47 protein-coding genes and 3 tRNA genes (1 of these 50 cut by a window edge) are annotated in these 57,671 nt (G+C 75.5%); 34 read left to right on the forward strand and 16 right to left on the reverse strand.

All coding sequences use genetic code 11. The features are described from left to right. Positions 1 to 546 precede the first annotated feature (546 nt). Together AB1207_RS04460 and AB1207_RS04465 are read right to left on the reverse strand one after the other, a co-directional pair. Positions 547 to 619 (reverse strand) — tRNA-Arg (locus tag AB1207_RS04460). A 165-nt stretch (positions 620 to 784) separates the two neighbouring features. Next, positions 785 to 876 (reverse strand) — tRNA-Ser (locus tag AB1207_RS04465). Between the two features lie 46 nt (positions 877 to 922). Between AB1207_RS04465 and AB1207_RS04470 the strand changes: the two genes are divergently transcribed. From AB1207_RS04470 to AB1207_RS04505, 8 genes are all read left to right on the forward strand, one after another. Then, positions 923 to 3,004: a penicillin-binding transpeptidase domain-containing protein gene (locus tag AB1207_RS04470; protein ID WP_367636594.1), complete on the forward strand. Its 2,082-nt coding sequence runs from the start codon at positions 923 to 925 to the stop codon at positions 3,002 to 3,004. A 486-nt stretch (positions 3,005 to 3,490) separates the two neighbouring features. Next, positions 3,491 to 4,663, forward strand: a complete 1,173-nt coding sequence (gene ssd / locus AB1207_RS04475) for a septum site-determining protein Ssd (protein WP_367636595.1) — start codon at positions 3,491 to 3,493, stop codon at positions 4,661 to 4,663. Further along, positions 4,660 to 5,835: a TadA family conjugal transfer-associated ATPase gene (locus tag AB1207_RS04480; RefSeq protein ID WP_367636596.1), complete on the forward strand. Its 1,176-nt coding sequence runs from the start codon at positions 4,660 to 4,662 to the stop codon at positions 5,833 to 5,835. Before ssd ends, AB1207_RS04480 begins: the two co-directional genes overlap by 4 nt. Further along, positions 5,832 to 6,500 carry a hypothetical protein gene (locus AB1207_RS04485; protein WP_367636597.1) on the forward strand — a complete coding sequence of 223 codons (669 nt, stop codon included), beginning with the start codon at positions 5,832 to 5,834 and terminating at the stop codon, positions 6,498 to 6,500. The genes AB1207_RS04480 and AB1207_RS04485 overlap by 4 nt, the downstream gene beginning before the upstream one ends. Before the next feature lie 7 nt (positions 6,501 to 6,507). After that, complete coding sequence (locus AB1207_RS04490; RefSeq protein WP_367636598.1) at positions 6,508 to 7,125, forward strand: type II secretion system F family protein; 618 nt, start codon at positions 6,508 to 6,510, stop codon at positions 7,123 to 7,125. A gap of 135 nt (positions 7,126 to 7,260) precedes the next feature. Continuing rightward, complete coding sequence (locus AB1207_RS04495) at positions 7,261 to 7,488, forward strand: DUF4244 domain-containing protein (protein WP_367636599.1); 228 nt, start codon at positions 7,261 to 7,263, stop codon at positions 7,486 to 7,488. Beyond that, positions 7,485 to 7,871 (forward strand): TadE family type IV pilus minor pilin, encoded by a 387-nt coding sequence (locus AB1207_RS04500; protein WP_367636600.1) that lies wholly within the window; start codon positions 7,485 to 7,487, stop codon positions 7,869 to 7,871. The genes AB1207_RS04495 and AB1207_RS04500 overlap by 4 nt, the downstream gene beginning before the upstream one ends. Then, entirely contained in the window at positions 7,868 to 8,284 is a 417-nt protein-coding gene (locus tag AB1207_RS04505; RefSeq protein ID WP_367636601.1) for an Rv3654c family TadE-like protein, read from the forward strand. Before AB1207_RS04500 ends, AB1207_RS04505 begins: the two co-directional genes overlap by 4 nt. Here AB1207_RS04505 and AB1207_RS04510 read toward each other — a convergent pair. After that, a complete protein-coding gene (locus AB1207_RS04510; protein WP_437178863.1) occupies positions 8,236 to 10,638 on the reverse strand; it encodes a DEAD/DEAH box helicase in 2,403 nt (800 codons plus the stop codon). The genes AB1207_RS04505 and AB1207_RS04510 overlap by 49 nt on opposite strands. A 196-nt stretch (positions 10,639 to 10,834) precedes the next feature. On the opposite strand from AB1207_RS04510, the gene AB1207_RS04515 reads away from it, so the two are divergent. From AB1207_RS04515 to AB1207_RS04555, 9 genes are all read left to right on the forward strand, one after another. Then, complete coding sequence (locus tag AB1207_RS04515) at positions 10,835 to 11,203, forward strand: STAS domain-containing protein (protein WP_367636602.1); 369 nt, start codon at positions 10,835 to 10,837, stop codon at positions 11,201 to 11,203. Positions 11,204 to 11,256: 53 nt separating this feature from the next. Further along, entirely contained in the window at positions 11,257 to 11,685 is a 429-nt protein-coding gene (locus AB1207_RS04520) for an ATP-binding protein (protein ID WP_367636603.1), read from the forward strand. 117 nt (positions 11,686 to 11,802) lie between these two features. Further along, positions 11,803 to 14,145: a sodium-translocating pyrophosphatase gene (locus AB1207_RS04525; protein WP_367636604.1), complete on the forward strand. Its 2,343-nt coding sequence runs from the start codon at positions 11,803 to 11,805 to the stop codon at positions 14,143 to 14,145. A 21-nt stretch (positions 14,146 to 14,166) separates the two neighbouring features. Next, positions 14,167 to 15,744, forward strand: coding sequence for a DUF7059 domain-containing protein (locus tag AB1207_RS04530; protein ID WP_437178864.1), 1,578 nt, complete (start codon positions 14,167 to 14,169; stop codon positions 15,742 to 15,744). 328 nt (positions 15,745 to 16,072) lie between these two features. Then, positions 16,073 to 18,934 carry a type I DNA topoisomerase gene (topA, locus tag AB1207_RS04535; protein ID WP_367636605.1) on the forward strand — a complete coding sequence of 954 codons (2,862 nt, stop codon included), beginning with the start codon at positions 16,073 to 16,075 and terminating at the stop codon, positions 18,932 to 18,934. Between the two features lie 64 nt (positions 18,935 to 18,998). Then, positions 18,999 to 21,089 (forward strand): dTMP kinase, encoded by a 2,091-nt coding sequence (gene tmk, locus AB1207_RS04540; RefSeq protein ID WP_367636606.1) that lies wholly within the window; start codon positions 18,999 to 19,001, stop codon positions 21,087 to 21,089. After that, positions 21,086 to 22,252: a DNA polymerase III subunit delta' gene (locus AB1207_RS04545; RefSeq protein WP_367636607.1), complete on the forward strand. Its 1,167-nt coding sequence runs from the start codon at positions 21,086 to 21,088 to the stop codon at positions 22,250 to 22,252. Before tmk ends, AB1207_RS04545 begins: the two co-directional genes overlap by 4 nt. A 43-nt stretch (positions 22,253 to 22,295) precedes the next feature. Beyond that, a complete protein-coding gene (locus AB1207_RS04550) occupies positions 22,296 to 23,849 on the forward strand; it encodes an alpha/beta hydrolase (protein WP_367636608.1) in 1,554 nt (517 codons plus the stop codon). 48 nt (positions 23,850 to 23,897) lie between these two features. After that, the gene (locus tag AB1207_RS04555; protein ID WP_367636609.1) at positions 23,898 to 25,094 is read left to right on the forward strand and encodes a sensor histidine kinase; all 1,197 of its coding nucleotides are present in this window, start codon (positions 23,898 to 23,900) and stop codon (positions 25,092 to 25,094) included. Between the two features lie 14 nt (positions 25,095 to 25,108). Here the strand turns inward: AB1207_RS04555 and AB1207_RS04560 are convergent, their stop codons facing one another. Continuing rightward, positions 25,109 to 25,684, reverse strand: coding sequence for a cupin domain-containing protein (locus tag AB1207_RS04560; protein ID WP_367636610.1), 576 nt, complete (start codon positions 25,682 to 25,684; stop codon positions 25,109 to 25,111). A gap of 49 nt (positions 25,685 to 25,733) precedes the next feature. Between AB1207_RS04560 and AB1207_RS04565 the strand changes: the two genes are divergently transcribed. The 5 genes from AB1207_RS04565 (at position 25,734) to AB1207_RS04585 (ending at position 29,378) form a co-directional block, all read left to right on the forward strand. Beyond that, positions 25,734 to 26,498, forward strand: a complete 765-nt coding sequence (locus AB1207_RS04565) for a class I SAM-dependent methyltransferase (protein ID WP_367636611.1) — start codon at positions 25,734 to 25,736, stop codon at positions 26,496 to 26,498. Further along, on the forward strand, positions 26,495 to 27,427 hold the full coding sequence (locus tag AB1207_RS04570) for an NAD(P)/FAD-dependent oxidoreductase (RefSeq protein WP_367636612.1): 933 nt from the start codon (positions 26,495 to 26,497) through the stop codon (positions 27,425 to 27,427). The genes AB1207_RS04565 and AB1207_RS04570 overlap by 4 nt, the downstream gene beginning before the upstream one ends. 39 nt (positions 27,428 to 27,466) lie before the next feature. Then, complete coding sequence (locus tag AB1207_RS04575; RefSeq protein WP_367636613.1) at positions 27,467 to 28,252, forward strand: alpha/beta fold hydrolase; 786 nt, start codon at positions 27,467 to 27,469, stop codon at positions 28,250 to 28,252. Positions 28,253 to 28,319: 67 nt separating this feature from the next. Then, a tRNA-Thr gene (locus tag AB1207_RS04580) sits at positions 28,320 to 28,396 on the forward strand. 337 nt (positions 28,397 to 28,733) lie between these two features. Beyond that, complete coding sequence (locus AB1207_RS04585) at positions 28,734 to 29,378, forward strand: DedA family protein (RefSeq protein WP_367636614.1); 645 nt, start codon at positions 28,734 to 28,736, stop codon at positions 29,376 to 29,378. On the opposite strand, the gene AB1207_RS04590 is transcribed toward AB1207_RS04585, so the two are convergent. The 4 genes from AB1207_RS04590 to AB1207_RS04605 all read right to left on the reverse strand — a co-directional run bounded on the left by AB1207_RS04590 (position 29,347) and on the right by AB1207_RS04605 (position 36,385). Further along, positions 29,347 to 32,034, reverse strand: coding sequence for a putative bifunctional diguanylate cyclase/phosphodiesterase (locus AB1207_RS04590; protein WP_367636615.1), 2,688 nt, complete (start codon positions 32,032 to 32,034; stop codon positions 29,347 to 29,349). The genes AB1207_RS04585 and AB1207_RS04590 overlap by 32 nt on opposite strands. A gap of 58 nt (positions 32,035 to 32,092) precedes the next feature. Then, on the reverse strand, positions 32,093 to 34,762 hold the full coding sequence (locus tag AB1207_RS04595) for a putative bifunctional diguanylate cyclase/phosphodiesterase (RefSeq protein ID WP_367636616.1): 2,670 nt from the start codon (positions 34,760 to 34,762) through the stop codon (positions 32,093 to 32,095). Positions 34,763 to 34,866: 104 nt separating this feature from the next. Further along, a complete protein-coding gene (locus tag AB1207_RS04600; protein ID WP_367636617.1) occupies positions 34,867 to 35,877 on the reverse strand; it encodes a zinc-dependent alcohol dehydrogenase in 1,011 nt (336 codons plus the stop codon). 148 nt (positions 35,878 to 36,025) lie between these two features. Beyond that, positions 36,026 to 36,385: a hypothetical protein gene (locus AB1207_RS04605; protein ID WP_367636618.1), complete on the reverse strand. Its 360-nt coding sequence runs from the start codon at positions 36,383 to 36,385 to the stop codon at positions 36,026 to 36,028. Between the two features lie 322 nt (positions 36,386 to 36,707). Between AB1207_RS04605 and AB1207_RS04610 the strand changes: the two genes are divergently transcribed. Both AB1207_RS04610 and metX read left to right on the forward strand, forming a co-directional pair. Further along, positions 36,708 to 38,048, forward strand: a complete 1,341-nt coding sequence (locus AB1207_RS04610) for a bifunctional o-acetylhomoserine/o-acetylserine sulfhydrylase (protein ID WP_367636619.1) — start codon at positions 36,708 to 36,710, stop codon at positions 38,046 to 38,048. A gap of 102 nt (positions 38,049 to 38,150) precedes the next feature. Then, a complete protein-coding gene (metX, locus tag AB1207_RS04615) occupies positions 38,151 to 39,332 on the forward strand; it encodes a homoserine O-acetyltransferase MetX (protein ID WP_367636926.1) in 1,182 nt (393 codons plus the stop codon). On the opposite strand, the gene AB1207_RS04620 is transcribed toward metX, so the two are convergent. Continuing rightward, positions 39,298 to 39,579, reverse strand: coding sequence for a hypothetical protein (locus AB1207_RS04620; RefSeq protein ID WP_367636620.1), 282 nt, complete (start codon positions 39,577 to 39,579; stop codon positions 39,298 to 39,300). The genes metX and AB1207_RS04620 overlap by 35 nt on opposite strands. Positions 39,580 to 39,636: 57 nt before the next feature. On the opposite strand from AB1207_RS04620, the gene AB1207_RS04625 reads away from it, so the two are divergent. Beyond that, positions 39,637 to 41,208: a methyl-accepting chemotaxis protein gene (locus AB1207_RS04625; protein ID WP_367636621.1), complete on the forward strand. Its 1,572-nt coding sequence runs from the start codon at positions 39,637 to 39,639 to the stop codon at positions 41,206 to 41,208. A 92-nt stretch (positions 41,209 to 41,300) separates the two neighbouring features. Here the strand turns inward: AB1207_RS04625 and AB1207_RS04630 are convergent, their stop codons facing one another. Continuing rightward, on the reverse strand, positions 41,301 to 42,686 hold the full coding sequence (locus tag AB1207_RS04630; RefSeq protein ID WP_367636622.1) for a cation:dicarboxylate symporter family transporter: 1,386 nt from the start codon (positions 42,684 to 42,686) through the stop codon (positions 41,301 to 41,303). Between the two features lie 49 nt (positions 42,687 to 42,735). Here AB1207_RS04630 and AB1207_RS04635 point away from each other — a divergent pair, with 49 nt between their 5' ends. The 3 genes from AB1207_RS04635 (at position 42,736) to AB1207_RS04645 (ending at position 46,124) form a co-directional block, all read left to right on the forward strand. Continuing rightward, positions 42,736 to 44,415 (forward strand): sensor histidine kinase, encoded by a 1,680-nt coding sequence (locus AB1207_RS04635; RefSeq protein ID WP_367636623.1) that lies wholly within the window; start codon positions 42,736 to 42,738, stop codon positions 44,413 to 44,415. Beyond that, positions 44,412 to 45,110, forward strand: a complete 699-nt coding sequence (locus tag AB1207_RS04640; protein ID WP_367636624.1) for a response regulator — start codon at positions 44,412 to 44,414, stop codon at positions 45,108 to 45,110. The genes AB1207_RS04635 and AB1207_RS04640 overlap by 4 nt, the downstream gene beginning before the upstream one ends. Positions 45,111 to 45,251: 141 nt before the next feature. Next, positions 45,252 to 46,124 carry an SMP-30/gluconolactonase/LRE family protein gene (locus AB1207_RS04645; RefSeq protein WP_367636625.1) on the forward strand — a complete coding sequence of 291 codons (873 nt, stop codon included), beginning with the start codon at positions 45,252 to 45,254 and terminating at the stop codon, positions 46,122 to 46,124. Between the two features lie 16 nt (positions 46,125 to 46,140). Here the strand turns inward: AB1207_RS04645 and AB1207_RS04650 are convergent, their stop codons facing one another. Then, complete coding sequence (locus AB1207_RS04650) at positions 46,141 to 46,407, reverse strand: hypothetical protein (RefSeq protein WP_367636626.1); 267 nt, start codon at positions 46,405 to 46,407, stop codon at positions 46,141 to 46,143. An 88-nt stretch (positions 46,408 to 46,495) separates the two neighbouring features. Further along, positions 46,496 to 46,942 (reverse strand): MerR family transcriptional regulator, encoded by a 447-nt coding sequence (locus tag AB1207_RS04655; RefSeq protein WP_437178874.1) that lies wholly within the window; start codon positions 46,940 to 46,942, stop codon positions 46,496 to 46,498. A 195-nt stretch (positions 46,943 to 47,137) separates the two neighbouring features. Here AB1207_RS04655 and AB1207_RS04660 point away from each other — a divergent pair, with 195 nt between their 5' ends. Beyond that, on the forward strand, positions 47,138 to 48,370 hold the full coding sequence (locus AB1207_RS04660; RefSeq protein ID WP_367636628.1) for a C40 family peptidase: 1,233 nt from the start codon (positions 47,138 to 47,140) through the stop codon (positions 48,368 to 48,370). Positions 48,371 to 48,489: 119 nt separating this feature from the next. On the opposite strand, the gene AB1207_RS04665 is transcribed toward AB1207_RS04660, so the two are convergent. After that, entirely contained in the window at positions 48,490 to 49,011 is a 522-nt protein-coding gene (locus AB1207_RS04665) for an inorganic diphosphatase (RefSeq protein WP_367636629.1), read from the reverse strand. Between the two features lie 186 nt (positions 49,012 to 49,197). Between AB1207_RS04665 and dacB the strand changes: the two genes are divergently transcribed. From dacB to AB1207_RS04690, 5 genes are all read left to right on the forward strand, one after another. Continuing rightward, on the forward strand, positions 49,198 to 50,631 hold the full coding sequence (gene dacB, locus AB1207_RS04670) for a D-alanyl-D-alanine carboxypeptidase/D-alanyl-D-alanine endopeptidase (RefSeq protein ID WP_367636630.1): 1,434 nt from the start codon (positions 49,198 to 49,200) through the stop codon (positions 50,629 to 50,631). A gap of 142 nt (positions 50,632 to 50,773) precedes the next feature. Further along, positions 50,774 to 51,973: a zinc-dependent metalloprotease gene (locus tag AB1207_RS04675; protein WP_367636631.1), complete on the forward strand. Its 1,200-nt coding sequence runs from the start codon at positions 50,774 to 50,776 to the stop codon at positions 51,971 to 51,973. Positions 51,974 to 51,976: 3 nt separating this feature from the next. Further along, positions 51,977 to 52,948, forward strand: coding sequence for a tRNA lysidine(34) synthetase TilS (gene tilS / locus AB1207_RS04680; protein ID WP_367636632.1), 972 nt, complete (start codon positions 51,977 to 51,979; stop codon positions 52,946 to 52,948). 16 nt (positions 52,949 to 52,964) lie between these two features. Then, a complete protein-coding gene (hpt, locus tag AB1207_RS04685; RefSeq protein WP_367636633.1) occupies positions 52,965 to 53,516 on the forward strand; it encodes a hypoxanthine phosphoribosyltransferase in 552 nt (183 codons plus the stop codon). 60 nt (positions 53,517 to 53,576) lie between these two features. After that, on the forward strand, positions 53,577 to 54,113 hold the full coding sequence (locus tag AB1207_RS04690; RefSeq protein WP_367636634.1) for a Uma2 family endonuclease: 537 nt from the start codon (positions 53,577 to 53,579) through the stop codon (positions 54,111 to 54,113). Positions 54,114 to 54,120: 7 nt separating this feature from the next. On the opposite strand, the gene AB1207_RS04695 is transcribed toward AB1207_RS04690, so the two are convergent. The 3 genes from AB1207_RS04695 to AB1207_RS04705 all read right to left on the reverse strand — a co-directional run. Continuing rightward, positions 54,121 to 54,360: a Smr/MutS family protein gene (locus tag AB1207_RS04695; protein WP_367636927.1), complete on the reverse strand. Its 240-nt coding sequence runs from the start codon at positions 54,358 to 54,360 to the stop codon at positions 54,121 to 54,123. A gap of 20 nt (positions 54,361 to 54,380) precedes the next feature. Beyond that, a complete protein-coding gene (locus AB1207_RS04700) occupies positions 54,381 to 56,093 on the reverse strand; it encodes an acetyl/propionyl/methylcrotonyl-CoA carboxylase subunit alpha (RefSeq protein ID WP_367636635.1) in 1,713 nt (570 codons plus the stop codon). A gap of 115 nt (positions 56,094 to 56,208) precedes the next feature. Continuing rightward, on the reverse strand, positions 56,209 to 57,671 hold the 3' portion of the coding sequence (locus tag AB1207_RS04705) for a 5-oxoprolinase subunit B/C family protein (protein ID WP_367636636.1). It continues 97 nt past the right edge of the window; only the last 1,463 of its 1,560 coding nucleotides appear in the window; its start codon lies off the right edge, out of view — the gene reads right to left on this strand; its stop codon occupies positions 56,209 to 56,211.

Here is a 57,671-nt window from a genome sequence, read left to right on the forward strand (position 1 = left end):
CGCATCGAACGACCCGTTTACCGGCGCAGTTCCCACCCCCGGGACATCCCATCTCCCGGGATCTGCGCGCGAGAGCTGCGGAGGAACTGTGCGGTTCCGGGAGCGGCCGAACTAGGCGCTGAACCCGGAGGTCCCGAGAACCGTTGTGGCCCGGTGGGCCGCGTTCGCCCGGTGTCCCCCGCACGGAGGTTCTCCGTCCCCAGTTCCCGCCGGGGTTCCCCGGGGCGTTCTCCGGGGTTCTCCGCGGCCTGGTGGAGGAACGTGCGGAAGGGTTCCTGAGGGGCGCCGGCCGGCAGCGGGGGAATGCGCGGGGATCCATTCCTGGAGCCGGCTGGCGAGGTGGGTGCGCCCTGTGAGCGGGGCCACAGGTATTTCGGGTTCGGGTGCTGCGCGGTGCCGAGGTCGCTCGTGCGCACCCGGGGCTGTCACGTGGACGGGGCGGACGGGCCGGACCGGGCGGGAGGGGTGCGGGCGGGGAGGGGCGGTGACACGCCCGGAACGGCGAGAGGCCCCCGGGGTGTCCCGAGGGCCTCTCGTCCTGCTGTGTGCGCCCGAAGGGATTCGAACCCCTAACCTTCTGATCCGTAGTCAGATGCTCTATCCGTTGAGCTACGGGCGCGTCCGGCGCGCCGTGACGCGCTGACTGGACCTACTGTAGCGGGCTTCCGCCGCGCTCACCAATCGGTTGCCGCGCAACGCGTCTGGCGCCCGGCCGGCGTGTGTGGTGCGCCGCCGGGGACGAGCGAGGGCCCCGGTCGCGTGGTGCGACCGGGGCCCTCGACCCTGGCGGAGGCGGCGGGATTTGAACCCGCGAGAGGGTGTTAGCCCTCAACCCGCTTAGCAGGCGGGCGCACTAGGCCACTATGCGACGCCTCCAACGCACAGCAGGCTAGCAGCCCGTGACGTGCGAGCATCACGGGCAATGACCGACAACGGACCTGACCCCGAGTCCTCGCCCGCGGGCGCGCAGCCGCCCTCGTCGTCCGGACCCCCCTCCGGCCCCGCCGGCGGTGCGCCGGGCGCGACGGGGTCACCGGGGCAGGGGTCGCCGCACCTCGGGCGGCGGGCCGTCGTGGTCGCCGGGTCCGCCGTCCTCGTCGCGGGGGCCGGCGTCGGCGCGTGGTGGCTGGTCTCGGGGCGCGAGGACCCGGCGGACGGCCTCCGGGCGGCGGCCGACGCCCTCGCGACGGCGTGGTCGGGCGGGACGCTCGGGTCGGTCCGGTTCCAGGCGGCTCCCGGTGCGCAGCTGCCCGCGGACGTCGGCGCCGAGTACGCCCGGCTGACCACCGAGCTCGCGCAGCCCGCGCCGGCCGTGTCCGTCACCTCGACCACGGTCGACGAGCAGGATCCCCGCACGGCGAGCGCCGCCCTGGAGGTCGTGTTCGACCTGGCCGCCTCGCACGGCGCCCCGCCGGGTGCGCGGTTCGCCTACGCCACGACCGTCCGCTTCGCCCGCTCCGAGGACACGTGGCGGCCCCTGTGGGAACCCGCCCTCGTGCACCCGGCGCTGGCCGGGGGTTCGGTGTTCCGGGTCGACCGGACGGCCCCCGCCCGCGCGGACGTCCTGGGGCGTGACGGGTCGGCCGTCGTGACGGCGACCCCCGTGGTCCGGGTGGGGGTCCAGCCCTCCCGCACCCAGGACCCCGTGGCCACGGCGAACGCCCTCGGGGCGGCCCTCGGGGTCGACCCGGCCGCCCTCGCCGCCCGGATCCAGAAGGCGTCGCCCGACGCGTTCGTGGACGTCATCACGTTGCGACGCAGTGACTACGACGCCCAGCGCGCCGTCCTGCAACCCGTCCCCGGGGCTGTCTTCGCCGAGTCAACGCAACCGCTGGCGCCCACCCGGGGTTTCGCCCGGGCCCTGCTCGGCAGCGTCGGGCAGGCCACGGCGGAGGTCGTCGAGGCGTCCGGCGGCCGGTACGAGGCGGGGGACCTCGCGGGGTTGTCGGGGTTGCAGCGGACCTACGACGAACGCCTCGCCGGCCGCGTCGGCATCGCGGTCCAGGCCACCGGCGGGGCGGACGCGAGTTCCTCGGAACTGTTCCGCGTGGACCCCGCCCCCGGCCAGGCCGTCACCACGACGCTGGACGCCGCCGTGCAGCGCGCCGCCGACGACGCGCTCGCCGCGGGGGCCGCGGAATCCGCCCTCGTGGCGGTGGACGTCGCCACCGGCGCCGTCGTCGCCGTCGCCAACCACCCCGTCGACGGGGGGGACCGCGCGCTCACGGGCCGGTTCCCCCCGGGGTCCACGTTCAAGGTGGTCACCACCCTGGCCCTGTTGCGGCACGGGCTCGACGTCGCCGAGAACGTGCCCTGCATCCCGACCTACACGGTCGACGGCCGGTCGTTCTCGAATTTCGAGGACGAGGCCTTCGGCGACGTCCCCTTCCGCACCGACTTCGCGCGCTCGTGCAACACCGCGTTCGCGAGCCTGAGCCCGCGGCTGGGCGACGACGACCTGCCCGCCGCGGCGGCCGCTCTGGGCGTCGGGGCGGAGTGGGCCACCGGTGTGGACGCGTTCGCCGGTTCGGTGCCAGCGGCGCAGTCGCCCGTGGACCTCGCCGCGGCGAGCTTCGGGCAGGGCCGCACGCTCACCTCCCCGCTGGCGATGGCGGTGGCCGCGGCGTCGGTGGCCGCAGGTGAACTGCGCCGGCCCCAGGTGGTCGTCGACCCCGCGCCCGCCGAACCCTCGGCGCCCCCCGGCGCCGCCGAACCGGAGCTGCTGGGGACCATCGCCGGTCTCATGCGCGACGTCGTGACGAGCGGGACCGCGACGGCGCTCGCGGGCGTGCCCGGCGGGGAGGTCCACGCCAAGACGGGGACGGCGGAGTACGGCACCGCGGTGCCGCCCGCCACCCACGCGTGGACGATCGGGTACCAGGGTGGTCTGGCGTTCGCCGCCTTCGTCACCGACGGGGCCTCGGGCGGGACCGTCGCGGCGCCGTTGGCCGCCGACTTCCTCACCCGGTTGTCCGCGGCGGGCGGGTACTCGGGCGGTTCCTGATCCCTTCCTGTGAAGGTCCGGTGCGGGAACTGCGACCGGGCTGCGGCGGAAGGGCTCAGCCTCACCACGAAATCTCCGTCAGTCGGCGTGGAGGAATTGCCAACGGCCCCCGCCAGGGGTGAGGATGCTTCAGTACGCCCTGTGGGCTACATGCGGGCCCGGCTCATCCCCCCCGAGCCGGACCGTGGACGGCCCCCGCTCCCCCCCAGCGGGGGCCGTCTCTCATTCCCCCTCCTCCTTCCGGTCGCCCACGCGCCGGGTCCTCGACGTGTCCTCGTCCGTCGTTCCCGTCCGTCGTTCCCGTCCGTCGTTCTCGTCCGTCGTCCCCGTCCGTCGTCCCCGTCCGTCCACGGGGCCGCCCGTGGTGGCGCGACCGTGTCGTCCCGGTCTCCACAGGTGCTGCGCGTCCACAGGCGCGGATCGACGGCGGGGAGCCGCCCCACCTCGCGACCAGGGTTGTCCTCCCACCGACGCGAGGAGCCCGGAGTGCCCGCCCATGAAGACGTCCGAGACCCCGTCCGCAGAGCCGTGCCGCACCCCGCCCGGCACCCGGACCGACCGCGCTCCCGGACGCACGGCGCCCGCGGACACCGGGGGGCGTCCGCGCCGTCCCCCGGCGCGGCCCTGCTCCTGACCGACGACGAGGACCTCGCCGCCGCCCGCGTGCGCCTGGCCGCGGCGGCGGGAGCGGACCTGCACCGGGACGGGGGGCGCGAGGCGACCCTCGTCCTGGCCGGGGTCGACGCCGACCCCGAGCGGCTCGCCGCGGTGCGTCGGCCGGGGATCCCGCTGGTCGTCGTGGGCCGTGCTCCGCTGGACCCGCCGTGGTGGCAGGTCGCCGCCGGTCTGGAGGCCGACCACGCCGTCGTGCTCCCCGAGGCCCAGGACTGGCTGCTCGAGCGGCTGTCCGACGTGGCCGACGGCCGGGGTCGCCGCGGTCCCGTGCTCGGCGTCGTCGGCGGGACCGGCGGAGCGGGCGCGAGCGTGCTGGCCGCGGGGTTGGGCCGCGCCCTCGCGGAGGCCCTCGGAGGCTGCCTGCTCCTGGACGCCGACCCGCGTTCCGGAGGGCTGGACCTGCTCGTCGGCGGCGACGCGCTGCCCGGGCTGCGCTGGGGCGACCTCGCCGGCGTCCAGGGGCGGCTCGGCCCGCACGTCCTGCGTTCGGCCGTCCACCTCGGGGCCGGGCTGCACGTCCTCCCCGCCGACCGGCGTGGTGGCGGCGGACCGGACGCCGACGCCGTCTGGACGGTGCTCGACGCGGCCCGGCGCGCCTTCGCCGCCACCGTGGTCGACCTGCCCCGCGGAGGTCTGGCGGACCTGGGGCCCGTCCTCGGCGCGTGCGACGAACTCCTCGTCGTGACCCCCGGCACGACCCGCGGAGCCGCGGCGGCGTGCGCCGTCCTCGACGAGCTGAGGCAGGCCGGGACGACCGGGGCGCGCCTCGTCGTCCGGGACGTGGGCGCCGGCCTGGACGCCGAGGACGTCGCCGACGCCGCGGGGGCGCCGCTGGCCGGGACAGTCCGCCCCGACCGGGACCTCGATGCCGCGCTGGAACGGGGCGAGGGCGTCCCGGGAGGCCGGCGCAGCAGCCTGCGGGTGCTCGCCACCGCCCTGGCGCGCGACTGGGCCGCCGCCGGGCTCGACGGGGTCCGGCGGTGAGGAGGCCCGGCGGGGAGTTCGACGGGATCGTCGAGGCCGTCCGGGAGCGGCTGGCCCGCGACGGGACAGCCCCCGAACCGTCGGCCGTCGCGGCCGCGGCCCGGGCCGAGGGCGTCGTCCTGGGGGCCGCCGACCTGCTGCGGCTGCTCGACGGCGTCGGCGCCGAACTCGTCGGGGCCGGCCGGTTGCAGCCGCTGCTGCAGGTGCCCGGCGTGACCGACGTGCTCGTCAACGGCGGCGGAGCGGTGTGGGTGGACGACGGTGCCGGGCTGCGTCGCGCCGACGTGGGCCTGGCCGGGGAGGAGGAGGTGCGGGCCCTGGCCGTGCGGCTGGCCGCCGGGGCCGGCCGACGGCTGGACGACGCGAGCCCGTTCGTGGACGCCCGGCTGCCCGACGGGACGCGCCTGCACGCCGTCCTGCCGCCGCTCGCCCCCGACGGCACCCACCTGAGCCTGCGGGTGCCCGCGCTGCGGCGCCTCGGCTTCGAGGAGCTGGAGCGGTCCGGCGCCGTGCCACCGGGCTGGGGTCCGGTGCTGCGCGCGGTCGTGGCGCAGCGGCGGTCCCTGCTCGTCAGCGGGGGGACGGGCAGCGGCAAGACGACGCTGCTGCAGGCGCTGCTGGGGCTCGTGCCGGCGGGGGAGCGGATCGTCCTGGTCGAGGACGCGGGCGAGCTGCGCCCGGACCACCCGCACGTCGTCCGCCTCGAGGCGCGCCACGGCAACGTCGAGGGCCGCGGCGCCGTGGGCCTGGACGTCCTCGTCCGGCAGGCGCTGCGGATGCGGCCCGACCGCCTCGTGGTGGGCGAGTGCCGCGGCGCCGAGGTGCGTGACCTGCTGGCCGCCCTCAACACCGGCCACGCCGGCGGCGCGGGCACGCTGCACGCCAACGCCGCGGCGGACGTGCCCGTGCGGTTGCACGCCCTCGCGGCGACCGCGGGGGTCGCGCCCGCCGTCGTGGACGCCCAGCTGCTCGCCGGGGTGGACGTGGTCGTGCACGTCGACCGGAACGGCGCCGGCGGTCGCGGGGTGGCCGAGGTCGGCGTCGTCGGGGAGGACCGGGGACGGGCCGTCGTGGTGCCGGCCCTGGTCCGCGGGCAGGGCCGGGCACGGGGCTTCGACAGGCTCCGGGCGCTCCTGGGCGAGGCGGCCTGCGCCGGGACCGAGCCGTCGTGAGCGGGCCCGTGGGCGGCGTGGCGACCGCGTCGCCGCTCCTCGTCGCGGGGCTCCTCCTCGCCGCGGGTCTGCTCGGGCCGGGCCGTCGCGGAGCCTGGCCCCGCTCACCCCGGCGCCGGCGCCGTCGTGGCAGGAGCCGGACCGCCGGTCCCCGGGCCGGTCCCTCCGTCCCGGAGCTGCAGGCGGCCGCCCGCGCCGAACAGGTGGCGGCCCTGCTGCGGGCGGGGGTCGCCCCCGCGACGGCCTGGGCGCTGCTCGACGCGGCCCCGGCCGGGTCCGTCCCGTCCCCCGTCGTCGCGCCCGGCGCCAGTTCCGGCGTCGCGCCCGGCGAGCGGGTCGTCCACGTCGTGAGGCGGCTGGTCGCGACGACCGGGGCGCCGGCGGCCGAGGCGCTCGACGCGTGCGCGGCGGGTCTGCGGGCGGACGCGGCGGCCCGGGCCGCCGTGCGGACCGCCCTGGCCGGCGCCCGGCTGAGCGCCCGCACGGTCTCCGCCCTGCCGCTGCTCGGGGTGGTGCTCGGCGCGCTGCTGGGAGCCCGCCCCTGGGAGGTGCTCGCGGCGTCGGCCGCGGGTCGCGCGAGCGCCGTGGCCGGGCTCGTCCTGCTCGTGGCCGGTCACCGCTGGAGCGCCCGGCTGGTCCGTCGCGCCGCGGCGGCCGGCCGGTGAGGCCCTCGTGAGCCCCGGTCCCGGTGTGGCGGCCGCCGTCGTGGCGACGCTGCTCGCCGCGGCGGTCCTCGTCCCCGGCCGGACGGCGCACAGCGGCCCGCACCGCGGGCACCGGGGCTTCCTCACCGACCTCCGTGGCCTGTCCCGGCGCCGGCGTCAGCGCGCCGCGGACCGGGTGCCGGCCGTCGAGGCCCCGCTCGTCGCGGACCTGCTCGCCGCGGCCGTCACCGCCGGGATGCCGCCCGGGCGGGCCCTGACCGCCGTCCTCGACGCGCTCGCCGAGGAGGGTTTCGCCGCCGAACCGGCCCTGCAGCAGGCCGCCGTGAGGTTGTCGTGGGGGTCGGGTCCGGACGGCCCGGCCGCGGCCTTCGCGCAGGACGGCGGCCGGTGGGACGAACTGGCCGATCCGCTGCTGCTGTCGGCGCGGACCGGGGCGCCCGTCGCCGACCTGCTGCGGTCGGCGGCCGCCGCGGGACGGGACCGCCGGCGCTGGGAGGCCGAGGCCGCCGCGGCCCGGTTGTCGGCCTCGCTCGTCCTGCCGCTGGGGTTGTGCACCCTGCCCGCGTTCCTGCTGCTCGGGGTCGTGCCCGTCGTCCTCAGCCTGGCCGGGGACGTGCTGTCGTGACGTCCCGGGATCCACAGGGGGCGGTTCCGGTGGGGTTCTCCACAGGCCGGCCGGACGCGGTTCCGGCGGCGGGCCCCGGCGGTGAGAGTGGTTGCGCACCGGGGTTTCCCGGTGTTCTGCGGAGGAGGAGGAACGGTGGCGGAACGGGAACTGGGGCACGACGGGGAGGATGGGCGCGCGGCGGTCGGGACGGGGAACCCCGAGGAGGCGGAACCCCGCGACGCGGGGATGGCGACGGCGGAGTACGCCATGGCGACGCTCGCCGCCTGCGGTTTCGCGGGCCTGCTCATCGCGGTGCTCCGCAGCGACGAGGTGCGGGGGATGCTCCTGGGCGTCGTCCGGCAGGCGCTGACGCTGGGGTGAACGCCGGATCGGGGCGGCGCCGGGACGCGGGGTCGGTGACGGCGGAGTTCGCGCTCCTGCTGCCCGCCGTCGTCGTGCTCCTGGCCCTCGCGCTCGGGGCCGTGCGGGTCGTGGTGACGCAGGTCCAGTGCGTCGACGCGGCCCGCGCCGCCGCCCGGGTCGCGGCGCGGGGGGAGTCCCTCGACGTCGTCCAGCGGGTCGCGCGGGCGGCGGGTCCGGCCGGGGCGGTCGTCCGTGTCGACGTCGGGTCCGGGGCCGGCTCTCCGGTGGCGGGGGCCGGCACGGTCCGCATCGAGGTGAGCGTCCAGCAGCGGCTGGCCGGACCCGTCGGCGGGGCGGTCCTGGCCCGTGGGTCGGCGACGGCGGCCGTGGAGGCGCCGTGAGCGGACGTCGCCGCGGGGCCGGAGGCGACACCGGCAGCGGATCGGTCGTCGCCGTCGGGGTGTGCGCGGCGCTGCTGTCGCTGCTCCTGGTGGTGCTCTCGCTGGCCACCGCCGTCGTCGCCCGGCACCGGGCGGAGTCGGCGGCCGACCTCGCGGCGCTCGCGGGCGCGGACGTCGTCGTGGGCCGCGCCACGGGCGACGCCTGCACCCGCGCGGCGGCGGTCGCCCGTGCGCAGGGGGCGGCGCTGGCGTGCGGTGTCGACGCCGACGGCGTGGTCACCGTGACGGCCGCGGTGACCCCGGCCGGGCTCGCGGGCCTGCTGGGACCGGCCCGGGCCACGGCCCGCGCGGGTCAGGCGGGTGCTCAGGCCACGTCGGGGGAGGCGGTGCCGGCCGGGGTGGCGGTCCAGTGAGCCTGCACGGCACCGAGGAGCACGTCGAGGACGGCGAGCGCCCCGGCCTTGTCGAGGGGTTCGTTGCCGTTGCCGCACTTGGGGGACTGCACGCACGCCGGGCAGCCGTCCTCGCACGCGCAGGCGCGGACGGCGTCCCGCGTCGCGGTCGTCCACTCCAGGAACCGCTCGTGGCCGCGGTCGGCGAACCCGGCCCCGCCGGGGACGGCGTCGTGGACGAAGACGGTCGGCAGTTCGGTGTCGGGGTGCAGGGCGGTGGACAGGCCGCCGAGGTCCCAGCGGTCGCACGTCGCGAGCAGGGGCAGCAGGCCGATCGAGGCGTGCTCGGCGGCGTGCAGGGCCCCGGGCAGGCGCAGGACGTCGCCCCGGACGCCCTCGGCGACGTCGACGTCGAGGGTCCACCAGACGGCGCGGGTGCGCAGCCGGCGTTCGGGCAGGTCCAGCGGCTGCTCGGACAGGACCGTCCCGGTGCCGGTCCGGCGGCGCAGGAACCCGGTGACGCGGCTGGTCACCTCCACGATGCCGGAGGAGACGGTGACGGGACCGGCGGTGCGGGTGCCGTCGACGCCGAGGATCCGCACGTCGGAGTCCGACCGCGCGTGGGTCGTGTAGCCGGGGTCGGGTTCGAGGTGGACGACGGCGAGGGAGTCGGCGAGGTCGAGCCGGTCGACGAGGTAGGTGCGGCCCTGGTGCACGTGGACGGCGCCCTCGTGGACGGCGGAGTCGGCCGAGGACGCCTCGACCGTGCCGAGGATGCGGCCGGTGATGTCCTCGACGATCCGGACGCTGCCGCCGGCGCCGCGGAGGTCGGTGAGGTCGACGGCGCGGTCCCGGCGCGTCCAGTACCACCCGTTCGCCCTGCGCCGCAGCATCTCCCGCTGCACCAGGAGGTCGACGACGTCGGCGGCGACCGGCCCGAACAGCTCGAGGTCGGCCTCGGTGAGCGGCAGTTCCTGGGCCGCGGCGGCCAGGTGCGGGGCGAGGACGTAGACGTTGTCGGGGTCGAGGACGGTCGCCTCGACGCCCTTGCCGAACAGGGCCTCGGGGTGGTGGGCGAGGTAGGTGTCCAGCGGGTCGTCGCGCGAGACGAAGACGCCGAGCGCCGGCGTCCCGCGGCGTCCCGCGCGCCCGATCTGCTGCCAGAAGGAGGCGCGCGTCCCCGGCCAGCCGGCGACGAGCACGGCGTCCAGGCCGGCGACGTCGACGCCGAGCTCCAGGGCGTTGGTCGTGGCCATGCCGACGACCCGACCGGAGCGCAGCCCCTCCTCCAGCACGCGCCGGTCCTCGGGCAGGTACCCGCCGCGGTAGGCCAGGACGCGGCCGGCGAGGTCCTCGTCGACGTCGGCCAGGCGCCGGCGGGCCCCGGCCGCGACGGACTCCGCGCCCGTGCGGCTGCGGACGAAGGCGAGCGTCCGCACCCCCTCGAGGACGAGGTCACCGAGCAGGTCGGAGGCCTCGGCCGTGGCGGTGCGCCGTTCCGTCCGCGCGCCCGGCGCGGCGGTCGGTTCGGCAGCGCCGGGACGCAGCGGGGGTTCCCACAGCGCGACGGAGACGGCGGGGCGGGCGGAGGCGTCCTCGGTGACGGCGTGCACGTCGAGGCCCGTGAGCCGGCGCGCGGTCGTCGCCGGGTCGGCGACCGTCGCCGAGGCCAGCACGAAGACCGGGTCGGAGCCGTAGCGCGCGGCCAGTCGCCGCAGCCGGCGCAGGACGGCCGCCGCGTGCGAGCCGAAGACGCCGCGGTAGGTGTGCAGCTCGTCGACGACGACGTACCGCAGGCGGCGCAGGAAGCTGGCCCAGTGCTCGTGGCCGGGCAGGACCGAGCGGTGGAGCATGTCGACGTTGGTGAGGACGAGGGCGGCGTGCTCGCGGATCCAGCGCCGGACCTCCGGCGGGGTGTCACCGTCGTACGTGCTGGTCAGGGGCCGGTCCAGGCCCAGGGCGCGCAGCCGGGCGTCCTGGTCGGCGGCCAGCGCCTTCGTCGGCGACAGGTACAGCGCGGTGGCGCCCTTGCCGTTGGGGGAGGTGAGCGCCGTCTCGCGCAGGGCCGTGAGGACCGGCAGCTGGTAGGCCAGCGACTTGCCCGACGCCGTGCCCGCCGACAGGACGGTGGAACGGCCCGCGCGGACCGCCTCGGCGGCCTGCACCTGGTGCCGCCACGGGCTGCCCCCGGTGCCCCGTTCGAGGGCGGCGACGACCTCGGGATCGGCCCACTCCGGCCAGGGGAGGCGGACGCCGGGCCGGGCCGGGAGCCGTTCGACGTGGCGGACGCGGTCGGAGCGCAGGCCGGCGTCGAGCAGTCGCTGCCAGCGGGGGTCGCCGCCGGCCGGACCCGCTCCCCGCACCCCGCCGCTCACGTGTCCAGTGTCCCCCCGCGGCTGCCCCGCACGGGACCCCTCGGCGCCGCGGGTCCGGACCGGGCACACGTTGGGCAGGCCCCTCACGCAGCGTGGTGGTTGAATGCCCAGGGAGGGCACAGCGGTGCTCTCGCAGTCCACTGCACACACCTGCGCGCACGAGCGGGCAGCAGACCAGCAGCGAGGAGGGGTCCCTGTGGACCTGTCGGTGACCAGCCGCGAGGAGAGCGGCCGGACCGTCGTCGAGGTGTCCGGCGAGATCGACGTGTACACCGCGCCCACCCTGCGCGAGCGTCTCAACGAACTCGTGGGTGCCGGCCACCACCACCTCGTCGTGGACATGGAGGGTGTCGAGTTCCTCGACTCCACCGGTCTCGGCGTCCTGGTCGGCGGCCTCAAGCGCGTGCGTTCCCACGACGGGTCGCTGCACCTCGTGTGCCAGCGCGAGAAGATCCTCAAGGTCTTCCGCATCACCGGTCTGACGAAGGTGTTTCCCATCCACGACACGGTGGCCGACGCGATCGCCGCCTCCGCGTCCTCGGACGAGGCCAACGCCACCTCCTGAGCCCCGCCCCGGGACCTCGCGGTCCCACCCGATCGACCAGGAAGACCGGAACCGTGCCCACCGTGACCCTGCGCTTCTCCCCGATGGCCGAGCACGTGCGCACCGCGCGCCTCGTGGCCGTCTCGGTGGCGCGCCGGGCCGGTTTCGGGGAGGACCAGCTCGACGAGATCCGCATCGCCATCGGTGAGGCGTGCGCGCGGGCGGTCGCCGGCGGGGTCCTCGCGGCCCCGGCCGGCCCGCCGGTCTCCCTCGTGGACATGCGGTTGTGCGACGACGACGACCGCCTCGACGTCACCGTGAGCCAGTGCGGCCCGGACGGTGGACCCGTCCCCGACGGGCCCGGTCCGCTCGCCACCGCCGACCCGCTCTCCCTGGCCCTGATGGCCGGGATGGCCGACTCCAGCGCCGAGACGAGTTCCGCCGGCGGGGTCACCCTGTCCTGGAACCTGCAGCCGGCGAGCGCGGACACCCGCTCCTTCTGACGTCCCCAGCCCCCGTCGGGGTTCGGTGCAGCGTCCTGCGCAGTTCCACTGCGTAGCCACTCCGGGCACCGCTGTCCTACGCTGCGTGCAGAGGTCAGCACACGTCGAGGAGGACGGATGCCCGTGCCCGAGGAACTGTCGAGTTCAGCCCAGGGGATCGCGGTCGCCGTCGCGGTCGTCTCGCTGCTGGCGCTGGTCGCCGCGTTCGTGTTCCGACGACAGGTCCTCGCCGCGGGCGAGGGCACCGAACGGATGCAGTCCATCGCCGGGGCCGTGCAGAGCGGGGCCGCCGCCTACCTGCGCCGCCAGTTCCGCACCCTCGCGTGGTTCGCCGTCGCGGTCGTCATCCTGCTGCTCGCGCTGCCGGCCGACGGCTGGGACCTGCGGGCCGCGCGCAGCGTCGCGTTCCTCGTCGGCGCCGGGTTCTCCGCCGCCATCGGGTACCTGGGCATGTCGCTGGCGGTGCGGGCGAACGTCCGCGTCGCCGCGGCCGCGCGGCAACCCGCCGGGGGGCGCGAGGAGGGCATGCGGATCGCGTTCCGCACCGGTGGTGTCGTCGGCATGACGACCGTCGGCCTGGGGTTGCTCGGCGCGTCGATCGCGGTCGTCGCGTTCGGGCGCGAGGCCCCGACCGTGCTGGAGGGTTTCGGTTTCGGAGCCGCCCTGCTGGCCATGTTCATGCGCGTCGGCGGCGGCATCTTCACCAAGGCCGCGGACGTCGGGGCCGACCTCGTCGGGAAGATCGAGCAGGGCATCCCGGAGGACGACCCGCGCAACCCCGCGACCATCGCCGACAACGTGGGGGACAACGTCGGCGACTGCGCGGGCATGGCGGCGGACCTGTTCGAGTCCTACGCGGTGACGATCGTCGCCGCGGTCATCCTCGGCAGCGCCGCCATCGGTGAGGACGGGCTCGTCCTGCCGCTGCTCATCCCGGCGATCGGCGCCATCACCGCCGCCCTCGGCGTCGTCCTCGTCCGCGCTCGCGCCGGCGTCAGCGGGCTGACGTCGATCCAGAACGGGTTCTTCCTCTCGGCCGTCATCGCCCTCGTCGGCTCGGGGGTCGCGTGCTTCGCGTTCCTGCCCTCCACGTTCGCGGGGTTCAGCGGCGCCGCGGGAACGGTCGCCTCCCTGAACGGCGACCCCCGGCTCATCGCCTTCGCGGCGGTGTTCCTCGGGATCCTGCTCGCGGTCCTCATCCTCTTCATCACGGGCCACTACACGGGGACGGAGGCGCGGCCCACGCGCGACGTCGCCGGGGCGTCGGTCACGGGGCCGGCGACGGTCGTCCTGTCCGGGATCGGCCTGGGTCTGGAGTCGGCGGTCTACACGACCATCGTCATCGCGGGCGCGGTGTTCCTCGCGTTCGTGCTCGCGGGCGGGGTGTTGGCCCTGGCCATGTTCCTCATCGCCCTCGCGGGCTGCGGGCTGCTGACGACGGTCGGCGTCATCGTCGCCATGGACACGTTCGGCCCGGTGAGCGACAACGCGCAGGGGATCGCCGAGATGAGCGGCGACGTCGACGGGGAGGGCGCCGCCGTCCTCACCGAACTCGACGCCGTCGGGAACACCACGAAGGCCGTGACGAAGGGCATCGCGATCGCGACCGCCGTCCTGGCCGCGACCGCCCTGTTCGGGTCCTACCAGAACGCGGTCACCGAGCGGATCCAGCAGGTGGCCGTCGGGATCGAACGGCCCTCGGCCTACGTGCTGGCCACGCTCGGCGACTTCCAGATCTCCACGCCCACGACCCTCGTCGGCGTCCTGCTCGGGGCAGCCGTGGTGTTCCTGTTCTCCGGTCTGGCGGTCAACGCGGTGGGCCGGTCGGCCGGCGCCGTCGTCCTGGAGGTGCGCCGGCAGTTCGCCGACCACCCGGGGATCATGGACGGGACCGAGAAGCCCGACCACGGCCGCGTCGTCGACCTCTGCACGCGCGACGCGCTGCGGGAACTCGCGACCCCGGGCCTGCTCGCCGCCTTCGCGCCCATCGCCGTCGGGTTCGGATTGGGTGTCGCGCCGCTGGCCGGGTTCCTCGGCGGGGCGATCGGGGCCGGCGTCCTCATGGCCGTGTTCCTCGCGAACGCGGGCGGGGCGTGGGACAACGCCAAGAAGCTCGTCGAGGACGGGTTGTACGGCGGGAAGGGGTCGGAGGCGCACGCCGCGACGGTCATCGGCGACACTGTCGGGGACCCGTTCAAGGACACCGCGGGCCCGGCGATCAACCCGCTCATCAAGGTGATGAACCTCGTCGCGCTGCTCGTCGCCCCGGCCGTCGTGACGCTGTCGATCGGGCCGGACTCCAACCAGTGGCTGCGGTACGGGATCGCCGCGGTCGCCACCGTCGTCATCGTCGCGGCGGTCGTCGTCAGCAAGAACCGCCGGGTCGACATGGCGGCCCCCACCTCCGGACCCTCGGGGGTCGACCTGCGCACGGAGGAGGGGGTCGAGCGGCTGCCCTGAGGTGGGGCAGACTCGGCGCACGTGACGTCCGACGTGCCTCCCACCGAGAACACCGCTGAGAACACCGCCGAGAACACCGCCGAGAACCCCGCCGGCCCGCTGGAACTCCTCGCCGGGTTGCGCGCGGACCTGCGGGCGGCGCACTACACCGTGGACGGGGTCGGTGCCCTCGTCGGCGACGTCGCCTCGGCGGCCCTGGACCGCGAACAGCCGTTGCCCGCCCTGCGGGCGACGGCTGGTTCGCGTGAACCGGCGGCCGTCCTGCTGCGGTGCGCCACCCTCGGCCGGAGCGTGACGCGCGCCGAGCTCGACGCCGCCCTGCCCCGCACCCGGACCGCGGGGGCCGTCGCCCTCGGGCTCGTGGCCGCCGCCGGGGAGGGACCCGACGACGAGGTCCGCCCGCTCGTCGACCTCCGCCCCTACTCCGTGGCCGACGCCCTCGACGGCGACGCGAGCTGGTGGCTCGTGTCCGACCTCGGCGAGCTCGCGACCGGTGAGGCGCTGTCGGCCGACCACGTCCTCGGCGTCGGCGGTGCGTCCCTGACGCTGGCCTCGGCGACCGTGCGCACCCCCGTCGGCCGGGTCCTCGACGTCGGCACCGGCTGCGGGATCCAGGCCCTGCACGCCTCCCGGCACGCGCGGCGGGTCACGGCCACCGACACCTCCGAACGGGCCCTGGACCTCGCCGCCGTCAACGCCGCGCTCAACGAGGTCACCCTCGACCTGCGCCACGGCTCGCTCTTCGAGCCCGTCCGCGACGGCGAGCTGTTCGACCTCGTCGTGTCGAACCCGCCGTTCGTCATCACCCCGCGCACCTCGGGCGTGCCCACGTACGAGTACCGCGACGGCGGGATGGCGGGCGACTCCCTCGTCGCCCGTCTCGTCGGTGAGGTCGGCGCGGTGCTGGCTCCGGGCGGCGTCGCGCAGCTGCTCGGGAACTGGGAGCTGCACGACGGGCAGAGCTGGTCCCAGCGCCTGGAGGGCTGGCTGGAGGGCACCGGCCTGGACGCGTGGGTCGTCCAGCGCGAGGTCGCCGACCCGGCGCTGTACGCCGAGACGTGGATCCGCGACGGCGGGCAGAAGGCCGGGCCCCGCTTCGACGAGCTGTACGCCGCCTGGCTGGACGACTTCGACGCGCGCGGTGTGACCGGTGTCGGCTTCGGCGTCGTCACGCTGCGCCGCCCCGAGCGGCCGGGTGCGCCGCTGCGCCGGTTCGAGGAGAACCTCGCCGCGCTCAGCGACCCCCTCGGCGAGGTGTTCGCCCGCGGCCTGGCCACGCACGACCGCCTGGCGGCGGTGGAGGACCTGGGTGACCTGACCGTCACCGTCGCCCCCGACGTCACCGACGAGCGCTTCCACACCCCCGGCGACCCGGACCCGCGGATCGTCCTGCTGCGCCAGGGCGGCGGCCTGCGCCGCTTCGCGCAGGTGGACGGCGACCTCGCCGGCCTCGTCGGCGCGTGCGACGGGGAGCTGACGGTCGGGCAGATCACCGCGGGCCTCGCCGTGCTCGGCGACGAGGCCGTCGGCGACGTGCGGACGCGGCTGTACCCCCGCGTCCGGTCGCTCGTGGAGGACGGCTTCCTCCTCCTGCCCTGACCCTGCGTCACCACCGGCCGGCCGGGGGGACGGATCGTTGGCCCCTCGCTGTCGTCCACCGGTGGCGAGGGGCCAACGACCGGACCCCCGGCGCCGCGCGGTGGTGACGGTGGGTGAGGGGGATCGGGCCCGGCGGACCCGCCGGTTGCGTGCCGCGGGGCCCGCCGTGGCACATTGGCAGCGCACGACCAGAGCAGCCCCGGGTGTGCGCAGGTGCACGCCGTGTCGCCGTGACGTGCGAGAGTGCACAGCGGGAACGGGCCGGCGGGGGGACCGCAGCGGACGTTCCGCGGGGCGGACAGCGAGTCGAAGGTGAGAGGCAGGACCAGTGGCGGGCAAGTCCCAGGCAACGAAGTCGTCCGGTGACGGACTGCGCCGGCTGGTGATCGTCGAGTCGCCCAGCAAGATCGACAAGATCTCGACGTACCTCGGCCCGGGCTACCAGGTCGAGGCGAGCTACGGCCACATCCGCGACCTGCCCCAGCCCTCCCAGCTGCCCGACGACGTCAAGAAGGGCCCCTTCGGCAAGTTCGCGGTGGACGTCGAGCACGGCTTCGAGCCGTACTACGTCGTCGACGGCGACAAGAAGAAGAAGGTCTCCGAGCTCAAGCGCGCCCTCAAGGACGTCGACGAGCTCATCCTCGCCACCGACCGCGACCGCGAGGGCGAGGCCATCGCCTGGCACCTCGTGCAGGCGCTCGAACCGCGCGTGCCGTACCGCCGGATGGTCTTCGGCGAGATCACCCGCGAGGCCATCCAGCAGGCCGCCCGCGAGCTGCGCGACATCGACAACCGGATGGTCGACGCGCAGGAGACGCGGCGCATCCTCGACCGCTTGTACGGGTACGAGCTGTCCCCGGTGCTGTGGCGCAAGGTCCGCGCGGGCCTGTCCGCCGGCCGCGTGCAGTCGGTGGCGACCCGGCTGTGCGTCGAGCGCGAACGCGAGCGGATGGCGTTCGTCGCCGCGGGCTACGCGGACATCACGGGCACCTTCCAACCCGAGGGCGACTCGGCGTTCAGCGCCAAGCTGTCGAGCGTCGAGGGCAAGCGCGTGGCCAGCGGCCGCGACTTCGCCGACGACGGCACCCTGAAGTCCACGAACGTCGCGCACCTCGACGTGGCCGCGGCCGAGGCGATCGTCGCCGGGCTCGCCCAGTCGCAGTTCGCCGTCCGCGGGGTCGAGGAGAAGCCGTACACCCGGCGCCCGGCCGCGCCGTTCATCACCTCCACGCTGCAGCAGGAGGCCTCGCGCAAGCTGCGCCTCAACGCACGGCAGACCATGCGCACGGCGCAGGGCCTCTACGAGCGCGGCTACATCACGTACATGCGTACGGACTCCATCCAGCTGTCCTCGCAGGCGCTCGCGGCGGCCCGGGCCCAGGCCCGGGAGCTGTACGGCCCGGAGTACGTGCCGGACTCCCCGCGCAACTACACGTCGAAGACGAAGAACGCGCAGGAGGGCCACGAGGCCATCCGCCCGGCGGGGGAGACGTTCCGGACGCCGGCGCAGGTGTCCGGTGAGCTGCGTGGGGACGACTACCGCCTCTACGACCTCATCTGGAAGCGGACCGTCGCCTCCCAGATGCACGACGCCCGCGGGACGACCGCCACCGTCCGCCTCGGCGCGACCACGGCCGACGGCCGCGCGGTCGAGTTCTCCGCCTCCGGCACGATCATCACGTTCCGCGGGTTCCTCGCCGCCTACGAGGAGGGCCGCGACGCCACCCGCGACGACGAGGGTTCGGGCGACGAGGACCGCCGCCTGCCGCAGGTCACCGCCGGCGACCCGCTGACGGCCCGCGACCTCGCCGCCGACGGGCACGAGACCACCCCGCCGGCCCGGTACACCGAGGCCAGCCTCATCAAGACGCTGGAGGAGAAGGGGATCGGGCGCCCCTCGACGTTCCAGTCGATCATCTCGACCATCGTCGACCGCGGGTACGTCTGGTACAAGGGCTCGGCCCTCGTCCCGAGCTGGCTCGCGTTCGCCGTGACGCGGCTGCTCGAGGAGCACTTCCCCAAGCTCGTCGACTACGACTTCACCGCCGAGATGGAGAACGACCTCGACGCGATCTCCCGCGGCGAGGCCGAGCGCGTGGACTGGCTGACGCGCTTCTACTTCGGCGCCGACGGCCCGGCCAACGGCGCGGTCGTCGCCGACGCGCCGCGCCCCGACGGGTCGGGGGAGGGCGCCACCGCCGAGCTCGACGGCATCAAGGGCCTGGCCGACGACCTCGGCGCGATCGACGCCCGCGAGATCTCGACCGTCCCGATCGGCGAGGGCGTCGTCCTGCGCGTGGGCCGCTACGGCCCGTACCTCGAGGGCCCCGACCGCGAGACGGGTGAGCTGCTCAAGGCGTCGGTCCCGGAGGACGTCGCGCCCGACGAGATGACCGTCGAGAAGGCCTACGAGCTGCTGACCTCGCAGTCCGAGGGCGACAACGTCCTGGGGCAGGACCCCGAGACGGGACGCACGATCGTCGCCCGCGTCGGGCGTTACGGTCCGTACGTCACCGAGCTCATCGAGGACGAGGACGCGCCCAAGACCGCCGTGGAGGAGCGCGCCGAGCAGGCCGCGCCGAAGAAGCGGACGGCCAAGAAGGCCGCGAAGGTCAAGCCGCGCACCGGCTCGCTGTTCAAGGACATGTCGGTCGACACCGTCACGCTCGAGCAGGCCCTGCAGCTGCTGTCCCTGCCCCGCGTCGTCGGCGCCGACCCCGAGACCGGCGACGAGATCACCGCGCAGAACGGCCGCTACGGGCCGTACCTGAAGAAGGGCACGGACTCCCGCTCGCTGGAGTCCGAGGACCAGATCTTCTCCATCACGCTGCCCGAGGTGCTGGCGATCTACGCCCAGCCCAAGACGCGGCGCGGTCAGGTTGCCAAGCCGCCGCTGAAGGAGCTCGGGCCCGACCCCGAGTCCGGTCAGCCGATCGTCGTCAAGGACGGCCGCTTCGGCCCGTACGCGACCGACGGCACGACCAACGCCACGCTGCGCAAGGACGACGACCCCGAGACGATCACGCTGGAGCGCGCGGCCGAGCTGCTCGCCGACAAGCGCGCCAAGGGGCCGGTGAAGAAGACGGCCAAGAAGGCCGCCGCCAAGAAGACGACGGCCAAGACGACGGCCAAGAAGACGACCGCGAAGAAGACCGCGGCCAAGAAGACGGCCGCTCCCGCGCAGTCGTGACCTCCGTGCACAGGCCCGTCGCGCGTGCGGCGGGCCTGTCGGAGGCGCCCCTTACCCTGACGTCGTGACCGCAGCCGCCGCTCCCGACCACGACGTGCGGGCCCTGCTGCGCGACCACCCCGACTTCCGCCGCATGTGGCTCTCGCTCATGCTGTCCAGCTTCGGGGACTGGCTGGGCATGCTCGCCAAGCTCGGGACGGCCGCGGGGCTGACGGTCGGCGACGCCACCCAGACGTCCGTCGCGGTCTCGACGGTCTTCATCCTCCAGCTCGCCCCGGCCGCCCTCCTCGGGCCGCTCGCCGGGGCCCTGGCCGACCGGCTGGACCGCCGCCTGACGATGGTCGTGGGCGACCTGCTGCGGTTCGCCCTGTTCATCTCCATCCCCATCGCCGGCAGCCTCACCTGGCTGTTCGTGGCGACCCTGCTCATCGAGCTCGTCACGCTCTTCTGGGGACCGGCCAAGGACGCGACCGTCCCCAACCTCGTCCCGGCCCGCAAGCTCGAGGTCGCCAACCAGATCAGCCTCGTCGCGACGTACGGCTCGGCCCCCGTGGCCGGGCTCGCCTTCATCCTGCTGACGCTGCTCACCGGGGTGCTCGACAACCTCCTGCCGTTCCTGCGCGGCGGGCAGTCCGACCTCGCGATGTACGTCAACGCGGTGACGTTCCTCGTCGCCGCCGCCGTCATCTGGCGCCTGGACATCCCCCCGCGCGAGGTCCGCCCGCGCGAGGGTGGGCTCGCCCCGACGCTGGGCCGCGACATCGTCGAGGGCTGGCGCTTCGTCGGCGGCTCGCCGCTGCTGCGCGGGCTCGTCTTCGGCATGCTCGTCGCGTTCGCCGCGGGCGGGGTCGTCCTGGGCCTCGGCCGCGCGTTCGTGACGAGCCTGGGCGCGGGCGACCCGGGGTACGGCGTCGTCGTCATGGCCGTCTTCGCCGGGGTCGCGCTCGGGGTCTGGCAGGGCCCGCGCTGGCTGTCCGGGCTCAGCCGCCGCCGCACCTTCGGGCTGGCGCTGTCCCTGGCGGGGGTCTCCCTCGTCCTCGTCGCGGTCGTCGGGAACATCGTCGTCGCCAGCCTGTTCGTCGTGGCCCTGGGTCTGTGCACGGGTCTGGCCTACGTCTCGGCGTACACGCTGCTGGGCCTGGAGGTCGACGACGACGTCCGCGGCCGGACCTTCGCCTTCGTCGGCTCCAGCACCCGCGTCGTCATCATCGCCGTCATGCTCGTGGCGCCGTGGGTCGCCAACGCCCTGGGCGAGCGGACGATCGCCCCGAGCGAGCACTGGTCGGTGACGTACGCGGGGTCGGCGCTGGCCATGGTCGTGGCCGGGGTCATCACGGGGGTCGCCGGGGTCGTGTCCTTCCGGCAGATGGACGACCGGCGCGGCACGAGCCTGCGCTCCGACCTCGTCCGCGCCTTCACCCGCCGGGGGGAGGCGGCGGAGGACCCTGCTCCCGTGCGTCCTCCGGCCAGCGGCTTCTTCCTGGCCTTCGAGGGCGGCGACGGGTCCGGCAAGACGACCCAGGCGACGCTCCTGGCGGACTGGCTCACGCAGCGGGGCCACGAGGTCGTCGTCACCCGCGAACCCGGCGGGACGGCCACCGGACGGGAGCTGCGCGAGGTCCTGCTGTCCCACCGCGGGGACGCCTCGCCGCTGAGCCCGCGGGCCGAGGCGCTGCTGTTCGCCGCCGACCGCGCCCAGCACGTGGCTGAGGTCGTCCAGCCCGGCCTGCGCCGCGGCGCCGTCGTCCTCACCGACCGCTACGTCGACTCCTCCCTGGCCTACCAGGGCGCCGGCCGTGACCTGCCCGCGTCGGAGGTGGAGACGCTGTCGACGTGGGCGACGCAGGGGCTGCTGCCCGACCTCACCGTCGTCCTCGACGTCGACCCGGTGACGGCGGCGCAGCGCCGCGCCGGACGCGCGGCCGAGGACCGGATGGAGGCCGAGTCGCGCGCCTTCCACGCCCGCGTGCGCGAGCAGTTCCTCCTGCTCGCCGGGCGCGATCCGCGCCGCTACCTCGTCCTGGACGCCACGACGAGCCCGGAGACGGTGCACGCCAAGCTGCGCGAGCACCTCGAACCGCTGCTGCCCGCCGCCACCGGGGTGCCCGGGACGGCTCCCGAGCCCGTGACGGTCCCCGGCCCGGTCCGCTCGTGAGCGTCTGGGACGACGTCGTCGGCCAGGAACCGGCCGTGCGGGTGCTCACCCGTGCCGCGACGGCCGCCCGCCGCGGCACGACGGGCATGACCCACGCCTGGCTGCTCACCGGGCCGCCCGGGTCGGGCCGGTCCACGGCCGCGCGCGCCTTCGCCGCCGCCCTGGCCTGCGAGGACCCGACCGCGATCGGCTGCGGCCGCTGCAGCGGCTGCCGGACGGCGCTCGCCGGGTCGCACGCGGACGTCACGCTCTTCACGACCGAGCACACCTGGATCCGCCGGGTCGACGTCGAACCGCTCATCGCCACGGCCCAGCGCCGGCCCTCGGTCGGACGCTGGCGCGTCATCGTCGTCGAGGACGCCGACCGCCTCAACGAGACGTCCGGCAACGTGCTGCTGAAGACCATCGAGGAGCCGCCGCCGCAGACGGTGTGGCTGCTCTGCGCGCCCGCGGTCGACGACGTCCTGCCGACGATCCGCTCCCGCGCGCGGCACGTGCCGCTGCGCATCCCGCCCGCCGAGGCCGTCGCCGAGCTGCTCGTGCGGCGCGACGGCGTCGACCCCGTCATGGCGGCCTTCGCCGCGCGGGCCGCGCAGTCCCACGTCGGGCTGGCCCGCCGCCTCGCGCGCGACGAGGGCGCCCGCATCCGCCGTCGCGAGGTGCTGCGGCTGCCCCAGCGCGTGCGTGGGGTGGGCGATGCGGTCATCGCCGCGGGCGAGCTCGTCGACATCGCTGCCGAGGAGGCCGGGGCCTCGACGGTCGAGCGGGACGCCCGCGAGAAGGCCGAGCTGCTGCGGGCGCTCGGGGCCGACGGCTCGGCGACGGTCCCGCCGGCCGTGCGGGCGCAGGTGCGCCAGCTCGAGGAGGACCAGAAGCGCCGCGCCCGCCGCCACCAGACCGACGTCCTGGACCGCGCCCTCGTCGACCTGCTCGCGCTGCTGCGCGACGTCCTCGTCGTCCAGCTCGGCGCGCCCGTGGAGCTCGTGAACTCCGACATGACCACCGAGGTGCGCACGATGGCCGGGGCCGGCACGCCGGAGGAGACGCTGGCGCGTGCCGAGGCCGTCCAGCTGGCGCGGGAACGGCTGGCGCAGAACGTCGCGCCCCTGCTGGCCATCGAGGCGCTGGCCCTCAGCCTGCGGCCCGCGCGCCGGGACGACTGAGGACCGCGGCCCCGTCGTGACGTCCCGTAGCGTGGGGTGCACCATGCGCTCCCTCCGCCGACCCTCCCGTTCGCGTGCCGTGGTCGGCCTGGCCGCGGCTGCGCTCCTGCTCTCCGGCTGCTCGGCCTTCGGCGGGTCCAGCCCCGACCCCGAGCCGGTCGGGACGGCCCGCGCGGTGGCGAGCGAGAACGCGACGGACCCGGCGCTGGCGTCCTTCTACTCCCAGCGGCTGCAGTGGGCCGACTGCTCCGGCGGGTTCCAGTGCACGCGCCTGGAGGTCCCGGTCGACTACGCCGACCCCTCCGGTCCGGTCACCTCCCTGGCCGTCGTCCGGCTGCGCACGAGCGCCGCGGGGAAGGACCGGCTCGGGTCCCTCGTCCTCAACCCGGGCGGGCCCGGTGCCTCGGGCGTCGAGTACGCCCGGGCCGCGCAGAACGTCGTCTCCCAGGACGTCCGCGACCACTTCGACGTCGTCGGCTTCGACCCGCGCGGGGTGGGGGAGTCCGACCCGCTGCGCTGCCTCACCGACACCCAGGTCGACACCTTCCTCGCGACGGACCCGACCCCGGACGACGCCGCCGAGGTGCGGGCCCTGCAGCAGCAGACCGACGAACTGGGGAGGGGCTGCGCGGCGGCCGGTCCGCTCGCCGCCCACGTGGACACGCTGTCGGCCGCGAAGGACATGGACGTCCTGCGCGCCGCCCTCGGCGACGGCAAGCTCAGCTACCTGGGCAAGAGCTACGGCACCTACCTCGGCGCCTGGTACGCCGAGCAGTTCCCGCAGCGCGTGGGCCGCTTCGTGCTCGACGGCGCCATCGACCCGGCCCTGACGAGCGAGCAGGTCAACGCCGGGCAGGCCGCCGGGTTCGAGGTCGCGCTGCGGTCCTACGTCTCGGCGTGCCTGCAGGGAGACGACTGCCCGCTGACGGGCAGCGTCGACGACGGCGTCGCCCAGGTGCGCGCGCTGCTGGACCGCCTGGACGCGACCCCGTTGCCGACCGGCACCGACCGACCGCTCGTGCAGGGCCTGGCCTACCTCGGGGTCGCCTACCCGCTGTACTCGGCCTCGCTGTGGCCGGAGCTGTCCAAGGCGTTGACGGCGGCGCTGCGCGGGGACGGGGCGCCGCTGCTGACGCTCTCCGACGCCTACGCCCACCGCGGCGCGGACGGCAAGTACACCGACAACTCCAGCACCGTCATCTACGCCGTGAACTGCCTCGACCGCGACGACGCGCAGACCGAACCCGAGGTCGCCGACACCGTGCGGGAGTTCACCGCGCAGTCCCCGACGTTCGGGCCCTACCTGGCGTGGGGGGCCCTGGCGTGCACCGACTGGCCGATCGCCCCCGTCGGGCAGGCGCGCGCCGTCCACGCCGAGGGCGCCGGGCCGATCGTCGTCGTCGGCACCACGCGCGACCCCGCGACGCCCTACGCGTGGGCGAAGAGCCTGGCGGGGGAGCTGTCGTCCGGGCGCCTGCTGACCCACGACGGCGACGGGCACACCGCCTACGCCACCGGGTCCTCGTGCATCGACGACGCCGTCGACACCTACCTGCTGAGCGGGACCGAACCCGCCGAGGGGACCACCTGCCGCTGACCGGTGGGGGGACGCCCGAGGGCTCGTGATCACCGTACGGTGGGGCCCGTGCGCGAGGTGACGGTCCCGGACGGCCCGCTGGGACCCCGGGGCCGGCGCGCACTGCGGATCACCGGCGACGTCGCCCTGGTCCTGCTGTGCTGGACCGCCGGTCTCGTCGTCGTGGGCATCACGCTGGAGGAGACCCCCGGTCAGCGCTCGGACGTCGTGGTGTTCCTCGACGTCCTGCTCGGGGTGCTGCTCACCCCGCTGCTGTTCGCGCGCCGCCGGTGGCCCGTCGCGGTGGCGGCCGTGGTGACGGTGACCTCGACGGTCTCGACGGCGCTCGCGCTCGCCTCGCTCGTCACGTTGTTCACCGTCGCCGTGCGGCGGCGGTTCGGGGTGGCCGTCTGGGTGGGCGTGGCGTCCGTCGTCTCCGGTGTCGTGCAGGCGGTCGTGTGGCCCGAACCCGGGCTGCCGTGGTGGGCGGCGGGTCTCGTGTTCGTCGTCGTGGCCGTCGGGGTGCTGGCGTGGGGCATGTACGTGCGGGCCCGCCGGTTGCTGACGGCGTCGTGGCGGGAGGCGGCCGAACGCGCCCGCGCCGAGCAGGAACTGCGCGCCGAGCAGGCCCGGTCGGTCGAACGGGCCCGCATCGCGCGGGAGATGCACGACGTCCTGGCCCACCGGATCTCCCTCGTCAGCATGCACGCGGGGGCGCTGGAACTGCGGCTGGAGTCCTCCGCCGACGAGGAGGTCGTCCGGTCGGCCGAGACGATCCGACGCAGCGCGCACGCGGCGCTGGAGGACCTGCGCGACATCCTCGGCATCCTGCGCGAGCAGTCCACCGGCTCGTCCACGAGCCCGCAGCCCACGCTGGCCGACCTGCCCGTCCTCGTGGCCGAAGTCGTCGCGGCGGGAACCCCCGTCGAGCTCGACCTGTCGGTCACCGACCCCGAGACCGTGCCCGAAGCCCTGGGGCGCACGGCGTTCCGGGTCGTCCAGGAGGGTCTGACGAACGTCCGCAAGCACGCGCCCGGGCACTCGGCGCACGTGCTCGTCGACGGCCGGCGGGGCCGGTCGCTGCGGGTCGTCGTGCGCGATTCCCCCGACGGGTCGGTGCTGCGGGGGCGCGGGAGTGCCCCGGCCTCCGGTTTCGGGTTGGTGGGGTTGCGCGAACGGGTGGAACTCGTGGGCGGAACCGTGCGGGCGCACCGGGTGGGCGACGGTTTCGAGGTGTCGGCGAAGCTGCCCTGGCCACGCCGCTGACCCGGGCGTTGACGTCAGTCGTTCAGGTGCGCGCGTTCCCCGTCGCGGTCGAAGATGGACAGCACCTCCAGTTCCCCCGACCCGGGGGCTGCGCTGATCCGGTGCGGCACCATCGTCGAGAACTCCGCGGCCTGACCGGGACCCACCTCGACGACCCTCCCCCCGAGTTCCAGGCGGGCGCGGCCGGACAGGACGGTGAACCACTCCCTCCCGGGGTGCACGCCGAGGTCGTCCGACAGGGCTCCGGAGAACCGCATCTTCGCCACGGTCACGCCGGCCGCGGCCCGGTCGCGGGACAGCAGCCAGGACGTCACGCCGGGACGGTGCTGCGGTTCGGGGCGGATGAGGACGTCCTCCTCCTCGGCGGTGGCGACGAGGTCGTCAAGGGTGGTGTCCAGGGCCCGGGCGATGGGGACGAGCTGGTCGAGCGCGATGCGGCGGTGGCCGGTCTCGATCCGGCTGAGCGTGGAGGGGCTGAGGAAGCAGCGGGCCGCGAGGTTGTCCAGCGACCAGCCGCGGGCCAGGCGCAGCCCGCGGATGCGCTGGCGGATGACGGCGTCGAGGTCCACCTCGGGCGGTTCTTGCTGCATGCGCAAGAGGGTATGCCACCGGCGCACGACACGTCGTAGCGTGGACGTCATGAGCCGCGGCCACTCCCACGACCACTCCCACGACCACGAGGCCCAGCACGGCGACGTCGACGAGGGTGCCGCCCACCGCCGCACCCTGGACCTCGACGCCGAGGTCTTCGGCGCCCAGCTCGGTGCCGTCGTCGACCTGCTCCCGTCGACGGTCCCGCCGCGTCGGGTCGTCGACCTCGGCGCCGGCACCGGGACGGGCAGTCGGCTGCTGCGCGAGCGGTTCCCCGTCGCGACGGTCACGGCCGTCGACAGCGACCCGCGGATGCTGCACGTGCTGGCCGACCAGGGGTTCGCCGTCGTCGCGGCCGACCTCGACGAGGGTTTCCCGGCGCAGCTGCAGGGCGCCGACCTCGTGTGGGCCGCGTCCTCCCTGCACCACGTGGGCGACGTCCCGCAGCTGCTCGCCGACGTGCGGGCGGCCCTCGCGCCCGGCGGTGTCCTGGTCGTGGTAGAACTCGAGGACCTGCCCCGGTTCACCGCCGACCCCGTCGAGGACCGGGCGCGCGCCGCGGCCCGGGCCGCAGGGTGGAACCACCACCCCGACTGGACCCCGCACCTGCGCCAGGCGGGTTTCGCCGTCGAACGGCACGACCTCGTCCTCGACGTCCCGCCGTCCGCGGCCGCCGAGGAGTTCGCCCGCGCGTGGTTGCCGCGCTACCTCGCCGTGCCGGGGTTCGACGAGGCCCCGGCGCTGCAGGCCCTGCTCGACGGCGACCTGCGACTGGAACCCCGCGCGCAGCGCGCGGTGTGGGTGGCCCGGTGAACTCCGCGATCGACCCCTCGGCGACCGTGGACGTCGCCGTCGTCGGGGGCGGCGCGGGGGGCCCGGCGGCCGCGGTCGCGCTGAGCCGGTCCCTGCGCTCGGTCGTGGTCGTCGACGCGGGAGAACCCCGGAACGCCCCCGCGGCGCACGCGTTCGACGTGTTGGGGCGCGAGGGGATCGACCCGCTCGACCTGCTGGCCGCCGGCCGGGAGGAGGCCCGCGGGTACGGCGTGCGGTTCCTCGCCGACCGGGTCGTGACGGCCGACCGCGAGGGTCCCGGGTTCCGTCTGGGACTGCTCGGTGGGTCGGCGGTGCGGTCGCGCCGGCTGCTGCTGGCGACCGGTCTCGTCGACGAACTGCCCGACGTCCCGGGGCTGCGGCGGTGGTGGGGGGCCGGCATCCTGCACTGCGCGTTCTGCCACGGGTACGAGGTGCGCGGGCAGCACGTGGGGGTTCTGGGGTCGCGCCCGAGTTCGCTGCACCAGGTCCTGCTGTTCCGTGCGCTCACCGACCGGGTGACGTTCTTCCGGCAGGACCTCGACGTGCCCGCCGAGAGCGCTGCGCAGTTCCGGGCACTCGGGGTCGAGGTCGTCGAGGGCGCCGCCCGCGGGGTGAGCGGGGAACCCGGCGCGCTCCGGGTCGACGTCGGGAGTCGGCCCGTCGAGGTGGAGGCCCTCGTCGTCGCCCCGTGGTTCCGCGCACGCGGCGAGGTGTTCGCCCAGCTCGGCGGCGAGCTCGCCACGAACGCGGTGGGGCAGTTCGTGCCCGTCCAGCCCGGTGGCGCGACCAGCCTCCCCGGGGTGTGGGCCGCCGGGAACGTCACCGACCCCGGGGCGGTGGTTGCCGCCGCGACCGGCGCGGGGGTGCTGGCCGGGGTGGCCGTGCACGGCGACCTCGTCCAGGAGGACGTCCGGGCGCTCGTCGCGTGATCCGGTGCGAGGGGCGGGCGCCCCCGCCAGGATGGGCCGGTGCCCACCGGTCTCCCCCTCGCCGTCGACCACCGCCCCGGACCCGGCCCGCTCGTCGTCGCCCTGCACGCCGGCGTCGCCGACCGCCGCTGCTGGACGGACGCCTTGCCGTCCGGTGCGGCGACCCTGACGTACGACCGGCGCGGGTTCGGGGCCTCGCCGCCCTCGCCCGACGGAGAGTTCACCCACCTCGCCGACCTCCTCGCGCTGCTGGCCGACCTCGCCACCGGGCCTGCCTGGCTCGTCGGGAACTCGATGGGCGGCGGGCTGGCCCTCGACGCGGCCGTCACCGCCCCCGACCTCGTCGCGGGCCTCGTCCTCCTCGCCCCCGCCGTGAGTGGCGCACCCGACCCCGTCGAGGACGACCCCCGGACCCTCGACCTCGACGCGCGGGCCGACGCGGCCGCCGAGGCCGGTGACCTCGAGACCGCCGTCGAGCTCGACGCCCAGCTGTGGCTCGACGGGCCGACGTCGCCGGCCGGGCGCGTCGGCGGGGCGGCCCGCGAGCTGTTCCGCGCCATGGACGCCACGGTCCACCGCAACCGCGCCTTCGCCGCCGGGAACGGGGACGGCGACGCCTGGTCTCGGCTGGGGGACCTGGACCTGCCCGTCGTGCTCGCGACCGGCGACCTGGACTGCGGCTACCTCCAGCACCGCACCGAGGAGCTGCTCGCCCGGATCCCCGGCGCCCGCCGCGCCGACCTGCCCGGCGTCGCGCACCTGCCGTCCCTCGAGCGGCCCGACCTCGTGCGGGCGGTCGTCGAGGACGCGGTGCGGACCGCCTGAGCCGTGGTGGGAGCAGGGGCCGACGTCCTGTAAGCTCACTGTCCGTGCCCGAGAGGGCGCTGGTACTGCCGCCTTAGCTCAGTCGGCCAGAGCGACGCACTCGTAATGCGTAGGTCCGGGGTTCGATTCCCCGAGGCGGCTCCACCGCGAAGGGCCCGTCCGATCCGGACGGGCCCTTCGGCGTTCCGGCTGACCCGGACGGCGGCGCCCGGCCAAGGCGCGCCGGTTGGAGGCGGGGTCGTGGTGGGACCGGCCGTGGGAACGGGCCCCCAGTCGTGGGGACGACGTCCGCGTCGGTCCCACCCCCGGTCCGACGTGGGACCGGGCATGGGACCACCCGTGGGTGTCCGCCGGACGTCGTCGGGGCGACCGGACCGGGACACCCACGCCTCACTCCACGTGGTGACACCGATGGGTGTCCCGACGGGTGCCGGTCCGCGCGGTGGGGCGCCCGCCGCGCGGCTGCCATCCTGGTCCGACCGTGCTCACCACCGCCCTCACCACCTCCTTCAGCGGGTCGCCCACCGGGTCGCTCAGCGGCCTCCTCGACCCCACGTCCCACGCCGACAACTGGCTGTGGGCGCTCGTCGTCCTGCTCGCGGCCGTCGTGACGGGAGCGCTGCTGCCCGTCCTGCCCACGGGGGCCGTCGTCTCGGCGATGGCGGCGCTGGGGCACCACCGCTCGTGGCTCTCGTTCGGGGAGGTCGTCGTCGTGGGCGCCGCGGCGGCGTACGCGGCCGACCTCGTCCTCTACACGCTGCTGCTGCGCGGCGCGCACACGCGGGCCGGGCGACGGCTGCAGCGGCAGGCCGAGGCGCACGGGCACCTCGACGAGCTGGGGGAGCGGCTGGCCCGCCACGACGTCGGGACGCTCGTGACGTCCCGCCTGCTGCCCGGCGCCCGCATCCCGGTGATGGCCGCGGCGGCGGCGACGTCCTACCCGGTGGTGCGCTTCGCGGTCGCCAACGTCGTCCCGGCGGTGTGCTGGGCGCTGGCCTACGGGGCGCTCGGGCTGGCCGGCCGCGGGGTGAGCGACTCCCCGTGGATCTCGGTCGTCGTGGCCGTCGGGTTCGGCGTCCTGGCCTCCGGCGCGGTCAGCCTCGTCCGGCGGTGGCGAGCGCTCTGAGCTCCACCGCCGACCGGGGCCTGCCCAGCAGGTAGCCCTGCGCGGCGTCGCAGTGGGCGTCGCGCAGCGCGAGGAGCTGGTCGTCCTCCTCCACCCCCTCGGCGACGACACCGAGCGAGAAGCTGTGCGCCGCGCCGATGACGAGGCGGACGAGGTCGGCGTGGGCCTGGTCGCGGGAGGCGACGAAGCTGCGGTCGATCTTCAGGGTGTCCACGGGAAGGCGGGACAGCTGCCCGATCGAGGTGTAGCCCGTGCCGAAGTCGTCGAGCGCCACCCGGACGCCGAGGGCCCGCAGCGCCCGCAGGTGCTCGCGCGCGGTCGGCTCGTCGACGAGGACGGTCTCGGTGATCTCGATGGTGAGGCGGTCGGGGGCGATCCCCGCCCCGGCGCACGCCACGGCGACGTCGCCGAGCAGCCGCGGCTGGGCGAGGTGGCGGCCGGAGACGTTGACGGCCGCGGTGATCCCGGCGAGGTCGCCGCCCTCGGCGTCCCACGCGGCGAGCTGCGCGGCCGCCGTCATCAGGGCCCAGCGCCCCAGGTCGCAGACGAGGTCGGAGGCCTCGGCGACGGGGATGAACGCGTCCGGCCCGAGCAGCCCGGCACCGGGGCGGTCCCAGCGCACGAGGGCCTCGACGCTGCGCACGGAGTCCGTCCGCAGGTCCAGGACCGGCTGGTAGTGCAGGACGAGCTCGCCGTCCTCGAGCCCGGCGCGCAGGGCGTGCTCGAGGTCGGTGCGGTGGGCGATGTCGCGGCGCAGGGCGTCGTCGAAGACCTCGACCGTCCCGCGGCCGGCGGCCTTGGCCCGGTAGGCGGCGGCGTCGGCCTCCCGCAGCAGGCGCTCGGCCGAGCAGCCGCCGACGGGGCTGATCGCGACCCCGACGCTCGCGCCGACGCGCACCCGGACACCGGTGTGCCGGCCGGACAGCTCGACGGGCGTGCAGACCGCGTCGATGAGCCGGGTCCCGAGGTCGACGAGCCCGCCCTCGTCCTCGACCTGCTCGACCACGACGACGAACTCGTCGCCGCCGAGCCGGGCGACGACGTCCCCGCCGCGCAGGCAGCCGGCCATCCGGGCGCTGACGACGCGCAGCAGCTCGTCGCCGGCGGCGTGCCCGTGGGTGTCGTTGACGGCCTTGAAGTGGTCGAGGTCGACGAACAGCAGCCCGACCCGGCCGTCGTGCCGGGCCATCCGGTGCAGGGAGGCGTCGATGAGCTCGGAGGCCTGCGCGCGGTTGGGCAGCTCGGTGAGGGCGTCGTGGGAGGCCTGGTGGGCCAGGACGGCCTGCAGCCGTTCGCGTTCCTGCAGCGCGACGACCATCTGCCGGACCGAGGCGTGGACGACCTCGCCCAGCGGACCGTGGACGGGGCGGGTGACGACGTCGGCGTCGAGCGCCCCGTCGGCCACGGCCTGCGCCTGGTCCCGGACGCGGCGCAGGTTCGCGACCGCCACGGCGAGCCCGCGGGCGACCGTCCTGACCTCGACCGGGCCGCCCTCCTCGACGTCGACGAGCTCGCCGTCGCTGACCGCGCGCGCCTGCTCGGCCAGCCGGCTCAACGGCAGGGCGATCCAACGGCGCAGCAGCAGGGCCGCCGCGAGCGTGCCGAGGACGATGACCGAGCAGGCCCCGACGAGCAGCCGCAATGTCGCCTGCGCCCGGTCCACGGGGCCGACGGCGAGCTCCCGGGCGGTCTCCCCCGTCTCCTCGACGACGGCGCGGACCGCGGTGTCGCGGGCCGTGTTCGCGGCGGCGAGCCCGACGAAGCTCTCCAGGGACGCGTCGGTGACCTGGCGGGCCCCCTCGTCGAGGGGGTCGTCGACGGCCCGGGCCGCGGCGCCGGTCGTGGCCGCGCGCCACGCGGCGGCCAGGCCCGGGGACCCCTGGGACAGCACGTCGGCCGACGCCGCCCGGTAGCCGCCCCAGGCCTGCAGGAAGGCCTCGCGGTTGGCGGTCCGTTCGGCTCCGTCGCCCGCGGTGGCCGCGAAGTACAGCGGGACCTCGACGCCGGCCAGCGCCGAGGCGCGGGAGACGAGCTGCAGGTCGGCGAGCGCCCGGGTGCCCTCCTCGTCCAGGCCCTGGGCGCGGGCGGACTGCAGCAGGGTGCTCACGCGGGTGGCGAGCTCGTCGGTGACGCGCTGGTAGCCGGCGAAGACGGCGTCGAGGTCCCCACCCCGGGCGCCGGTCCGCAGCTGGGCCACGGTCGCCGCCGTGCTCTCGGCGAGGGCCCGGGAGCCCTCGTTCCGACGAGCCTCGTCCAGGGCGCCGTCGGTGTCGCGGCTGACGGTGAGGGCCTGACCGGCGAGCGTGGGGCGGGCGAGGGAGGACAGGGAGGTCACGGCGTCCTGGTCGACGCCGACGGAGGCCGCCGTGCGGGGGTCGTCGAGCACGGCCTGGCCGAGCACGGGCACGACCTCGCGGGCGACGGCCGCGCGCACGGCGTCCAGCGCGACGGCCGCGGCGACGTCGTCGGCGGCGGTCTCCGCCGTCTGCGCGCGGCGGGCCTGCTCGTCGACGGCGTAGGCCATCAGGCCGACGAGCCCCAGGACGGGGACGAGGACGAGCGCGATGAGGCTGCGCCGCAACGTGCCTGCTCGTCCCCGCAGCAGCGCTGCGACCCTGCGTGACGGCCGGCGCGTGCGGGCGCTGGGCAGCGTCACGAGGGCTCCTCGAAGGCGGGGGGTCACCTGTTGGTCACAGGGGGTCACCCAGAGGGTGTCACGTCCGGGGCTCGGTGACGAGGACGGGCGTCGCCGGCAGCTCCGCGGCCGGGAGCTCGGACGGGGGCACCGGACGGGCGAAGAGGTAGCCCTGCGCCGCGTCGCAGGAGGCCGCCAGCAGGGCGGACAGCTGCCCGTCCTCCTCCACGCCCTCGGCGACGACGCCGAGCGAGAAGCTGTGCGCCGCACTGATGAGCAGCCGCACGAGGTCGGCGTTGCCCGCCTCGGGGGAGGAGACGAAGCTGCGGTCGATCTTCAGCACGTCCACGGGCAGCCGGGACAGCTGCCCGATCGAGGTGTAGCCCGTCCCGAAGTCGTCGATGGCGACCCGCACGCCGAGCTCGCGCAGCGACCGCAGGTGCTCCAGCGCGAGGGGCTCGTCGACGAGGACGGTCTCGGTGATCTCGACCGTCAGCCGGTTCGGGTGGATCCCGCTGGCCGTCAGGGCGTCGGTGACGGCGTCGAGCAGGTGCGCCTGGGCCAGGTGCCGACCGGAGATGTTGACGGCGACGTCGAGCCCGCCGCGGTGACCGCCCTCGGCGTCCCAGCGCACGAGCTGCGCCGTCGCCTCCGCCAGGGCCCAGCGGCCGAGGTCGCACACGAGCGAGGACGCCTCGGCGACGGGGATGAAGGCGTCCGGCGGGACGAGCCCGTGCCCGGGGCGGATCCAGCGGACGAGGGCCTCCACGCTCTTGGTCCGGCCGGTCTCGAGGTCGAGGACCGGCTGGTAGTAGAGGACGAGCTCGCCGCTGTCCAGGCCGCTGCGCAGCGCCGTCTCGAGCTCGGTGCGGGCGCTGAGCTCGGCGCGCAGCTCGTCGTCGAAGACCTCCACGACACCGCGACCGGCGCCCTTGGCGCGGTAGGCGGCCGCGTCGGCGTCCCGGACGAGGCGTTCGGCGTCCAACGTGCCGGGCACGCTCACCGCGACGCCGACGCTCGCCCCGACCCGCACGTGCTGGGCCTGCGGCAGCCCCGCGAGGGCGACGGGGGCGCTGAGCGCGGTGATGAGGCGCTCGCCGAGGTCGACGAGGCCCTTCTCGTCCTCCACGCCCTCGACCAGGACGACGAACTCGTCGCCCCCCAGTCGGCAGACGACGTCGCCCCCGCGCACGGTGGCGTGCATCCGGGCCGCGGCCGTCCGCAGCAGCTCGTCGCCGGCGGCGTGCCCGAAGCTGTCGTTGACGGCCTTGAAGTGGTCGAGGTCGAGGAACAGCAGGCCGACGCGGCTGCCCTGGCGGGCGGCGCGGTGCAGGGCGCGTTCGGTGAGCACGAGGGTCTGCGCGCGGTTGGGCAGCTCGGTCAGGGCGTCGTGCGCGGCCTGGTGGGCGAGGTCGGCCTGCAGCTGCTCGCGCTCGTGGAAGGCGGCGAGGACCTGCGTCACCGAGGCGTGGACGATCTGGCCCAGCGGACCGGGCACGGGCGTGCGGACGACCTCGCAGTCGAGCTCGCCGGCGGCGATCGCCTCGGCCTGGACCTGCACGCGGCGCAGGGTGTCGACAGCCGCCGCGAGGCCCTGGGCGACGACGCGGACCTCCGTCGGCCCCTGCTCCTGGACGTCGACGAGCTCGCCGGCGGCGACCGAGCGGGACTGCTCGGCGAGGCGGCCCAGCGGCCCGGCGATCACCCGCCGGACGACGAGGGTCCCGACGAGGGTCGCGGCGACGACCAGCCCGCACAGGACGAGCAGCTGCTGCAGCTCGCGGCGGGCCACGTCGGCCTGCGCCTGGGCCTCGTCGACGACGACGGCGGCCGCCCGGGCGAGCACCGCGCGCAGGGCCGCGTCGCGGTCGGCCGAGCCCATGCCGACGACGGTCAGCCCGGCGAGGGTGGTCGTGGCGTCGCGGTCGGTGGTCGCCGCGAGCACCTCGTCGAGCCGCTGCGAGCTCACGGACTCCTCCGCCGCGGACCAGTCGGCGGCGATGGCGGGGTCGGTCAGCGCGACGACGTCGGCCGAGGCCTGCTGGTAGGCGCCCCAGACCCGCAGGAAGTCCCGCCGGTGGACGGTCTGGGCGTCCGCGACCGTGCCCAGGTAGGCGGTGATCTCGTGGCTGGCCAGGGCCGAGGCGCGCGACACGCGCTGGAGGTCGGCCAGGGCCGAGGCGAGGTCGCCCTCGAGGCCGAGGCTGCGGGCCTCCTTGAGGTGCGCGTTGACCTGCGTGGTGAGGTCGGACAGGAGATGGTCGTAGAGCGCCAGCCCCGTGTCGACGTCACCGGCCGTCATGGTCCGGGCCTGCAGGAGCCGCTCCGGCAGCGCGGCGACGACGGCGGCCCGGGCCGCGTCCCCCGTCCGGGCGGCCGCGACGGCGGCGTCGGTGGCGGCCGTGCTGCCGGCCGAGCCGGAGGTCGTCCGCTCGCTGAGGATGCGCTCCGCGGCCTCGGGGGTCAGCCCGAAGGCGGCCAGGACGCGCGGCTGCCGCAGCGCGGCCGCCCCCAGGACCGGGACGACCTCCTGGCCGACGGCGCTGCGGACGTCGTCGAGGGCCACGGCGGTGCGGACCTCGTGCAGCGCCGTCTCGGCGTCCCGGGCGTGGCCCAGCCGGTCGTCGACCCCGACGACCGCGACCGCGCTCAGCCCGACGACCGGCACGAGGACCAGGGCGAGCAGGGTGCTCTGCAGGGGTCGGCTGCGGCGCGGTCGGCGGGGGAGGCGGGTGCGCGCAGGGGTCACGAGGGGCGTCTCGTCCCGCGCGGGAACGGACCTGAGCCGTTCCGCGCGCAACCACCCGTCTGCCGCGGAACCCCTGGAAGACAAGGGGTTCCGCTTCTAGAAGGTCAGGGCTTGAGGAGGACCTTCAGCGCCCCGCGGCGGGCGGCGAGCTCGTCGAGGGCGTCCTTCGCCTCGGCCAGGTCGAACTCGTGGGTGATGAGCGGCGTCGGGTCCAGGATCCCCGCGGAGAACGCCCGGACGGCGTAGGCCCAGGCCCGCGTCGGCGCGCCGAAGACGGTCAGGACGTGGACGTTGCGCGAGACCAGCTCGAGGGAGGACAGGTCGTCGGCGTCCTGGGCCGGGATGCCCGTCAGGACGACGCGGCCCCCGCGGCGGGCCAGGCGGACGGACGTGCGGGCGATGCCCGGGACGCCCGCGGCCTCGATGACGGCGTCGAACGTCGCGCCCAGCGTCGAGGCGTCGCCGGTGTAGTGCGCGGCGCCGCAGCGCTCGGCGAGCTCGCGGCGCTCGTCGTTGTGGTGGACGACCGTGACCTCGCAGCCGGCGCCCTCGAGCAGCTGCACGCACAGCAGCCCCAGCGTCCCGGCGCCGACGACCGCGACCTTCGAGCCCGCGGTGACGTCGGCCAGCAGGACGGCCTCGGCGACGCACGCGGCGGGTTCGATGCCGGCCGCCGCGCGCAGGTCGGCGCCCTCGGGCAGCAGGTGCAGGTACCGCGCCGGCAGCGTCAGCCACGTCGACCAGCCGCCGGGGAGGGTGAACCCCGTCTCCTCGTAGTCCTGCGGCCAGCCCTCGGTGTCGCCCTCGACCGAGGCCGGGGTGCCCTCGGCGGTGCGGATCCCCTGGCCGACGACGCCGCGGCCGACGAGCTGCTCGGGGACGCCCGCGCCCACCGCGCGGACCGTGCCGGACCACTCGTGGCCCGGGACGACGGGGTAGCGGACGAACTCCGCCGGGCGGGTGCCCGCGAAGACCTCGCGGTCGGAGCCGCAGATGCCGCAGTACGCGACCTCGACGAGCGCCTCGCCCGGGCCGGGTTCGGCGTGGGTGGTGTCGACGAGTTCGAGGGAGCCGGGTTCGGTGATCCGGACGGCGCGGCCGGTGCGCTGGGTCATGGGCGCAACGTATCCGGTCCTCGGGGTCGGTCCCGTCCGCCGGGTGTCGGGGCGTTCTCGCGGCTGGGTTGGTGCTCGTTGGCCCCACGAGGCCGATGACCGTCACCGTTGGGCCAACGAGCCCCAACCCGCGGCGCGGGGTGCGGCGTCAGGCGCTCTGGCCCTCGGCGCGCTCGATGACCTCGGTGAGGGCGGCGACGAGGCGCTGGGCCTCGGGCAGCGACAGCTGCGCGATGTCGCCGATGAAGACGCGCGGGCCGAAGCGGCGCAGAACGGTCTGGCCGTTCTCGGCGTAGGCGAGGTCGGTGGACTCCAGGCGCACGGGGCAGGGACGCTCGGCGCCCTCGTCGCCTTCGAGCGGGACGACGCGGGCCTCGTAGCTGTGCAGCCACCCGCCCTCGACCTCCAGGCCCCGGGAGGCCCACTTGGGCGCGTCCCAGCGGATCACCTGGACCGAGTCGTCCGCGACCTGCGAGGGGCTGGCCGCGGGGGTGCGCTGGTCGTCCATCGAGGCTCCACAACTGAGAAGTAGGCGTCAAGAAGTACTGCTGAACGTGAAGGAGGCGTCGCACAGAGTTGCTGGGCCAGCCTGCCAGACGTTCGGCGGTTTCGCGGAGTGTTCGCTAGAACACTCTCCGTTGATCTTGAGCACACATCCGGCGTCCCGCAGGTTGCCGGGGGGTCACCCCCACCGGCACCATCGGAGCGTGCTCCCGCCGCTGGTCGTGCTCGACCCGTTCTGGCCGAGCCGGCGCGCGTACCTCTTCGACGGGCTGTGTCGGCGCTCCTGACGCGCCCCGACCCCACCCCGCCCAGCCGAAGGACGAACCGTGAGCACCGAGAACACCCCTGCCGTCGACCCCGCGACCTGGAGCTTCGAGACCCTCCAGGTCCACGCCGGGCAGACCCCCGACCCCACGACGGGCGCCCGCGCGCTGCCGATCTACCAGACGACGAGCTACGCCTTCCGCGACACCGAGCACGCGGCGGCCCTCTTCGGCCTGACCGAGATGGGCAACATCTACACGCGGATCATGAACCCGACGCAGGACGTCGTCGAGCAGCGCATCGCCGCGCTCGAGGGCGGCGTCGGCGCCCTGCTCGTCGCCTCCGGCCAGGCCGCCGAGACGCTGGCGATCCTCAACATCGCCTCCGCCGGCGACCACGTCGTCTCCAGCCCGCGGCTGTACGGCGGCACGTACAACCTCTTCCACCACACGCTGCCCAAGATGGGCATCACCGTGAGCTTCGTGCAGGACCCGGACGACCCGGCGTCGTGGGCCGCGGCCGTCCGCCCCGAGACCAAGCTGTTCTACGGCGAGACGATCTCCAACCCCGCCGGTGACGTCCTCGACATCGAGGTCGTCGCGGGGGTCGCGCACGAGCACGGCGTCCCGCTCGTCGTCGACAACACCATCGCGACGCCGTACCTCGTCCGCCCGCTCGAGCACGGCGCCGACATCGTCGTGCACTCCGCGACGAAGTACCTCGGCGGCCACGGCACGACCATCGCCGGGGCGATCGTGGACTCCGGCCGCTTCGACTGGGCCGCCTCGGGCCGCTTCCCGGGCCTGACGACGGCCGACCCGAGCTACCACGGCGTCGTCTTCACCGACGCGGTCGGTCCGCTGGCCTACCTCATCAAGCTGCGCGTGCAGCTGCTGCGCGACCTCGGTCCCGCCGTCGCGCCGTTCAACGCGTTCCTCATCGCTCAGGGCCTGGAGACGCTGTCGCTGCGCATGGAGCGGCACGTCGAGAACGCCGGGAAGGTCGCCACCTTCCTCGCCGAGCGCGACGACGTCCTGTCGGTGAACTGGGCCTCGCTGCCGAGCTCGCCGTGGCACGCGCAGGCGCGCAAGTACGCACCCAAGGGGTCCGGCGCCGTCCTGGCTTTCGAGATCGCCGGCGGCCTCGCCGCGGGCCGGGCCTTCGTCGACGCGCTCGTCCTGCACAGCCACGTCGCCAACATCGGCGACGTCCGCTCGCTCGTCGTGCACCCGGCGTCCACGACGCACAGCCAGCTGACGGAGGAGCAGCAGCGCTCCTCCGGCGTCACCCCGGGCCTGGTCCGCCTCGCCGTCGGGGTCGAGAACATCGACGACGTCCTGGCCGACCTGCGGGTCGGGTTCGCGGCGGCGCAGGCCGCCCGGGGCGCCGCGGTGTCCGCCTGACCCTCCGGGGTCGGGGACACTGGGGACGTCGAGGGGGTGCGAACGCGCGTGGTCGTCGCTGAAGTGGGTCGCAACGTGGGTGCACGGGAACTGGCTGCGGACGTGCCGGGGCAGGTGTCGCGCGCCCTGGCGCCCGCCGCACCGCCCGCCACCGGCGCGTGGCGCGAGGGGGACCCGGTCGGGCACCGGCGCTTCGCCGACGTCGGTGACCTCCCGCTGCAGCTCGGCGGGGTGCTGCCCCAGGTCCGGCTCGCGTACGAGACGTGGGGCACGCTCGCGCCGGACGGGTCCAACGCCGTCCTCGTCGAGCACGCCCTGACCGGGGACTCCCACGTCACGGGCGAGGCCGGACCGGGCCACCCGACCGCCGGCTGGTGGTCGGCGCTCGTCGGCCCCGGCAGGGCGCTCGACACCGACCGCTGGTTCGTCGTCGCGGCCAACGTCGTCGGCGGCTGCCAGGGCAGCACGGGTCCGTCCTCGCCGCGGCCGGGCACGTCCCGGCCGTGGGGGTCGGCCTTCCCGCGCCTGACGGTCGCCGACCAGGTCGCGGCCGAGGTCCGCCTCGCCGACCACCTCGGCATCGCCCGGTTCGCCGCGGTCCTGGGCGGGTCGATGGGCGGCATGCGGTCGCTGGAGTGGGCTGCGGCGCAACCGGACCGCGTCGGCGCCGCGCTCGTGCTGGCCTCGGCCGCGGCCTCCAGCGCCGACCAGATCGGCGGGCAGTCCGCCCAGATCACGGCCGTCGTCTCCGACCCCGGCTGGCGCGGGGGCGACTACCACGACGCCCCCGACGGGCAGGGCCCGCACACCGGCCTCGGCCTGGCCCGGCGGCTCGCGCACCTGTCGTACCGGACGGCCGCGGAGCTCGACGTCCGCTTCGGCCGGGACGCCCAGTTCGGCGAGGACCCGCTGGACCCGAGCGCGCCGGGACGCTACGCGGTCCAGAGCTACCTCGACCACCACGCCGACAAGCTGGTCCGCCGCTTCGACGCCGGTTCCTACGTCGCGCTCACCGACGCCATGAACACGTGGGACGTGGGCCTGGGCCGCGGCGGGACGGAGGCGGCGCTCGCGGCCCTGCGGACGCCCCTGGTCGTGGTGGCGGTCGACTCGGACCGGCTCTACCCCGTCGCCGACTCCCGTCGCATCGTCGACGCGGCCCCGTCGGTCGTGGGGGGTCTGCGCGTCGTCACCTCGACGTCGGGCCACGACGGGTTCCTGCTCGAGGCCGACCAGATCGCCCCGGTCGTCACCGAGACCCTGGAGCTGGGCCGCCGCGGCTGAGGCGGACCCCGACGACGCAGCCCGCCGCGGCGGCGAGGAGCACGAGCCCGGCGACGGCCGCGAGCAGCCCCCACCCCTGACCGGAGGTCAGCAGCACCGTGCCGCCCTGGAACGGGGTGGGGCAGCCCGGCGCCGCGATCCAGCCGAAGTCGAACGTCCGGGGCCGCAGCAGGACGGCGGCGCCGGCCGCCAGCAGCACCGCCCCGGCGACCGTCAGCAGGACGAGCGGGATCCTCGGGGTGTGCACCGGGTCACGTTCCCACGGCCGGGTCAGGCCGATCGCGATCACGCCGATGGAACGTTCGTGCGCACAGTGCTGGACCTCCCCGTCAAGACCAAGATCTTCGCCCTCATCGCCCTGATGGCGGTGGTCTCCGTCGTCATCGGCGCCGTGGGGGTGTCCCGCGTCCTGGAGCTCCGCTCGGACATGGCGAACACCCAGCGCCTGCACGTCGCACCCCGCACCCACCTCACCGACGCGCAGCGCTGGTTCCAGGCGACGAAGACCCGCGTCATCGAGTACGGGCCCGTCGCCGAGGCCGACCGCGCGAAGATCCTGCAGGAGCAGGACGAGTACCGCGCCAAGCTCGAGGCGTCCCTCGCGGCCTACCAGCCGTTCGTCGTCGACGGCGCCTCGATGGCCGACGCGCAGCAGCAGCTCACGGCCTACTGGGCCGCGTTCGACGCCATCAAGCCTGTCGCCGACCAGGGCCCGCTGGCCTACGAGGCCGCGTACATCGAGCAGGTCCGCGGCATCACCACGACGTTCCTCAACGACGTCGCCGCGGAGCTCGACAAGCAGACCGAGCTGGGCAACGCGGCCGTCGCCCGCGCCGACCGCGCGGCGGGGACGGCCGTCACGGTCATCGTCGTCGTGGGGGTCCTCGGCCTGCTGCTGAGCGGGGTCCTCGCCACGGTCGTCGGGTCGACGATCGTGCGCCGCATCCACCGCCTGCGCGAGTCCGCCCTGTCGCTGGCCGAGGGCGACCTCACCCACGACGTGACCGTGGACTCCCGCGACGAACTGGGCGTCACCGCCGGCGCGCTGAACACCGCGCTGGGGAACCTGCGCTCGCTGCTGAGCGCCGTGGGCCACTCCTCGACCGCGGTGTCCGCGGCCGCCGAGGAGATGACCGCGACCGCGGCCGGCATCGCCGACTCCGCCCACCGGACGTCCACGCAGGCCCAGGTCGTCGCCTCCGCCGCCCACGAGGTGTCGACGAACCTGCAGACCGTCGCGGCCAGCGCCGAGGAGATGGGTGCCTCGATCGCCGAGATCTCCGGCGGCACCACCGAGGTCGCCCGCGTCGCCGGGACGGCCGTGGCGATCGCGGACTCCACGAACAGCACGGTGTCGGCGCTGGGGGAGAGTTCCCGCGAGATCGGCAACGTCATCAAGGTCATCACCGCGATCGCGGAGCAGACGAACCTGCTGGCGCTCAACGCGACCATCGAGGCGGCCCGCGCGGGCGACGCCGGCAAGGGTTTCGCCGTCGTCGCCGGCGAGGTCAAGGAACTGTCGGTGCAGACCGCGCAGGCCACCGAGGACATCGCCCGCCGGGTCCAGCGGATCCAGGAGGACGCGACGTCCGCGGCGTCCGCCATCGGCGAGATCGTCGACGTCATCACGCAGATCTCCGACCACCAGGGCACCATCGCCTCGGCCGTGGAGGAGCAGACCGCGACGACGGCGGAGATGAACCGCAACGTCGCCGACGCCGCCCTGGGGTCCGGTCAGATCGCCGAGAACGTCGGCTCCGTCGCCGAGGCCGCGTCGGTGACGAGCGAGGGCGTCGCCCAGACCCGCGCCGCGGTCTCGGAGTTGTCGAGCATGGCCGTGCAGCTGCGCGAGCAGGTCGCCCGCTTCCGCGTCTAGGACCCCCGGCTGCGGCGACGGCTCCCCGGGACAGCCGAACGCCCCGACCCTTCTGCAGGGTCGGGGCGTCCGGGTCCTCGGGGCCGGTCGGGTCAGGGGACGGTGACCGGCGTCTTCTGCTCCTGCTGCGCCGGGGCGTTGTGCGCCGGGTCCATCGACGTCTCGTCGAACGGACGGTTCCCGGCCAGGACCGCGGAGAGCTGCTCGCGGTCCAGCGTGCGGCTCCAGGTGGCGATGACGAGGGTTCCGACCGTGTTCCCGATGAAGTTCGTCACCGCGCGGGCCTCGGACATGAACCGGTCGATGCCGACGATGAGGCCGACGCCGTCGAGCAGGGCGGGCTTGTGGGCGGCGAGACCGCCGGCCAGCGTGGCGAGCCCGGCGCCGGAGACCCCGGCCGCGCCCTTGGAGGCCACGACCATGAACAGCAGCAGCGAGACCTGCTCGGGGATCGACAGCGGGTCGCCGAGCGAGGTGGCGATGAACAGCGAGGCCATCGTCAGGTAGATCGCGGTGCCGTCGAGGTTGAAGGAGTACCCGGTCGGGACGACGATGCCGACGGTCGACTTCGAGACGCCGGCGTGCTCCATCTTGGCGATGAGGCGGGGCAGCGCGGTCTCGGAGCTGGACGTGGAGACGATGAGCAGGATCTCGCGGGCCACGTACTTCAGGACCTTGAACAGCGAGATCTTCGCGACGACCCGCAGCAGCAGGCCGAGGACGATGAAGATGAACAGCGCGCAGGTCAGGTAGAACCCGATCATGACGATCGCGAGCGCCTTCAGCGCCTCGACGCCCGTCTCGCCGACGACGGCCGCGATGGCGCCGAACGCCCCGACCGGCGCGGCCCACATGACCATCGCGAGGACCTTGAAGACGATCTTCTTGATGGCCTCGATGGCGACGAGGGCCTTCTGGCCGGTCTCGCCGAGGCCCTGGATCGCGAACCCGACGAGGAGGGCGACGAACAGCGCCTCGAGGACCGAGCCGTCGGTGAGGGCCGAGGGCAGCGAGGTCGGGATGATGCCGAGCAGGAACTCGGTGGTGCCGCCGCTCTCGCCCGCCTTCTCGGCGAGCTCAGCGCCCTGGCCGCGCAGCGCGTCGGTCAGCTGAAGGTTGGTGGTCGGCAGCAGGTTCCCGACGACGAGGCCGATGACGAGCGCGAAACCGCTCATCACGAGGAAGTACAGCAGGGCGACCCCGCCGACCCGGCCGACCTGCGCGGCCTGCCGGACCGAGCCGATGCCGAGGACGATGGTGCAGAAGATGACCGGCGCGATCATCATCTTCACCAGGGCGACGAAGCCCGTCCCGAGCGGCTTGAGCTCCTTGCCGAGGTCGGGCGCCAGCAGCCCCACGGCGATGCCGGCGGCCACCGCGACGATCACGGCGATGTACAGGAAGTGCGTGCGGTCGCGCTTCCTGGCGACCTGCGGAGTGGAGAACGGCGAAGCGGAGTTCTGAGCGCCTGTGCTCATGGGACCCTCTCGGTGACGTCCGGGAACTGCTGGCTGAAGGACTGGGGTGATGGTGCTCACAGGTGGTCGGACCGGTCGCGCTTCCGGTCGTTTCGTTCACGTCCCCGCGGCCGCGGGGACGGGGAGCCCGCGGCGCCGCCGGCACTGGACGCTCGCCTCCCGCGTCCTCGTCCTGCAGCTGCTCGTCGTGGGCATCGTCCTGGTGGCGGCGACGGCGGCCCTGGGCTGGCAGCTGCGCACCGACACCCGCCGCGACGCCACGACCCAGGTCGCCGACGTGGCCGCGGCCGTGGCGCAGGCCCCGGACGTCCGCGACGGGCTCGCCGATCCCGCGACGGCGGACCGGGCGGGCATCCAGCAGCACGTCGAGGACGTCCGCCGGGCGACGGGCGTCTACTTCATCACCGTCATGGACCGCGACAAGGTCCGGTGGACGCACCCGGACCCCTCCCGCATCGGGCAGACGTTCGTCGGCAACGCCGACGCGGCCCTGGCCGGCGGGGAGGTCGTGGAGACCTACACGGGCACCCTCGGGCCGTCGGTGCGGGCCGTCCTGCCGGTGCGCGGGCCCGACGGCACCGTCGTCGGCGCCGTCGCGGCGGGGGTGGCGACCGGGTCGGTCACCCAGGCGCTCGTGGACCGGCTGCCCGTCCTCGTGCTGGCCCTGGCCCTGGCCCTCGCGCTGTCCCTCGTCGGCAGCTGGGCACTGTCGCGGTGGGTGCGCCGCCGCACCCACGGCCTCGAACCGGCCGACCTGACCCGCATGTGGGAGGTCAACGACGCCGTCCTGCACTCCCTGCGCGAGGGGCTCGTCGTCGTGGACCCCTCCGGGCACGTGCAGGTGGCCAACGACGAGGCGCGGCGGCTGCTGCCGACCGGTGAGGGCGGCGAGCTGGAGCTCGGTCCCGCGCTCACCCGGTTGCTGGAGGCCGGCGAGGACGTCGTCGACGACGTGCAGGTGACCGACGACCGCGTCCTCGTCGTCAGCCGGCTCGACGCGCACTGGGAGGGCCGCCGGGTCGGCACGGTGGTGACGCTGCGCGACCACACCGAGCTGCAGGCCCTGACGCGCGACCTCGACGCCGTGCGCGCCCTGGCCGAGGCGCTGCGGTCCCAGGCCCACGAGTCGGCGAACCGGCTGCACGTCGTCGTGACCCTCGTCGAGCAGGGGCAGCCCGACCGTGCCGTCGAGTTCGCGACGGCGGAACTGGCTGCGGCGCAGCAGCTCACGGACCTCGTCGTCGCGGACGTGGCCGATCCGGCCGTCGCGGCGCTCCTCATCGGCAAGTCCGCCCAGGCGGCCGAGCGGGGGGTCGAGCTGGAGGTCGAACCCGACACCGCCCTGGCCGAGGGGCTGCTCCCGGCGCGCGACCTCGTGACGGTCGTCGGCAACCTCGTCGACAACGCCGTCGAGGCCGCGCTGGAGGCCCCCGGACCGCGCTGGGTCCGCGTCCGCATCACCGCCCCGGCCGGCCGGGTCGAGGTGCGCGTCACCGATTCCGGCGAGGGGCTCGGCGCGGCGGGGCTCGAGCGCGCGATGCAGCGCGGCTGGTCGCGCAAGGAGCACCGGTTGTCCCCCGAGGGGGCGCACGGTCTCGGGCTCGCGCTGGTGGGGCAGGTCGTCCGGCGGCACGGTGGGACGGTGCGCGTGGAGGAACCCGTGACGCTCGACGACGGCGGCGGGACGGTCGTGGTCGACCTGCCGGTCCGGGTCGCGGTGACCCGGTGATCCGCGTCCTCGTCGTCGAGGACGACCCGCTGCTCGCGGCCGGGCACGCCGACAAGGTCTCCGCCGTGCCCGGGTTCACCGTCGCGGCCGTGGCGAACTCCGGGCGGCAGGCGCTCGCCGCGGTGGGGGCCGCCGGGGAGCGGACGCCCATCGACCTCGTCCTGCTCGACATGACGCTGCCCGACGTCGACGGCCTGCAGGTGCTGCGGGCGCTGCGGGCGGCGGCGGTGCCCGCCGACGTCATCGCGGTGACGGCCGCGCGCGACCCCGCGGTCGTCCGGCAGTCCCTGTCGATGGGCGTCGTGCAGTACCTGCTGAAGCCGTTCACGGCCGCCGCCCTGGAGGAGCGGCTGCGCGCCTACGCGCGGTTCCGCGCCGACGTCGCGGCCGCCTCGGGGGACCACGGCATCGACCAGCAGGCCATCGACGAGGCGCTCTCGCAGCTGCGCACCTCCGCCGTCCCGGCCCGCGGGGTGGCCGGGCCGACGCTGCAGGCCGTCGTCGCTGCGCTGCGGGAAGCGCCTGCGGGACAGGGGCTCTCCGCGGCGGAAGTGGCGGCGGGGACGGGGCTGTCGCGCGTGTCGGCCCGCCGCTACCTCGAGCACCTGACGACGGCGGGACGGGCCCGGCGCGAACCGCGCTACGGCGGGTCCGGGCGGCCCGAGCTGGCCTACCACCCGACGCCCGCGCTCTGAGACCCCGCGCCGGTGCGACGGCCCCGCCGAGGTCGACTCCCCTCCGGTCGACCCCGGCGCGAACGGCCTTTCGCCCCGGCGATGAGGGTATCGACTCCCGTGGGCCCCGAGTTCCGGGACCGGTGGCCTAGGGTGCGGGGCGTGGCAGCAGCGGAGCGCATCACCGACCGGCTCGTGGGACACGGCGAGGGGCCCTGCTGGTCCCCGACGTGGGGAGGTCTGCGCTTCGTCGACCTCTACGAGGGCGACATCGTGACCCTCGGCCCCGACGGGAGCACGTCGCGCAGGCACTACGGGGACGTCGTCGCGATCACCCGGCCGCGCGTCGGCGGGGGAGCGGTCGTCGCCGTCGAGCGCGGCATCGTCCTCGAGGACGCCGACGGCGAGCTGACCCGCCTGCCCGAGCTGTGGGGTCCGCGCGTGCGGATCCGCATGAACGAGGGCGGCTGCGACCCCGACGGCCGCTTCTACGCCGGGAACATGGCCTACGACCAGGCCGACGGGAAGGGCGAGGGTCGCGGCGCGGTTTTCCGCATGGACGCCGACCGGAACGTCGAGGTCGTGGTCGAGCACGTGACGATCTCCAACGGCCTCGGCTGGAGCCCGGACGGGACCCTGGCGTACTACAACGACACCGCCACCGGCCGCACCGACGTCTTCGACTACTCCCGCGACGGTGGGCTGACGAACCGCCGCCCGTTCGCCCAGGTCAACGACGAGAGCGGGACCAACCGCCCCGACGGGCTGTGCGTCGACGCCGAGGGCGGGGTGTGGATGGGCCTGTTCGGCGGGTCCGCCGTCCGCCGCTACGCCCCCGACGGCACGCTGGACGCCGTCGTCGAGGTCGGCGCCCGGCAGGTCACGGCCTGCACCTTCGGCGGGGACGACTACTCCGAGCTGTTCATCACGACGTCGCGCGAGGGCCTCGCGGACGACGACGACCCCGCGGCCGGGAGCATCTTCCGGTACGTGCCGGGCGTGCAGGGGATGCCGGCGCTGCCCTACGCGGGCTGACGGCGTCCCCGGGGGTTCAGCAGCGGACGACGCGGACGAGGGACTCGGCGACGACGAGGTCGCTGGTCCTCGTCACGTCGACGCAGTCGCCGGGGCGCAGCCCGGCCAGGGCGAGGTGCTCGACGTGCTCGCGGTCCAGGCAGACGTCGTGCCCGGAGGTGGTGAGGCACACCTCGTCGGTGCGGGCGCTCGTCACGGTGCCGGCGGTCGTCGTCGGTGCGGGCTGGCGCAGCAGGACCGTCCCGGCGAACGCGACGAGCGCGGCCATCACGAGGACGGGCACCACCCGACCGAGCCTGCGCTTGTGCACATGGGGTCATCGACCCCTGGGACGACCCGCTTGAGGTCGGGCCGCGGAGTCAGGCCCCGGGTCAGGCAGGGGTGTGCGCCTCGCGCACGGGCGGTTCGGGGGCGGGGGACCCGCCGTCGTGGCGTCCCTCGGCCTCGTCGCGCAGGCGCTGGGAGAACTCCTCGGCCATCATCAGCCGGTCCCGCAGCTTCTCCACGCGCGCCTCGGCGGCCTGCCGGAACTCGTCGAGCTTGGCGAACAGCTCCTCGCGGGGCGTCTGCGAGGGGACGCGGCCGTCGAGGGCGTCGAGGACGGACAGCAGCTCCCGCATCTCGTCCAGGGAGAAGTCCAGCGGCTTCATGCGCTTGAGGACGAGGAGCCGGTAGACGTCCATCTCGGTGTAGAGGCGGAACCCGCCGGGCGTGCGCTGGGTCGGGGTGACCAGGCCCATCTCGTCGTAGTAGCGGATGGTGCGGAAGCTGTACCCGACCCGCTCGACGACCTCGCCGATCTGCATGAGTCCCGACACCACTACCCCCTGCTCGTCGGCCCGTCGTCGTCACGACGACAGTCGATCGTAACGGTCGGGGCACGTCGGGACGGCACCCTCGGCGTCGTCTCACCCGTTCGTTCGCGCAACCGACCGCGCGCCAGGTGTTCCCAGCGGGGCGGGTGGTGGCTACTCTTCACGCTGTGACGGGTCTGACTACTCTGGGTGACGACTGTGACTGAGCGCACCACCCGCCGGACGCTGCTGCTGGCGTTCGCCTCCGCCGTCCCCGTCGCCGCCCTCGCGGGACTGCAGGGGTCCGCGGCCGCCGACCCCGTCTACCCCAGCCAGGGCGACGTCGACGCGGCCCAGTCCGCGGCCGACGCCAAGGCCGCCCAGGTCGCCTCCCTCCAGGCCCAGTTGGCCGCTCAGCAGGACGCGCTCGACGCCGCGCAGACGAAGCTGTCCGTCGCCGCCGAGGACTACGACGAGGCCCGCGCGCTCCTGCAGCAGCGCACCGAGGAGGCCACCGCCGCCCAGGCCGCCGCCGACCGCGCGGCCGCCGCCTACGCCCAGGCCCGCACCGCGCTGGGCCGCGTCGCCTCCGAGCAGTACCGCGGGGTCTCCGACGGGTGGTCCCCGCTGGCCACCGTCGTGACGACCGGCGACATCGAGGGCTACGTCAACGGCCAGGCCACCCTCGACCACGTCGCGGGCAACCGCGCCGACGTCCAGCAGGAGGCCGCCGATGCCAAGGCGCTCGCGCAGTCCACCGCCGCGCAGGCCGCCGCCGCCAAGACGGCGCAGGAGGACGCGACGACGAAGGCCGCCGCCGCCCGCGCCGTCGCCCAGCAGGCCGCCGACGCCGCCAACAGCGTGGTCGCGTCCACGCAGCAGCAGACGGACGCGCTCCTCGCCCAGCTCGCGACGCTGCAGCAGACGACCGTCCAGCTCGAGCAGCAGCGGCAGGCCGGTCTGGAGGCCGAACGTCAGGCCGCCGCGGCCGCCGCCGCCCAGGCCGCGGCGCAGGCGGCCGCGCGCGCCTCCTCCGCCGGCGGGGGGTCGGCCGCCTCCGTCCGCCGGGCCGCCGCCCCGACGGCGGGCGCGGGCACCGCGGTGGACTGGGCGCTCGCCCAGCTCGGCAAGCCGTACGTCTGGGCCGCCGACGGCCCCGACTCCTTCGACTGCTCCGGCCTGACGATGCAGGCCTGGGCCGCGGCGGGCGTCTCGCTGCCGCACTCCTCGCGGATGCAGTACTCCGGCCAGGCCAAGGTCGACCTGGCCGACCTCGCCCCCGGCGACCTCGTGTTCTACGCCACCGACACCTCGAACCCCTCGACCATCCACCACGTCGGGATGGTCATCGCGCCGGGCACGATGGTCGAGGCGCCGCACACCGGCGCGAACGTGCGCACCAGCTCGATCTACCGCTCGGGGCTCATGTCCCTGGGGACCCGCCCCTCCTGACCCGCGGTCCCCGCGCGCCGACCTCGTCGTCGTCGCGCGCGGCCCGGGGGTCGGGCTCGTTGACGCGAAGGGCCGAACCTACCGGCCCGTCGCGTCAACGACATCCCACCGCAGCGGCGTCAGTGGCCGGAAGCGCCCAGCTCGTACGAGGTGCCCTTGGCCCGCTCGAAGCTCGCCTGGATCTCCTTCTCGGCCTCCTCGCGACCGGCCCAGTTGGCGCCCTCGACGCTCTTGCCGGGCTCGAGGTCCTTGTAGGTCTCGAAGAAGTGCTGGATCTCCAGGCGGTCGAACTCGGAGATGTCCGCGAGGTCCTGGATGTTCGCCCAGCGGGGGTCACCCGCGGGGACGGCGAGGATCTTGTCGTCGCCGCCGGCCTCGTCGCGCATGTGGAACAGGCCGATGGCGCGGCAGCTGATGAGGCAACCGGGGAACGTCGGCTCCTCGAGGATGACGAGGACGTCCAGCGGGTCCCCGTCCTCGCCCAGCGTGCCCTCGATGAAGCCGTAGTCGTGCGGGTACCGCGTCGACGTGAAGAGCATGCGGTCCAGGCGGATCCGGCCCGACTCGTGGTCGACCTCGTACTTGTTGCGCTGACCCTTGGGGATCTCGATGGTCGCGTCGAACTCGGCTGGGGTGCTCACGTGGCTCCTCTCGACCGGGGTCGCCCGACCCCGTCCGTCACGGTGTGGTTCGCGGTCGGCCGGAGGACTCCCGGCCGACGGACCGCGCTAGTGTCGCGCAGACAGGGGCTCTGGAACGAACCGGGTGCGACGCGCTGTGCGCCGCCCGTGACGAGCGGGCGAGCCGGAGGACGACGGGGGAGCGGCGTGCGCAGGGTCCGGACCGTCCTGGTCTCCGGCGTCGCCGTCGTGGTCCTCGCCGCCGGGTACGCGGGTCTGGACGTCGCCGGTGCCGTGCCCGGCCCCCTCACCACCACCCCGGCCCCGACCGCGAGCCCCCTGCCGACGGCCCCCGGCGCGCAGCGGCCCCCCGCGTCCCCCACGCCCGTCCTGCCCACCCTGGGCGCGGACGCCCCCGTCCCCGACCCGGCGGTCCTGGCCCGCACGGTCGGTCCGCTGCTCACCGACCCCGCCCTGGGCGCGTCGGTCTCCGCCCGCGTCGTCGACGCGAGCACCGGCCGGGCCCTGCTGGCCACCGCCGAGACCGTCCCGCGCACCCCCGCCTCGACGACGAAGATCCTCACGGCCGTCGCTGCCCTGCGCGCCCTCGGCGACACGACCCGCGTCCAGACCCGGGTCGTCGCCGGCGCCACGCCCGACGAGGTCGTCCTCGTCGCCGGCGGGGACGTCCTGCTCGCGGCCGGGGCGGGCGACCCCGACGCCGTCGACGGTCACGCCGGCCTCGGCGACCTCGCCGCGCAGACGGCCGCGTCCCTGCGCGCCGCGGGCCGCACGACGGTCGCCGTCCGCCTCGACGACGGGCTGTTCACCGGTCCCACGACGTCGCCCGGCTGGGGCGCCGGCGACGTCGGCGCCGGGTTCGTCATGCCCATCGCGCCGCTCGCGGTCGACGAGGCCCGGCTCGCCGACGCCGAGAACGCCCCGCGCGCGGCCGACCCGGCGATGGCCGCGGCCCGCACGTTCGCGCAGGCCCTCGCCGCCGACGGCATCACCGTCCTGGACCCCGGCGGTGGTCCCGTCGTCCGGGCCGCGGCCCCGCCGGGCGCCACGGTGCTCGGTTCCGTCGCGTCGGCGACCACGTCCGAGCAGGTCGAGCTCATGCTCACCGCCAGCGACAACACCCTCGCCGAGGTCCTCGCCCGCCGCGTCGCGCTGGCGACCGACCGGCCGGGCACCTTCGACGACGCGTCCGCGGCCGTCGTCGAGGAGGTCGCGGCCCTCGGCGTCGACGTCACCGGCGTCCAGCTGCAGGGGGCCAGCGGGCTCGGCCGCGACACCCGCATCACGGCCCGGGCGCTCACCGACGTCCTGTCGCTCATCGCCGCCGGCGAGCACCCCGAGCTGGGACCCGTCGCGGCCGGGCTGCCGGTGGCCGGCGTGACGGGCACGCTGCACGACCGCTACGACCAGCCCGACTCCACCGCCGCCGCCGGGGTCGTCCGCGCCAAGACCGGCACGCTGACCGGCGTGAGCAGCCTCGCCGGGTTCCTGCGCGACGCCGACGGGCGGCTGCTGGCCTTCGCGGTGATGTCCGACAGCGTCGCCCCGGGCGGCTCCGTCCTCGCCCGCCGCGCCCAGGACCGGTTCGCGACGGCGCTCGCGGGGTGCGGCTGCCGCTAGGCGCCGTCCCGCCGGTCGGTGGGGGCACGGGGTGACCCTGCGCCCGTTGACCGGGCACAGGGTGGCCCCGTGCCCGAACGTGCGTGGGCGGCTGTCCCGTGCCCGGTCCCGCGCGCGGGCCGCCGCCGCGTACGGTGCGGGCATGCACGCACGCGGTGACGAGGCGGTCGGGGACGGGCCGGCGGTGACCCAGCTCCGGACCGGGGTCGACGACGGTGGTCCGGACGTCCAGCTCGAGGGCCGGTCCGTCGTGGACCTGGTCGACTTCGACCTCGCCGCCCAGGTCGCCGGCCGCCTCGTCGGCCCCGGCCCGAAGCTGAGCCGCACCGAGATCGACGACGTCGTCGCCGAGCTGCGCACCGCGGCCGCCGAGGCCGCCGGACCCGTCGCGAGCACCGCGCACCTGCCCTCGCCCGAGCCCATGCCGCCGGCCCTCGTCGTCGACCGCGCCTCGTGGGCGCAGGCCAACGTCGACGCCTTCCGCGCGCTGCTGGCGCCCGTCGTCGTCCCGCACCGTCCCGGCTCGCCCCCCGGCCGCGCGGGGCAGGCCGTCGACCGCGCCACCACGGCCGTCGGGCGGCGCACGACCGGCGCCGAGCTCGGCAGCCTCATCGCGTTCCTGTCCAGCCGCGTCCTCGGGCAGTTCGACGTCTTCGCCGGGCTCGACGCCCCCGACGGCCGGGTGGAACCGGGTCGGCTGCTGCTCGTCGCGCCCAACGTCGTGCAGGTCGAACGCGACCTCGGCGTCGACCCGCACGACTTCCGCCGCTGGGTCTGCCTGCACGAGGAGGCGCACCGGCTGCAGTTCGGGGCGCACCCGTGGTTGCGCGAGCACGTCACCGCGGAGGCGCGCGGGCTGTCCGGGGAGCTGCTGGCCCAGCCGCGCGACCTGACCGAACGCCTCGCCGGTGTCCTGCAGTCGCTGCCGGACGTCCTGCGCGGCACGGCGGAGGGGTCCGGGATCGGCCTGGCCGACCTCCTGCAGACGCCCGCCCAGCGCGAACGCGTGTCCCGGCTCGTCGCCGTCATGTCGCTGCTCGAGGGCCACGCCGACGTCGTCATGGACGACGTCGGTCCCCAGGTCGTGCCGAGCGTGGCGACCATCCGGTCCCGCTTCACCCAGCGCCGCAAGGGCGGTGGCAGCCTCGACCAGGTCCTGCGCCGGCTGCTCGGCCTCGACGCCAAGACCCGCCAGTACGCCGACGGGGCCAAGTTCGTCCGCGGGGTCGTCGGCCGGGTCGGCTGGGACGGGCTCAACGCCGTGTGGACGGGGCCCGAGCAGCTGCCGCGACCGGCCGAGATCGCCGACCCCGCCGCCTGGGTCACCCGCGTCCACGGCTGAGCCGTGAGCGGACCCCCGGCGGCCGTCGCGGCCGTGCGGGTCGCCGTCCGGCACTGCCTGCGGGACCTGCCGCCCGGGCCGGTGCTCGTCGCCTGCTCGGGCGGGGCCGACTCGCTCGCCCTGGCCGCCGCCACGGCGTTCGAGGCGCGGACCGCCGGACGCCCGGCGGGGCTCGTCACCGTCGACCACGGCCTGCACCCGGACTCGGCCGCCGTCGCCGACCGCGTCGTCGCGCTCGGGCACGCGCTCGGGCTCGACCCGGTCCGCGCGGTCCGGGTCGCGGTGGGCCGGACGGGTGGTCTCGAGGCGGCCGCCCGGACCGCCCGGTACGCCGCGCTGGAGTCCGTCGCCGCCGACGTGGGGGCCGTCGCCGTGCTGCTGGCGCACACCCTCGACGACCAGGCCGAGACCGTGCTGCTCGGACTGGCCCGGGGGTCCGGGACGCGGTCCCTGGCCGGGATGGCCGCCGCCCGCGGACTCCTCCACCGACCCCTGCTCGGTGTGGCCCGCGAGACCGTCCGGCAGGCCTGCGCGGACGAGGACCTGCCCGTGTGGGAGGACCCCGCCAACGCCGACGACCGGTTCCTGCGGGTGCGGGTGCGCCGCGACGTGCTGCCGCTGCTGGAGTCCGCGCTGGGTCCCGGGGTCGCCGCCGCCCTGGCCCGGACGGCCCGCGCCGCCCGCGACGACGCCGATGCGCTCGACGCCCTGGCCGCGCAGGCCGACCCCTTCGCCGACGGGTCGGCGGCCGTCGAGGACCTCCTCGCCGCCCCGGCCGCTCTGCGCCGGCGGTGGCTGCGGTCGGCGGCGCTCGCCGTCGGGTGTTCCGCGAGCGCACTCACGGCGGGGCACGTCGACGCGCTCGAGGCGCTGCTGCTGGACTGGCGCGGGCAGGGGCCCGTGCACCTGCCGGGCGGTGCGGAGGGCGCCCGCGCGTGTGGCAGGCTCGTGCTCACCCCCCACCCAGACAGATGACCCACGGGAGACTTGCGTGGACGCCGCCACCGCCGGGACCGACCTCGAGCACGTCCTGCTGAGCCGGGAGCAGGTGGCGACCCGCATCGCCGAGCTCGCCGCCGAGCTCGACCGCGACTACGCCGACAAGGACGTCCTGCTCGTCGGCGTCCTCAAGGGCGCGGTCATGGTCATGGCCGACCTCTCGCGCGCCATGAGCATCCCGCTGTCGATGGACTTCATGGCCGTCAGCTCCTACGGCTCGGGCACCAAGAGCTCCGGCGTCGTCCGGATCCTCAAGGACCTCGACACCGACATCTCCGGCCGCCACGTGCTCGTCGTCGAGGACATCATCGACTCCGGGCTCACGCTGTCCTGGCTGCTGGCGAACCTGTCCTCCCGCGGCCCGGCCTCGGTCAAGGTGTGCGCGCTGCTGCGCAAGCCCGAGGCCGCCAAGGTCGAGGTCGACGTGTCCTACATCGGCTACGACATCCCCAACGAGTTCGTCGTCGGCTACGGCCTGGACTTCGCGGACAAGTACCGCAACCTGGACTGCGTCGCGACCCTGGCGCCGCACGTCTACAGCTGAGGTCGGTCGGGCTCCCGTGGCATCCTGATCGAAGGCTCCACAGCGTCGGAGGAGGCAGCGATGAGCACCACCGTCGAACGGTCTGCGCCCCGAACCGTCGTGGCACACGGTGACGCGCTGGACGACTGGCTCGCCGAGCGGCGCCGGCTGGGGCAGGACAGCCGCGACGAGGTCTGGGACGGGGTCTACCACGTGGTTCCGCACGCGCACAGCAGCCACGGACGGCTGGCGTACCGGCTCGGCATCGCGCTCGCCGCCCCGGCGGCCGAGCGGGGGCTGTCCCCCATGGGGGAGTTCAACCTCGGAACCGGGGACCGCGACTATCGGGTGCCCGACATGGGATGGACGTCCACACCCCTGGAGGAGTCGACCCTCTACGTCCCGTCGGTCGAGGTCGTCGTGGAGTTCGAGTCCCCCGGCGACGAGACGTGGGCCAAGGTCCCGTACTACTTCGAGCGGAGGGTCGGCGAGGTCTGGGTCGTCACTCCACAGACGTCGTCGGTCCAGGTGCTCTCCGGTCCCGATCGACTGGAGCAGCGCAGCGCGGTGCTGGGAGTGGGCACGGACGAGGTCGCGGCCGCGCTGGGCTGGCGCTGACGCTCCCTCAGAACCGCAGGACGACCCGCCCCTCGTTGTCCGGGTCGACGGCGGCGCCCGTGACGAGCTTCGCGATCTGCGGCTGCCGCAGGTACGTCAGCACCCGCGCGCGCAGCTTGCCCTCACCCTTGCCGCAGATGATCTCCGCGCTCGGCTCGCCGCTGGCGGCCGCGCGCAGGACGAACGTCCGCAGGGTGGTGTCGATGTCCCGGGTGTTGCGGAACACGGAGTGCAGGTCGACGGACATCACGCCGCCCACTCTGCACCTCACCCGATGCGCGCGAGCACCTCACCCGCGCCGATCGCGGTGCCCTCCGAGGTGACCCGCCGCAGCGTCCCCGCCCGGTGGGCGGTGAGACGCGCCTCCATCTTCATCGCCTCCACGACGGCGACGTCCTGACCCGCCGCGACCTCCGCCCCGTCCTCGACGAGCCAGCTCGTCAGCGTCCCGGGGGCTGAGGCGGTGAGGGCGTCCTCCTCCGGACCGGTGTCCTCCACAGCGGCGGGGGCGACGGAGCCGAGCGCGGCGAGGAACTCCGCGGGCAGCCCGACGGTCGCCATCCGCCCGTCGATCTCGACGGGGAAGCGGCGCAACGCCGGCGCGGTGACCGGCGCCGGGCGCAGCTGCGGTTCCAGTCGCGGCATGAGCTCGGACTCGATCCACTGCGTGTGGACGGCGAAACCGTCGGTCGAGAAGTCCGGTTCGTCGACGACGGCGCGGGCGAACGGCAGCACGGTCGCGATGCCGGTGACGTGGAACTCCGCCAGCGCGCGGCGGGCGCGGGCCAGCGCGGTGTCGCGGTCGGCGGCGTGGACGAGCAGCTTCCCGGCGAGGGAGTCGAACGCGGCCTGGACGGTGTCGCCGGCCTCGACCCCGCCGTCCCACCGCACGCCCGGACCCGAGGGCACCCGCAGCTCCTCGACCCGGCCTGCGCTGGGCAGGAACCCCCGGCCCGGGTCCTCGGCGTTGACTCGGAACTCGAACGCGTGGCCCCGCGGCTCGGGCGTCGTGAGGAAGGACGGCCCGGACCCCTCGGCGATGCGGAACTGCTCGCGCACCAGGTCGGTCCCCGTGACCAGTTCGGTGACGGGGTGCTCGACCTGCAGGCGGGTGTTCACCTCGCAGAACGACAACGTGCCGTCCGCGCCGAGCAGGAACTCCACGGTCCCCGCGCCGCGGTACTGCACCGCGGCGCAGATGTCGCGGGCCGCGCGGTGGACGGTCTCGCGCTGCTCGGCGGTGAGGCCGGGGGCGGGCGCCTCCTCGACGAGCTTCTGGTTCCGGCGCTGCAGCGAGCAGTCCCGGTCCCCGACGACCGTGACGGAACCCCTCCCGTCGCCGAGCACCTGGACCTCCAGGTGCCGGGGGCGGTCGAGGAACTTCTCCACGAAGCACTCACCGCGGCCGAACGCGGCGACGGCCTCGCGGGTCGCGGACTCGAAGGCGTCGGGGATCTCCTCGCGCGTGCGCGCCACCCGCATCCCGCGTCCGCCGCCGCCGTGCGCGGCCTTGACCACGATGGGCAGCCCGAACTCGTCGGCGAACGCCTCCGCCTCCGCGGCATCGGCCAGCGGTCTCGTCGACCCCGGGGCCAGCGGGGCGCCGGCGTCGCGGGCGATGGCGCGCGCCGTCACCTTGTCGCCGAGGGCCTCGATGGTCTCCGGGGCCGGCCCGATCCACGTCAGCCCTGCGGCCTCGACGGCCCGCGCGAACTCCGCGTTCTCGGACAGGAACCCGTAGCCGGGGTGGACGGCGTCAGCACCCGACGTCTCCGCCGCGGCCAGCAGCGCGTCCACGTCCAGGTACGTCTCCGCCGCGGTGGTGCCGGGCAGCGCGACGGCCGCGTCGGCCAGCCGGACGTGCAGGGCGCCGGCGTCCTGGTCGGCGTAGACGGCGACGGACCGCAGCCCCGCCTCGGCGGCGGCGCGGACGACGCGCACGGCGATCTCGCCGCGGTTGGCGATCAGGACGGTCTTCACGACAGCTACCTCCGGTGTTCAGGTGGTCACGGGGCTGCGGGGAAAACACTCTTTCCGCCCTCGGGACGCCCCCACAGGGGCGGAAGGAGTGTTTTCCACGCGGGTCGGGGCTGGGTCAGAGGTCGGCGAAGGGGGCGCGGGAGCGGAAGCGGACGCGGGCGCCGGGGGGCAGCTGACCCACCAGGTCGAGGTGGGCGTCGACGACGGCGCCGATGACGGGGTACCCGCCGGTCAGGGGGTGGTCCGGGCCGAAGAGGACGGGTTGCCCGTCCGGCGGGACCTGGATCGCGCCGGTCACGGCACCCTCGCTGGGCAGTTCCCCGGCGCGGCGGCGTTCCAGCGGCGTTCCCGCCAGGCGGAGGCCGACGCGGTCGGACCGGGGCGTGACCTCCCACTCCTGGGCCAGCAGGGATGCCACCGCCTCGTCGGTGAACCAGTCGGTGCGTGGCCCGAGGACGACGTCGAGCTCGACGACCTGCCCGCGGCGGGGGAGTTCCGCGACGGGGTGCGGGCCGGGGTCGACGGCGTGCGGGGCAGCGGCGGGTCCGTGCAGCGCGAGGCGGTCCCCGGCGGCCAGCGGGCGGGGGCCGACGCCGGACAGCGTGTCGGTGGCCAGCGACCCGAGGGCGGCGGGGACGGCGGGACCTCCGCGGACCGCGACGACCGTGCGCACCCCGGAACGCTGCGCCCCGAGCCGCAGTTCGTCGCCGTCCTCGACGGCCACGGGCTGCGCGGCCGGGACGGGGAGACGCGTTCCGTCCGCCGCCACCACCGACGCGTCGGTGTCCGCCCCGGCCAGGGCGAGCACACCGGCGCCGGTGAAGCGCAGCACGGCCCCGCCCCCGGCGAGTTCCAGGACGGCGGTGCCCGGAGAGTTCCCGACGGCCCGGTTCGCGCACCGCAGCGCACCCCGGTCGGCCGCTCCGGAGGCGGCCACCCCTTCGGCCAGGTGGCCCGGGCGCCCGAGGTCCTGCAGCAGCAGCTGCACCCCCGGGGAGACGACGTCGACCGAGAACGGCGACGCGACGGGTTCCGGATCCGGCGCCCGGAGCACCACGAGGTCCCGCTCGACCTGCTGGAACCGGACCGTCGTGCCCGGCCCGAACAGCGCGGGCGGGTCGCGGTCGATGTCCCACATGACCGCGTCGGTGCGGCCGATCAGCTGCCAGCCTCCCGGGCTCTCCCGCGGGTAGACGCCGGAGAACGTCCCGGCCAGGCCGACGGAACCGGCGGGGATCCGGGTGCGCGGGGACGACCGCCGCGGGACGTCGAACAGCGGGTCGTCCCCGACGAGGTACCCGAAACCCGGTGCGTACCCCGTGAACGCGACCGTCCACGTCGCGGCCTGGTGGCGCCGGACGAGTTCCTCGCCGGAGCACCCCAGCAACCCCGCGACCTCGTCCAGGTCCTGCCCGTCGTAGCGGACGTCGAGGGTCACCGACCGGCCCGAGGCGACGAGTTCTTTCGACGGTTCCACCGCCCGCACCCGGTCGACGACGTCGGCGGGGGACGTGGCCCGCGGGTCGAGCACGAGCAGGATCGTGCGCGCCGCCGGGACGACCTCCCGGACCCCCGGCA

This window comes from Kineococcus endophyticus (assembly GCF_040796495.1).
In the GTDB taxonomy this organism is placed as follows: Bacteria; Actinomycetota; Actinomycetes; order Actinomycetales; family Kineococcaceae; genus Kineococcus; species Kineococcus endophyticus.

What these genes read in the sequence shown, in the direction of transcription:
- AB1207_RS04605 (WP_367636618.1), bottom strand. Translation starts at nt 36,385, where the DNA reads ATGGACGACCAGCGCACCCCCGCGGCCAGCCCCTCGCAGGTCGCGGAC.
- AB1207_RS04470 (WP_367636594.1), top strand. Translation starts at nt 923, where the DNA reads ATGACCGACAACGGACCTGACCCCGAGTCCTCGCCCGCGGGCGCGCAG.
- AB1207_RS04695 (WP_367636927.1), bottom strand. Translation starts at nt 54,360, where the DNA reads ATGTCCGTCGACCTGCACTCCGTGTTCCGCAACACCCGGGACATCGAC.
- AB1207_RS04560 (WP_367636610.1), bottom strand. Translation starts at nt 25,684, where the DNA reads ATGCAGCAAGAACCGCCCGAGGTGGACCTCGACGCCGTCATCCGCCAG.
- AB1207_RS04675 (WP_367636631.1), top strand. Translation starts at nt 50,774, where the DNA reads ATGCACGCACGCGGTGACGAGGCGGTCGGGGACGGGCCGGCGGTGACC.
- AB1207_RS04630 (WP_367636622.1), bottom strand. Translation starts at nt 42,686, where the DNA reads ATGAGCACAGGCGCTCAGAACTCCGCTTCGCCGTTCTCCACTCCGCAG.
- AB1207_RS04690 (WP_367636634.1), top strand. Translation starts at nt 53,577, where the DNA reads ATGAGCACCACCGTCGAACGGTCTGCGCCCCGAACCGTCGTGGCACAC.
- AB1207_RS04525 (WP_367636604.1), top strand. Translation starts at nt 11,803, where the DNA reads ATGCCCGTGCCCGAGGAACTGTCGAGTTCAGCCCAGGGGATCGCGGTC.
- AB1207_RS04550 (WP_367636608.1), top strand. Translation starts at nt 22,296, where the DNA reads ATGCGCTCCCTCCGCCGACCCTCCCGTTCGCGTGCCGTGGTCGGCCTG.
- AB1207_RS04600 (WP_367636617.1), bottom strand. Translation starts at nt 35,877, where the DNA reads ATGACCCAGCGCACCGGCCGCGCCGTCCGGATCACCGAACCCGGCTCC.
- AB1207_RS04635 (WP_367636623.1), top strand. Translation starts at nt 42,736, where the DNA reads ATGGTGCTCACAGGTGGTCGGACCGGTCGCGCTTCCGGTCGTTTCGTT.
- AB1207_RS04565 (WP_367636611.1), top strand. Translation starts at nt 25,734, where the DNA reads ATGAGCCGCGGCCACTCCCACGACCACTCCCACGACCACGAGGCCCAG.